55 protein-coding genes and 1 pseudogene (1 of these 56 running past the window's edge) are annotated in these 55,297 nt (G+C 71.6%); 27 read left to right on the forward strand and 29 right to left on the reverse strand.

The window, feature by feature from the left end; all coding sequences use genetic code 11:
• Positions 1–135: 135 nt before the first annotated feature.
• Positions 136–1,755: a M28 family metallopeptidase gene (locus tag LHJ74_RS05570; RefSeq protein ID WP_260216374.1), complete on the reverse strand. Its 1,620-nt coding sequence runs from the start codon at positions 1,753–1,755 to the stop codon at positions 136–138.
• A gap of 249 nt (positions 1,756–2,004) precedes the next feature.
• On the opposite strand from LHJ74_RS05570, the gene LHJ74_RS05575 reads away from it, so the two are divergent.
• Positions 2,005–2,487, forward strand: coding sequence for a hypothetical protein (locus LHJ74_RS05575; protein WP_260216375.1), 483 nt, complete (start codon positions 2,005–2,007; stop codon positions 2,485–2,487).
• Positions 2,488–2,495: 8 nt separating this feature from the next.
• Here the strand turns inward: LHJ74_RS05575 and LHJ74_RS05580 are convergent, their stop codons facing one another.
• Positions 2,496–2,621 (reverse strand): hypothetical protein, encoded by a 126-nt coding sequence (locus LHJ74_RS05580; protein ID WP_260216376.1) that lies wholly within the window; start codon positions 2,619–2,621, stop codon positions 2,496–2,498.
• 370 nt (positions 2,622–2,991) lie between these two features.
• Here LHJ74_RS05580 and LHJ74_RS05585 point away from each other — a divergent pair, with 370 nt between their 5' ends.
• The 3 genes from LHJ74_RS05585 (at position 2,992) to LHJ74_RS05595 (ending at position 6,741) form a co-directional block, all read left to right on the forward strand.
• Positions 2,992–4,515 carry a potassium/proton antiporter gene (locus tag LHJ74_RS05585; RefSeq protein WP_260216377.1) on the forward strand — a complete coding sequence of 508 codons (1,524 nt, stop codon included), beginning with the start codon at positions 2,992–2,994 and terminating at the stop codon, positions 4,513–4,515.
• 375 nt (positions 4,516–4,890) lie between these two features.
• A complete protein-coding gene (locus tag LHJ74_RS05590) occupies positions 4,891–5,376 on the forward strand; it encodes a cation:proton antiporter regulatory subunit (protein WP_260216378.1) in 486 nt (161 codons plus the stop codon).
• A gap of 6 nt (positions 5,377–5,382) precedes the next feature.
• A complete protein-coding gene (locus tag LHJ74_RS05595) occupies positions 5,383–6,741 on the forward strand; it encodes a cation:proton antiporter (RefSeq protein ID WP_260216379.1) in 1,359 nt (452 codons plus the stop codon).
• A 54-nt stretch (positions 6,742–6,795) separates the two neighbouring features.
• Here the strand turns inward: LHJ74_RS05595 and LHJ74_RS05600 are convergent, their stop codons facing one another.
• Together LHJ74_RS05600 and LHJ74_RS05605 are read right to left on the reverse strand one after the other, a co-directional pair.
• Complete coding sequence (locus tag LHJ74_RS05600; RefSeq protein ID WP_260216380.1) at positions 6,796–6,987, reverse strand: DUF397 domain-containing protein; 192 nt, start codon at positions 6,985–6,987, stop codon at positions 6,796–6,798.
• Positions 6,988–7,278: 291 nt separating this feature from the next.
• Positions 7,279–7,554 (reverse strand): hypothetical protein, encoded by a 276-nt coding sequence (locus LHJ74_RS05605; RefSeq protein WP_260216381.1) that lies wholly within the window; start codon positions 7,552–7,554, stop codon positions 7,279–7,281.
• Between the two features lie 185 nt (positions 7,555–7,739).
• Here LHJ74_RS05605 and LHJ74_RS05610 point away from each other — a divergent pair, with 185 nt between their 5' ends.
• Positions 7,740–8,654, forward strand: coding sequence for an aldo/keto reductase (locus LHJ74_RS05610; RefSeq protein WP_260216382.1), 915 nt, complete (start codon positions 7,740–7,742; stop codon positions 8,652–8,654).
• Here LHJ74_RS05610 and LHJ74_RS05615 read toward each other — a convergent pair.
• From LHJ74_RS05615 to LHJ74_RS05645, 7 genes are read right to left on the reverse strand one after another with little or no spacing between them, the layout of a single operon-like run.
• Entirely contained in the window at positions 8,599–10,752 is a 2,154-nt protein-coding gene (locus tag LHJ74_RS05615) for a HelD family protein (protein ID WP_375546676.1), read from the reverse strand. The two genes, LHJ74_RS05610 and LHJ74_RS05615, sit on opposite strands and share 56 nt — an antisense overlap.
• A gap of 53 nt (positions 10,753–10,805) precedes the next feature.
• Positions 10,806–11,483 (reverse strand): TetR/AcrR family transcriptional regulator, encoded by a 678-nt coding sequence (locus LHJ74_RS05620; RefSeq protein WP_260216383.1) that lies wholly within the window; start codon positions 11,481–11,483, stop codon positions 10,806–10,808.
• Between the two features lie 26 nt (positions 11,484–11,509).
• On the reverse strand, positions 11,510–12,484 hold the full coding sequence (locus LHJ74_RS05625) for a hypothetical protein (RefSeq protein WP_260216384.1): 975 nt from the start codon (positions 12,482–12,484) through the stop codon (positions 11,510–11,512).
• Entirely contained in the window at positions 12,481–13,617 is a 1,137-nt protein-coding gene (locus tag LHJ74_RS05630; RefSeq protein WP_260216385.1) for a protein phosphatase 2C domain-containing protein, read from the reverse strand. The genes LHJ74_RS05625 and LHJ74_RS05630 overlap by 4 nt, the downstream gene beginning before the upstream one ends.
• 18 nt (positions 13,618–13,635) lie before the next feature.
• Positions 13,636–14,301, reverse strand: coding sequence for a vWA domain-containing protein (locus LHJ74_RS05635; RefSeq protein ID WP_260216386.1), 666 nt, complete (start codon positions 14,299–14,301; stop codon positions 13,636–13,638).
• Positions 14,302–14,357: 56 nt separating this feature from the next.
• A complete protein-coding gene (locus LHJ74_RS05640) occupies positions 14,358–14,855 on the reverse strand; it encodes a hypothetical protein (protein WP_260216387.1) in 498 nt (165 codons plus the stop codon).
• On the reverse strand, positions 14,852–16,252 hold the full coding sequence (locus LHJ74_RS05645; protein ID WP_260216388.1) for a methyl-accepting chemotaxis protein: 1,401 nt from the start codon (positions 16,250–16,252) through the stop codon (positions 14,852–14,854). Before LHJ74_RS05645 ends, LHJ74_RS05640 begins: the two co-directional genes overlap by 4 nt.
• Before the next feature lie 420 nt (positions 16,253–16,672).
• On the opposite strand from LHJ74_RS05645, the gene LHJ74_RS05650 reads away from it, so the two are divergent.
• The 5 genes from LHJ74_RS05650 to LHJ74_RS05670 all read left to right on the forward strand — a co-directional run bounded on the left by LHJ74_RS05650 (position 16,673) and on the right by LHJ74_RS05670 (position 20,756).
• Positions 16,673–17,044, forward strand: coding sequence for a hypothetical protein (locus tag LHJ74_RS05650; protein ID WP_260216389.1), 372 nt, complete (start codon positions 16,673–16,675; stop codon positions 17,042–17,044).
• Positions 17,045–17,242: 198 nt separating this feature from the next.
• Positions 17,243–17,704, forward strand: coding sequence for a hypothetical protein (locus tag LHJ74_RS05655; protein ID WP_260216390.1), 462 nt, complete (start codon positions 17,243–17,245; stop codon positions 17,702–17,704).
• Positions 17,705–18,581: 877 nt separating this feature from the next.
• Positions 18,582–19,079, forward strand: a complete 498-nt coding sequence (locus tag LHJ74_RS05660; protein ID WP_260216391.1) for an NUDIX domain-containing protein — start codon at positions 18,582–18,584, stop codon at positions 19,077–19,079.
• Positions 19,080–19,122: 43 nt separating this feature from the next.
• Positions 19,123–19,737, forward strand: a complete 615-nt coding sequence (locus tag LHJ74_RS05665) for an RNA polymerase sigma factor (RefSeq protein WP_260216392.1) — start codon at positions 19,123–19,125, stop codon at positions 19,735–19,737.
• Positions 19,734–20,756 carry a CU044_5270 family protein gene (locus tag LHJ74_RS05670; protein ID WP_260216393.1) on the forward strand — a complete coding sequence of 341 codons (1,023 nt, stop codon included), beginning with the start codon at positions 19,734–19,736 and terminating at the stop codon, positions 20,754–20,756. Before LHJ74_RS05665 ends, LHJ74_RS05670 begins: the two co-directional genes overlap by 4 nt.
• Before the next feature lie 150 nt (positions 20,757–20,906).
• Here the strand turns inward: LHJ74_RS05670 and LHJ74_RS05675 are convergent, their stop codons facing one another.
• Both LHJ74_RS05675 and LHJ74_RS05680 read right to left on the reverse strand, forming a co-directional pair.
• Complete coding sequence (locus LHJ74_RS05675) at positions 20,907–21,380, reverse strand: carboxymuconolactone decarboxylase family protein (protein ID WP_260216394.1); 474 nt, start codon at positions 21,378–21,380, stop codon at positions 20,907–20,909.
• A 233-nt stretch (positions 21,381–21,613) separates the two neighbouring features.
• Positions 21,614–22,312 carry a TetR/AcrR family transcriptional regulator gene (locus LHJ74_RS05680; protein WP_260216395.1) on the reverse strand — a complete coding sequence of 233 codons (699 nt, stop codon included), beginning with the start codon at positions 22,310–22,312 and terminating at the stop codon, positions 21,614–21,616.
• 127 nt (positions 22,313–22,439) lie between these two features.
• Between LHJ74_RS05680 and LHJ74_RS05685 the strand changes: the two genes are divergently transcribed.
• Entirely contained in the window at positions 22,440–23,375 is a 936-nt protein-coding gene (locus LHJ74_RS05685) for a zinc-binding dehydrogenase (RefSeq protein WP_260216396.1), read from the forward strand.
• A 451-nt stretch (positions 23,376–23,826) separates the two neighbouring features.
• On the opposite strand, the gene LHJ74_RS05690 is transcribed toward LHJ74_RS05685, so the two are convergent.
• The gene (locus LHJ74_RS05690) at positions 23,827–27,225 is read right to left on the reverse strand and encodes an AfsR/SARP family transcriptional regulator (RefSeq protein WP_260216397.1); all 3,399 of its coding nucleotides are present in this window, start codon (positions 27,223–27,225) and stop codon (positions 23,827–23,829) included.
• 145 nt (positions 27,226–27,370) lie between these two features.
• On the opposite strand from LHJ74_RS05690, the gene LHJ74_RS05695 reads away from it, so the two are divergent.
• From LHJ74_RS05695 to LHJ74_RS05705, 3 genes are all read left to right on the forward strand, one after another.
• A complete protein-coding gene (locus tag LHJ74_RS05695) occupies positions 27,371–28,192 on the forward strand; it encodes an SDR family oxidoreductase (protein WP_260216398.1) in 822 nt (273 codons plus the stop codon).
• A gap of 82 nt (positions 28,193–28,274) precedes the next feature.
• Positions 28,275–28,898, forward strand: coding sequence for an NAD(P)H oxidoreductase (locus LHJ74_RS05700; protein WP_260216399.1), 624 nt, complete (start codon positions 28,275–28,277; stop codon positions 28,896–28,898).
• Positions 28,899–29,041: 143 nt separating this feature from the next.
• Complete coding sequence (locus LHJ74_RS05705) at positions 29,042–29,629, forward strand: DUF3995 domain-containing protein (protein WP_260216400.1); 588 nt, start codon at positions 29,042–29,044, stop codon at positions 29,627–29,629.
• Positions 29,630–30,055: 426 nt separating this feature from the next.
• Here LHJ74_RS05705 and LHJ74_RS05710 read toward each other — a convergent pair whose 3' ends face one another.
• Positions 30,056–31,747 (reverse strand): MFS transporter, encoded by a 1,692-nt coding sequence (locus LHJ74_RS05710; protein ID WP_375546664.1) that lies wholly within the window; start codon positions 31,745–31,747, stop codon positions 30,056–30,058.
• 276 nt (positions 31,748–32,023) lie between these two features.
• On the opposite strand from LHJ74_RS05710, the gene LHJ74_RS05715 reads away from it, so the two are divergent.
• Complete coding sequence (locus LHJ74_RS05715) at positions 32,024–32,989, forward strand: DNA-processing protein DprA (protein ID WP_260216564.1); 966 nt, start codon at positions 32,024–32,026, stop codon at positions 32,987–32,989.
• A gap of 134 nt (positions 32,990–33,123) precedes the next feature.
• Positions 33,124–33,747 carry a ComF family protein gene (locus tag LHJ74_RS05720; protein WP_260216401.1) on the forward strand — a complete coding sequence of 208 codons (624 nt, stop codon included), beginning with the start codon at positions 33,124–33,126 and terminating at the stop codon, positions 33,745–33,747.
• 534 nt (positions 33,748–34,281) lie between these two features.
• On the opposite strand, the gene LHJ74_RS05725 is transcribed toward LHJ74_RS05720, so the two are convergent.
• Positions 34,282–34,908, reverse strand: coding sequence for an HhH-GPD-type base excision DNA repair protein (locus LHJ74_RS05725; RefSeq protein ID WP_260216402.1), 627 nt, complete (start codon positions 34,906–34,908; stop codon positions 34,282–34,284).
• Between the two features lie 199 nt (positions 34,909–35,107).
• Between LHJ74_RS05725 and LHJ74_RS05730 the strand changes: the two genes are divergently transcribed.
• Both LHJ74_RS05730 and LHJ74_RS05735 read left to right on the forward strand, forming a co-directional pair.
• On the forward strand, positions 35,108–35,569 hold the full coding sequence (locus LHJ74_RS05730; protein ID WP_260216403.1) for a hypothetical protein: 462 nt from the start codon (positions 35,108–35,110) through the stop codon (positions 35,567–35,569).
• Between the two features lie 169 nt (positions 35,570–35,738).
• Complete coding sequence (locus LHJ74_RS05735; protein WP_260216404.1) at positions 35,739–36,542, forward strand: SAM-dependent methyltransferase; 804 nt, start codon at positions 35,739–35,741, stop codon at positions 36,540–36,542.
• A gap of 51 nt (positions 36,543–36,593) precedes the next feature.
• Here LHJ74_RS05735 and LHJ74_RS05740 read toward each other — a convergent pair whose 3' ends face one another.
• The 5 genes from LHJ74_RS05740 to LHJ74_RS05760 form a co-directional block, all read right to left on the reverse strand.
• Entirely contained in the window at positions 36,594–37,676 is a 1,083-nt protein-coding gene (locus LHJ74_RS05740; RefSeq protein ID WP_260216405.1) for an SDR family oxidoreductase, read from the reverse strand.
• A gap of 77 nt (positions 37,677–37,753) precedes the next feature.
• A complete protein-coding gene (locus LHJ74_RS05745) occupies positions 37,754–38,326 on the reverse strand; it encodes a TetR/AcrR family transcriptional regulator (RefSeq protein ID WP_260216406.1) in 573 nt (190 codons plus the stop codon).
• Between the two features lie 62 nt (positions 38,327–38,388).
• On the reverse strand, positions 38,389–38,637 hold the full coding sequence (locus LHJ74_RS05750; protein WP_260216407.1) for a hypothetical protein: 249 nt from the start codon (positions 38,635–38,637) through the stop codon (positions 38,389–38,391).
• A gap of 161 nt (positions 38,638–38,798) precedes the next feature.
• Positions 38,799–39,626, reverse strand: coding sequence for a MerR family transcriptional regulator (locus LHJ74_RS05755; protein WP_260216408.1), 828 nt, complete (start codon positions 39,624–39,626; stop codon positions 38,799–38,801).
• 23 nt (positions 39,627–39,649) lie between these two features.
• On the reverse strand, positions 39,650–40,474 hold the full coding sequence (locus tag LHJ74_RS05760) for an alpha/beta fold hydrolase (protein ID WP_260216409.1): 825 nt from the start codon (positions 40,472–40,474) through the stop codon (positions 39,650–39,652).
• Between the two features lie 400 nt (positions 40,475–40,874).
• Between LHJ74_RS05760 and LHJ74_RS05765 the strand changes: the two are divergent.
• Positions 40,875–42,020 (forward strand): annotated as a pseudogene (locus LHJ74_RS05765) (VWA domain-containing protein); the annotation flags it as partial.
• 31 nt (positions 42,021–42,051) lie between these two features.
• Positions 42,052–43,251, forward strand: coding sequence for an MFS transporter (locus LHJ74_RS05770; RefSeq protein WP_260216565.1), 1,200 nt, complete (start codon positions 42,052–42,054; stop codon positions 43,249–43,251).
• Between the two features lie 44 nt (positions 43,252–43,295).
• Here the strand turns inward: LHJ74_RS05770 and LHJ74_RS05775 are convergent, their stop codons facing one another.
• The 4 genes from LHJ74_RS05775 to LHJ74_RS05790 all read right to left on the reverse strand — a co-directional run bounded on the left by LHJ74_RS05775 (position 43,296) and on the right by LHJ74_RS05790 (position 45,163).
• A complete protein-coding gene (locus tag LHJ74_RS05775; protein ID WP_260216410.1) occupies positions 43,296–43,607 on the reverse strand; it encodes a thioredoxin domain-containing protein in 312 nt (103 codons plus the stop codon).
• Positions 43,607–43,912, reverse strand: a complete 306-nt coding sequence (locus tag LHJ74_RS05780) for a hypothetical protein (protein ID WP_260216411.1) — start codon at positions 43,910–43,912, stop codon at positions 43,607–43,609. Before LHJ74_RS05780 ends, LHJ74_RS05775 begins: the two co-directional genes overlap by 1 nt.
• Positions 43,913–44,097: 185 nt before the next feature.
• On the reverse strand, positions 44,098–44,415 hold the full coding sequence (locus tag LHJ74_RS05785) for a DUF397 domain-containing protein (RefSeq protein ID WP_260216412.1): 318 nt from the start codon (positions 44,413–44,415) through the stop codon (positions 44,098–44,100).
• Positions 44,303–45,163, reverse strand: coding sequence for a Scr1 family TA system antitoxin-like transcriptional regulator (locus tag LHJ74_RS05790; RefSeq protein WP_260216413.1), 861 nt, complete (start codon positions 45,161–45,163; stop codon positions 44,303–44,305). Before LHJ74_RS05790 ends, LHJ74_RS05785 begins: the two co-directional genes overlap by 113 nt.
• A gap of 263 nt (positions 45,164–45,426) precedes the next feature.
• On the opposite strand from LHJ74_RS05790, the gene LHJ74_RS05795 reads away from it, so the two are divergent.
• On the forward strand, positions 45,427–45,597 hold the full coding sequence (locus LHJ74_RS05795; protein WP_260216414.1) for a hypothetical protein: 171 nt from the start codon (positions 45,427–45,429) through the stop codon (positions 45,595–45,597).
• Positions 45,598–45,662: 65 nt separating this feature from the next.
• Here LHJ74_RS05795 and LHJ74_RS05800 read toward each other — a convergent pair whose 3' ends face one another.
• Together LHJ74_RS05800 and LHJ74_RS05805 are read right to left on the reverse strand one after the other, a co-directional pair.
• Positions 45,663–46,202 (reverse strand): Uma2 family endonuclease, encoded by a 540-nt coding sequence (locus LHJ74_RS05800; protein ID WP_311203260.1) that lies wholly within the window; start codon positions 46,200–46,202, stop codon positions 45,663–45,665.
• Positions 46,203–46,313: 111 nt separating this feature from the next.
• Positions 46,314–47,597, reverse strand: coding sequence for an adenylosuccinate synthase (locus LHJ74_RS05805; RefSeq protein ID WP_260216415.1), 1,284 nt, complete (start codon positions 47,595–47,597; stop codon positions 46,314–46,316).
• A 245-nt stretch (positions 47,598–47,842) separates the two neighbouring features.
• On the opposite strand from LHJ74_RS05805, the gene LHJ74_RS05810 reads away from it, so the two are divergent.
• The gene (locus LHJ74_RS05810; protein WP_260216416.1) at positions 47,843–49,036 is read left to right on the forward strand and encodes a hypothetical protein; all 1,194 of its coding nucleotides are present in this window, start codon (positions 47,843–47,845) and stop codon (positions 49,034–49,036) included.
• Positions 49,037–49,157: 121 nt separating this feature from the next.
• On the opposite strand, the gene LHJ74_RS05815 is transcribed toward LHJ74_RS05810, so the two are convergent.
• Positions 49,158–50,126 (reverse strand): helix-turn-helix transcriptional regulator, encoded by a 969-nt coding sequence (locus LHJ74_RS05815; protein WP_260216417.1) that lies wholly within the window; start codon positions 50,124–50,126, stop codon positions 49,158–49,160.
• Between the two features lie 71 nt (positions 50,127–50,197).
• On the opposite strand from LHJ74_RS05815, the gene LHJ74_RS05820 reads away from it, so the two are divergent.
• A complete protein-coding gene (locus LHJ74_RS05820) occupies positions 50,198–50,584 on the forward strand; it encodes a VOC family protein (RefSeq protein ID WP_260216418.1) in 387 nt (128 codons plus the stop codon).
• A gap of 153 nt (positions 50,585–50,737) precedes the next feature.
• On the opposite strand, the gene LHJ74_RS05825 is transcribed toward LHJ74_RS05820, so the two are convergent.
• The gene (locus LHJ74_RS05825) at positions 50,738–51,205 is read right to left on the reverse strand and encodes a GbsR/MarR family transcriptional regulator (protein WP_260216566.1); all 468 of its coding nucleotides are present in this window, start codon (positions 51,203–51,205) and stop codon (positions 50,738–50,740) included.
• 235 nt (positions 51,206–51,440) lie between these two features.
• Between LHJ74_RS05825 and LHJ74_RS05830 the strand changes: the two genes are divergently transcribed.
• The 4 genes from LHJ74_RS05830 to LHJ74_RS05845 all read left to right on the forward strand — a co-directional run.
• Positions 51,441–52,463: an ABC transporter ATP-binding protein gene (locus LHJ74_RS05830; protein ID WP_260216419.1), complete on the forward strand. Its 1,023-nt coding sequence runs from the start codon at positions 51,441–51,443 to the stop codon at positions 52,461–52,463.
• Positions 52,460–54,124, forward strand: coding sequence for an ABC transporter permease (locus LHJ74_RS05835; RefSeq protein ID WP_260216420.1), 1,665 nt, complete (start codon positions 52,460–52,462; stop codon positions 54,122–54,124). The genes LHJ74_RS05830 and LHJ74_RS05835 overlap by 4 nt, the downstream gene beginning before the upstream one ends.
• Positions 54,125–54,416: 292 nt before the next feature.
• On the forward strand, positions 54,417–55,163 hold the full coding sequence (locus tag LHJ74_RS05840) for a hypothetical protein (protein WP_260216421.1): 747 nt from the start codon (positions 54,417–54,419) through the stop codon (positions 55,161–55,163).
• Positions 55,164–55,167: 4 nt separating this feature from the next.
• On the forward strand, positions 55,168–55,297 hold the 5' end (the start) of the coding sequence (locus LHJ74_RS05845) for a class F sortase (RefSeq protein ID WP_260216422.1). It continues 566 nt past the right edge of the window; only the first 130 of its 696 coding nucleotides appear in the window; the start codon lies at positions 55,168–55,170; its stop codon lies beyond the right edge, outside the window.

Here is a 55,297-nt window from a genome sequence, read left to right on the forward strand (position 1 = left end):
GGGGGGCCACACCCCCCGCCTCAGGCCGCGGGGTCCGGGGGCCAACATCTCGTCCGCCGTCCGTGCCCGGTCGCACCTGCGGCGCGGGCGCTGGAGGCGCCCGCGCCGACCGGAAACGCTTGTGCTGCCGTCCCGCTACTTGGTGATGTGGTGCGTGTGCGGCCCGCCCTGACCGCCCGCCGTCCGTACGGTGGGCCGTACGGGTGCCTTCCGCTCCAGTGCGCTGGTGTCCCAGGCGTAGTTGCCGACCGCGTCGGCGATCACGTCGATGTTGACGTCGAACGCCTTCTGGCTGAGGTTGTCCAGCCGGTCGCACTCCGCGTGATAGCACTTGTCGTACGCGACGCCCGCCTCACCGCCCCACAGGGCGGCCTCCTGCTCGGACTTGATGCCCTCGGCGCCGGTGAAGGTGCCGCCCGAGGGGATGCCGACCTCGATGAAGGGCCCGTAGTCGGAGCGTCCCGAGAAGTCGGTGCCGCGCGGTTCCTGGCCCTGCGAGCGCATGAACTCGTTGATCCCGTGCTCCAGTTGCGCCGAACCCTCCGGCCCTGGGCCCGCGCCGACGCCGTCGGAGTCGTCGCCGTCGTAGACGAAGAGGCCGTAGTTCGGCGAGGCGATCATGTCGAAGTTGAGGTAGAGGGCGATGTCCTGGCGCTCCTCCTCGGAGAGTTCGGCCACATAGTGCTCGGAGCCGACGAGCCCGAGCTCCTCTGCGGTCCAGAGGGCGAAACGCACCTTGTTCTCGTGCTTACCCCGCTTGCCGTGCTTGCCGTGCTTGCCGTGTCCGTCCGCCCGGGCGAGCTGGAGAGCGGTCTCCAGGAGTCCGGCCGAGCCGGAGGCGTTGTCGTTTATACCCGGACCGTCCGAGACGGAGTCCAGGTGGGCGCCGAGCATCACCACGTTGTCCGGGTCGCCGCCGCGCGTCTCGGCGATGACGTTGGGTGTGGTGCGCTGCTCCCGGAACTCCCGGATCTCCAGGTTGACGGTGACCTCGCCCTTCGCAGCCTCGGCGGCCAGCGCCGCACCGTCCGCCTGGGTGATGCCGCCGGTCGGGATGCGGCCCGCGTCCGGCGCGCCGAGAGTGCCGTTGAGCGCGCCGTCGGTGTTGTTGTAGATGAGGGCGCCGATCGCCCCGGCGTCCGCAGCGTTCGCCTGCTTGTCGGCGAAGGAGCAGCTGCCGCGCTGGATGAGCGCGATCTTGCCGGTGTAGTCGCCGTCGGCGAAGTCCGCGGCCTCGCAGCCGGTGCCCTCGTCCTGCGGCACCACGGCGACGGGTGCTTCCGTGCCGCCTTCGGGGGTGCTCTTCGTGTACGTCATCAGATTGACGGGGACATCGCGCCCGTTGGCGCCCAGGACCTTCAGCTTCTCGGCCAGGGCCTCCACATAGGTGAACTCGAACTCCTGGTACGTGACGTCGTACCCGGCGCGCTTGAGCAGCGTGCCCGCGTAGCGCGCGGAGCGCTCATGGCCCGGCGCGCCCGCCGCGCGGTTGCCGCCGCTGCGGTCGGCGATCGCCTGGAAGGCGCGCATGTGCCGCATCGCGCCCTTGGCGCTGCTCCGCCTCACCAGCTTCCTGGCGAGCTTCTCCCCCTCCTTCGACTGCTTCGCGGCGCTCTGGGCGGAGCCGGAGCGGGAGCCGGAGTCTGGTGCGGCGGTGGCGCTGGTCGCGCCGGTGGCCAGCAGCAGCGGTGCCGCGAGCGTGGTGGCGGCGAGGGCCGCCACGGCCCTGCGTCTGGTGCGGTTCTGTACGTACACAGTCAAAGTCCTTCCGGACGTACGGCAGGAACAACACTGTTCGGCGTGGGGGGCACCGCGTCCGGGCTGCGAACGCGTGTGAGGAAGGTAGCGATCAGGCGCACGTCTGGGAACGCCTGCGACACACCTTCCGTACGGGCGCGGTCCGCGGAGGCGGTGCCGGTGGCCGCCCGGTGATCGAGTTGCCGGGCGGGGCGCCGGGGTGTGACCTGGTAGGGGCGGTGAAGGGGTGAGTGAGAGGAGTCCGCCATGCACGCGCGCACAGCGGTCCCGGGACTGCGCCACCGGAGGCACCGGCCGGATCAGCGGCACCAGCCGCGTTCAGCTCAGCCGACGCAGCCGACGCAGCAGGCTCAGCAGGCGTATCGGGCACAGCAGGCGCATCCGAGGCATCGGACGGCCTTCTGGACGCTGTCCCTCCTGATCGGCGTGGCCTTCGGCATGTATGCCTGGTTCCTGTCGCGCGCCGAGGACTTCACGGCGAAGGCGACGGTTACCGGTCTGGTGTCCGGAGCCGCCGCGCTCCTCATCTGCCTGGCCATCGGCAAGTGGCAGTTCGCGCTGGGACACGAGCCGCGCGCGCTGGCCTATGGAGCGGCCTTGGGCGCGGGCACCGGATATCTGTACAGCCTCAGCGGCGGCAGCCCGCTGACCTCGGTGGTGCTGGGGTTGGTACTCGGCAGCGGCATGGGCGCCGCGGCCTTCTACTTCTTCCACACCCACGAGGACTGACCCGCCGCTCACCACTGGCGGTCACGGACCATCCCGGCCCGGCCGTGGGCAGGTCTGCCGTACGCGGGCGCGCGGAAGACGTACGTGAGGATCGCGCCGATGAGGGTCAGCGCGAGGCCACCCGCTGCGGTCATGGCGGTGTACTCCTTGGCTGGCTCGGATCGGGCTGGCTCGGATCGCCGTGCGTGACGAAGGCTCTCCCCTCCAGCCAAGACCGGCACGCGGCGCTGCGCGAGCCGGGTTGCTGCGTCGGGGTGACGACGGACCCCAGGGCCTCTTTGGCGCGGGCCCTATGCGGCGGGCATCCGCACCCGGCGGGCGGCGGTGCCCGACGGGCGGCCGGGAGCCGGAGCGGCGAGACTGGACGAACCGCCCGGTCCCGGCCTGGTGCCGCGGCCGGCAAGGTCTGCCCTGTAGCGCCGCCCTGCACGCACGCTCCTCGACGGGCAGACATTGCCGGTCACGGCACTGGCACCCCCGTCCCGTCGGCTCGGAGACGCCCCGATGACCTTGCAGCAGCTCTACGTCGTGCTGCTCATCGGTGGCACCGTGCTCCTCGCCAGCATCGCCGCCGCCCGCACGGCCAGCCGGGTGGGCCTCCCGAGTCTGCTGCTCTTTCTCGCCGTCGGCCTGCTGCTCGGCGAGGACGTTCTCGGGGTGGACTTCGACGACGCCCAGCTCGCCCAGAACCTCGGCGCCGCCGCGCTCGCGGTGATCCTTGTCGACGGCGGTCTCACCACCCAGTGGCGGGACGTCAAGCCGCTGCTGCTGCCGGCCGGGCTGCTGGCCACGTTCGGCGTAGCGCTGTCGGTGGTGATCACCGCCCTCGGGGCCCGCCTGCTGCTCGGCATGGAGTGGAGGCTCGCGCTGCTGCTGGGCGCGATCATCTCCTCCACGGACGCCGCCGCCACCTTCGCCGTGCTGCGCGCGCTGCTGTTGCCGAAGAAGGTGACGGGGCTGCTGGAGGCGGAATCCGGCTTCAACGACGCGCCGACCCTCATCCTGGTGCTGGTGTTCAGCACCGCCGCCGCCGACTTGCCCAGCCCGCTGTCGATCTTCGGTGACGTGCTCTACCAGCTGAGCGTAGGCGCCGCGTCCGGAGTGCTGATCGGCTGGACCGGGGCGCTCGCGCTGCGGCACATCGCGCTTCCGGCGACCGGCCTGTATCCGCTGGGGACGTTCGGCTTCGGCATCGTCGCCTTCGCCGCCGCCGGGGCGGTGGGGGCGAGCGGGATCATCGCCGCGTATCTCGCCGGGCTGGTGCTGGGCAACTCCTCGCTGCCGCATCGCGCCGCCACCCGTTCCTTCGCCGAGGGCGCCGGCTGGCTCGCACAGATCGGGCTCTTCGTCATGCTCGGGCTGCTGGTGACGCCCCGCGAGCTGTCGTCCGCCGTACTGCCCGCCGTCGCCGTGGGGCTGGTGCTGCTGCTGGTGGCCCGGCCCGTATCGGTGGCGCTCTGCCTCGCGCCGTTCCGTACGCCCTGGCGGGAGCGGGCCTTCGTCTCCTGGGCGGGCCTGCGCGGCGCGGTGCCGATCGTGCTCGCGACCTTCCCGATGGTGGCCGGGGTGGGCGGGAGCCGAGGGCTGCTGAACATCGTCTTCGTGCTGGTCGTCCTCTTCACCCTGGTCCAGGGCCCGGTGCTGCCGGCCGCCGCGCGGCTGCTGCGGCTTGCCCAGTCCGGAGGGCTGCGGGACATCCAGGTCGAGGCGGCCCCGCTGGACGTGCTGGACGCCGATCTGCTCACCGTCGCCATCCCGGCGGGCTCCCGGCTGCACGGCGTCACGATCTTCGAACTGCGGCTGCCGCCCCCGACCGTCGTCGCCCTGATCGTGCGGGAGAGCACCAGCCTGGTGCCCGGACAGGACACTGTGCTGCATACGGGGGACGAGCTGCTGCTCGTCACCACGCCGAAGGCGCGGGAGGGGGCGGAGCGGCAGCTGCGTGCGGTGGGCAGGCGCGGGAAACTCGCACGCTGGTTCGGCGAGTACGGCGACCCGGAGTCACCGGAAAAGGATTCCGGGCTCTGACGAGGCGCCCGCCGGGGAGGGTTTTCGGGGGTGCAGGGGCTACCTGGTGTGCTGGGAATGAAAAAAGTGCCCGGAATTATGCACCATAATCCGGGCATCCATGCGGAATTGCCTGCTCTGCCGCCAGGTAACGTACTGGTCAAGCGAGGAGCCTCGCATGTACGCAGCGTGATTTTTTTGATGGAGCCGGTTCACGGAGGGGGATTCGACCGCACCGCATGCGCCAACGTCCTGTGTGCCCATGACCTGTGCACCGATGGCCCTCTGCCCCGCACATGTGCGGCCCCTACGCGCGGCCCATACTCTCCTTCGCGGTCCTTTCCGGCGAGGATGGACCGTCGCGAACTCAATGGACCGTCTCTTTGGAGCACTCGCATGGAGCACACCGCGCACTGGCGCAAGACCACCCTGCCGGGGGTCGGCACCCGCTACGACCTCACCACCGACGCGGGCCGCCACCTGTCCGTCGTCGCGCACCAGGACGGCCGCCGCATCCTCTCCTTCCATGACCCGGAGGACGACGACAACTGCAAGGAGGCCGCCCCGCTGGCCCGCCACGAGGCCGCCGCGCTGGCGAAACTGCTGACCCCCGACCCCGTCGGGCACCTGGCCCAGCACGTCGAGATCGACCTGGTCACCGAACACATCCCGGTCACCTCCCGCTCGCCGTACAGCGGACGCACCCTCGGGGACACCCAGGTCCGCTCCCGTACGGGCGCCTCGATCGTCGCCGTACTGCGCCGCACTTCCGCTGAGCCCTCACCCACACCCGACTTCCGGTTCGCCTCCGGCGACGTGCTCGTCGTCGTCGGCACCCGGGAGGGCGTGGACGCCGTCGCCGAACTGATCGCCGGAGGATAAACGCCTGTGCACGACACCACCGCCCTGCTCATCGAACTCGGAACGCTCATCCTCGGCTTGGGCATCCTCGGCAGATTCGCCGTGCGGATCGGATTCTCCCCGATCCCGCTGTACCTGCTCGCCGGACTCGCCTTCGGCCACGGCGGTCTGCTGCCGATGGGCGCCAGTGAGGAATTCGTCGCCACCGGTGCGGAGATCGGCGTCATCCTGCTGCTGCTCCTGCTCGGTCTGGAGTACAGCGCCTCCGAACTGGTCACCACCCTCAAGACCCAGTATCCGTCGGGCGCGGTCGACTTCGTACTGAACGCGACGCCCGGAGCCGTGGCGGCGTTCCTCCTCGGCTGGGGTCCGGTGGCGGCGGTGGCGCTGGCGGGGGTCACCTGGATCTCGTCCTCGGGTGTCATCGCGAAGGTGCTCGGCGACCTGGGCAGGCTCGGTAACCGCGAGACGCCCGTCGTCCTCGGCGTCCTCGTCCTCGAGGACCTGGCGATGGCGGTCTACCTGCCGGTCCTCACCGCACTGCTGGCCGGGGTGAGCCTGGCGGGCGGCAGCCTCACCGTGCTGATCTCACTGACCACGGTCGGCGCCGTGCTCTATGTCGCGCTGCGGCACGGGCGGCTGATCAGCAAGGCCGTCTCCTCCGACAACCCGGAGATGCTGCTGCTCGTCGTGCTCGGACTGACGCTGCTGGTGGCCGGAGTCGCCCAGGACCTCCAAGTCTCCGCGGCCGTCGGCGCGTTCCTCGTCGGCATCGCGCTCTCCGGCGAGGTGGCGGAGGGCGCCTACCAGCTGATGACCCCGCTGCGGGACCTGTTCGCCGCCGTCTTCTTCGTCTTCTTCGGGCTGAGCACCGACCCGGAGCAGATTCCGCACGTCCTGGTGCCCGCGCTGATCCTGGCGGCCGTCTCGGTGTGCACCAAGGTCGCCACCGGCTGGTACGCGGCGCGGCGGGCCGGGATAGGCGTCAAGGGCCGGTGGCGTGCGGGCGGAACGCTGGTGGCGCGTGGCGAGTTCTCCATCGTCATCGCCGGGCTGGCGGTCGGGAACGAGCCCCGCCTCGGCCCACTGGCCACCGCGTATGTGCTGATCCTGGTCATCCTCGGCCCGTTGACCGCGCGCTGGACGGAACCGCTGATGCGGCGCGTCACCAAGCCGGGCGAGCCGGTGAGCCTGGCCAAGGCGGACCGGCCGAAGGGCGGCGCGGACCCGGCGCTGGCACCGGACCCGGCACGCGAGGACGCGTCCGCGTCCGCGTCCGGTGAAGCGGTCTCCGCGACGCGCGAGGGGGCGACTTCCGCGGAGCCTGGCGGCGCCGGACCCAAGGGGCTCAGCGGCCCCGCTGGCCCGGCCGGTGCGCACGGCTGACGTCCGGCCGGACGGACCCGAGCCGCCGCTGGCGCGCCCTCCGCTTCGAATCCGTCAGACGTGCGACCCCACCGCGTGTCCGGTGAACGCGGCCCACGCGCGGGGGGAGACGGCCAGCGGGCGCCGGTCGGTGTCCTTGGAGTCGCGAATGAGGACGGCCTCGGGGCGTATGGCGATCTCGACGCAGTTGCCGCCCCCACCCCCGCTGTAGCTGCTCTTGAACCAGTTCGGTTCGGTGGTGCCCATAGTGCTCCTCTCGCATCCCGATTACCGACGGTTACCGATCCGGTCCACAGGGTGCACCAGTGCAGTCCGATCTGTACGGGTGGCGTGCCTCCCGAACACGGCGTTTACGCCGTGAAGCTGACCGCATGACCGCATGACCGCCCCACACCCCCAAACCCCCGTCACCGTACGTACGTTCGCGCAGCGGCTCCCGTCGACCAGTCCCTGCGGCTCGCCTGCGAGGGTGCGCAAGACGGCGCGAGGACGCACGGCGTCGTACGGATCGAGCGGTTGCTCCATCGGGCGACGGGGTCAGCCGCCTCCTCCGCCGCCGCCCCCGCCGTCTCCGCCTCCGGAGCCACCTCCGCCGCCGTCCCCGCCGAAGCCACCTCCGCCGTCGCTGCCGCCATCTCCCCCTCCCCAGCCGTCACCGCTGGCCCCCGGGCCGGAGTCGGAGGAGCCGGTGACCCACCGTCTGCCCCACGCCTCGGAGTCGTCCCGGTCGCTCAACTGGTCCCGGGCGCTGAACCGCAGAGTGCCGGTGCTGTCGCCCAGACCGAACGACACCGCGAGAGTGTGGTCGCTCATTCGGGCCCCCGGTTGGCGGTACTCAGGGGAAGGACGCCCGCACCATGGCGGCGGTTGCATCCGCTTCCGGCGAGGGGGGCGGGCTGGGTGCGGGCCTGGCAGGCCGTTGCGCAGGGCGACAACCGCCGAGGATTCACACGTCTGAACCAGTGGCGGGCAGTCCGTCGATTGGCGATCATTCCGCTATGACTGCAGAGATGATCGACGCGGCGGCATCGGGTACCTGGAAGCTCGGCGACCTGGAGGTCAACCGGATAGGTTTCGGCGCGATGCGGCTGGCGCAGGACGGTGAGGCGCTCAAGGCCGACGCCGCTTCCAGCCCTCGCGCTCGGGCGATCAGCGTGCTGCGCCGCGCGGTGGAGTTGGGTGTGAACCACATCGACACAGCCGCCTTCTACTTCTCGCCGCTGCGTTCCGCCAACGAACTGATCAACTCGGCGCTGGCGCCCTACCCGGACGACCTGGTCATCACCACCAAGGTCGGGCCGGGACGGGACGCGGCGGGCCAGTGGCAGACCCACGCCCGCACGCCGGAAGGGCTGCGCGGCCAGGTCGAGGAGAATCTGCGCCAGTTGGGCCGTGACCACCTCGACGTGGTGAACCTGCGCATCGTCGGAAGCGACTCGATCGCTGAGCGATTCGGCGCGCTGGCCGAACTGCGCGAGGCCGGTCTCATCCGCCATCTGGGCATCTCCAACGTCACCGCCGCGCACCTCGCCGAGGCGCAGGCCATCGCGCCGGTCGTCTGCGTCCAGAACCCGTACGGCATCGGTGTCCGCCCCGAAAGCGACGATTTCGTGCGCGGCTGCGGGGAAACGGGCGTCGCGTTCGTGCCGTTCTACGCGATCGCCGGTGCCGGGCGGGAGGCGGGCGCGAGCGGTACCGAAAGCGACGAGGTGCTTGCCGTCGCGCGCGCCCACGAAGTCAGCACCGCCCAAGTCCGGCTGGCATGGACCCTCCAGCGCGGACCGCACGTCCTGGCGATCCCCGGCACCGGCAATCCGGACCACCTGACCGCCAACATAGCCGCCGGCGCACTGCGCCTCACCGAGGACGAACTGACTCTTCTGGACTCCCTCCACCAGCGCGACAGGCGGTGAGCGGCGCCGGAAGCGGGCGGCGGTGCAGGATGTCGAGGCGGGAGACCGCACGGGTCAGCACCACGTAGAGCCGGTTGAGGCCCCGCGGTTCGGCCTCCACGATCGCCGCGGGCTCCACCACGACCACATGGTCGTACTCCAGCCCCTTGGCCTCGGTAGCCGCCAGGACGGTGACACGGGGGGCGCCTCCGAGTTCCCCGGCGCCGGGGCCGGTGGTGTCGATGCCCGCCGCGCCGAGGGCCTCGCGCAGCGAAGCCACGTCAGGTCCGTGCGCGATGACGCCGATGGACCCCTCCCGCGCGAGGGCCGCCCGCACGGCCGCGACGGTGTCCGGGGCCAACTCCGCGATACGGCGCAGGGAGAGCTCACCGCCGCGCCGCAGCGAACGGGCCGCCGGAAACTCGGCGGGGAAGGACCCCAGCAGCCGGTTGGCCAGTGCGAGGATCTCCTCCGGGACACGGAACCCGGTGCTCAGCGGGATCACTGCGGCCTCGGCTATGCCCAGATGGGCCAGGTGGCCGGACCAGGCGCGGGCGGCCCAGGGAGTGGTGCCCTGCGCGAGGTCACCCAGCACCGTCAGCGAGCCGAAGCCGGCTCGGCGCGCGATCGCGCGGCACTGCATGGGCGACAGGTCCTGTGCCTCGTCGACCACCACATGCCCGTAGCCCGCAGGGCGTTCGATCAGCCCGGCGAGCTCGTCCAGCAGTACCAGATCAGCCGCCGACCACCGCGCGGTGCGCCACGAGCGCGGCGGTTCCGCCCAGCACAGCGCCCGCTGCTCGTCCGGCTTCAGGATGCCGTCAGCCGCGACGGCGAGCGCCTCCGCACCGCCCAGCAGCGCGGCGAGGATCTCCTCCGGCTGCACCTTGGGCCACACCCCGTCGACGAAGGCGGAAACCGGCCGCGCCCGGCCCATCCGGCGCAGCCACTCGCCGCCCCGCGGGCCCGCACGGCGCTCCGCCTGCTGGTGCAGCAGCCGGGCGACCCGCGCCCGTACGCGCTCGCGCCCCACCGCGTACGGCGGCTGCTCCGCGCGGACCTCGGCGACGATCCTGGCGAGCTCCCCGGTGGTCACCCGCCAGCGGTAGGAGCCGTCGGGCACCTCCACCGGGCCGCACGCGCGAGCGACCCGCCCGTACAGCGCACGGCGCAGCACCCGCGCCATCCGGGCGTCGTGCTTGACCGACGCCGCCGTCTCGCCGTCGACCGCCCGCACCGGGTGGCGGGCGATCTCCTCGTCCACCGTGGACTGCCGCACCCCGCTCTCGCCGAGCGAGGGCAGTACATCGGCGATGTAGGCCAGGAACGCCGGGTTGGGTCCGAGGATCAGCAGTCCGGCGCGCTGGATGCGCCGGGGGTGGGTGTAGAGCAGATACGCGGCGCGGTGCAGCCCGACGGCGGTCTTTCCGGTGCCCGGTGCGCCCTGGACGCACAGCGAGGTCTCCAGGCCGGCGCGGACCAGGTCGTCCTGCTCGGGCTGGATGGTCGCGGCGATGTCGCGCATGGGGCCGACGCGTGGGCGCTCGATCTCGCTGCGGAGGATGCTGCCGGGGCTGCCGCCGCTGCCTGCGTCGCTGCTGCCGCTGCCGCTGCCGGAGCCTGCGTCGGTGCCGGGGCCCGTGAGGTGTTCGTCCTCCAGACTCGTCAGATCCTCCGGAGAGCCGTCGCTCCATGGAGCCCAGCCGAACCGGCGGCGCACCTCGACACCCTGCGGGGCCCGCGCACTCGCCTGGTAGAACGCACGGGAAACGGGGGCACGCCAGTCGATGACGAGCGGCGGCGCGGCCTCCCGCTCGGTGATGCGGCTGCGGCCCACGTAGTAGCGCTGGCCCCGGTGGTCTCCCGAGGCCGGGCCGCTCCCGTAGTCGAGGCGGCCGAAGAAGAGGGGACGCTCCGGCTCCTCCAGGAGCCGCTTGGCGTGGCTGCGCAACTGGTGGCCGAGGGTTTCGGCGTCCGCGCCGGAGGCGGAGACGTCCGCACCCGTGACGACACGCGCCTCCGCGCCCTCGGCCATGGCTGCTCTGGCGGCACGGCAGAGCTGGTGGTGGGCTCGTTCGCTGCTGAGTTCCCGGTCGAGTGAGGTCACGGGAGGAAGGATAGCAAAAAACGTTACCGGGTTAAAAAATTGACCGAGTCTCTTGCCGGTCCCCGTCAGGCGTACTGGCCGAGCCCGGACCGCAGCTGGCCGAAGGCGAGGTCGGCGTCCTGGACGGCCTGCGGGAAGGCCGCTTCCGCCGTTCGACCGGCGTGGATGCGGGCCCAGTTCTGCTCCGCGAGAATGCGCTGAGCTGCGATGATCTGTCCGCCAGCCAGTCGCGCCGTGAGGTCGTCCGACGCCACAGGCGCCAGCGCGTCGGCCAGCGCCTGCTCCGAACGGTCCAGATACGCGTGCAGCCGGGCGACCAGGCTCGGCGTGCTGTACAGCAGGCCGTGGAACTCCAGCACCCGCGGCTCGTCGTTCAGTCCGGTCACCGGATCGTGCCGGTCCAGCGCCTCCCGGAAGTGCCGGTGCAGCGCCGCCAGTGGTGAGCGGCCGGCGGCCCGGCCCGCCGCCACGACACGGGCGGCCTCGTCCTGGTGGTCGGCGAAGCGGTGCAGCGCCAGATCCTCCTTGGCCGGGAAGTAGCGGAAGAGCGTGGGCTTGGAGATCTCGGCCGCCGCGGCCACCTCGGCTACGGACACATGCTCGAACCCCTTCTCGAGGAAGAGGGTGATCGCGGTGTCGGAGACCGTCTGGTACATCCGCTGCTTCTTCCGCTCCCGCAGGCCCGTCAGGCTCGCGCCCGTGTCACCGCCCCCGCCACCGCGTCTGTCGCCACTTTTGCCCATACGGGAAGGCTACGACCTGACGGACGTCATGAGGCCCGGCCCGGTGGGTGGAGGGGGATGGAGCCGCGGGGGCGGGCGGAGTCCAGGACGGAGGGGTCCGGGGCCGGGCGCGGGCGGGGTGCGGGGGCCCGGTTCAGTTTGATGGTGTCGCGAGGGGAAAGCGCTGTGCGCCACTCCGCGAGGGTGGGCCGGGAGCCGTATGCGCCGTCCGCCTCGGCAAGACGTCTGCGTACGGCGCCCTCCTGCCGGTCGTCCAGCTCGCCCGGCACCAGCGCGGGCGGCTTCCCGGGGGAGGCGTAGGCGTCGCGCGTGAGGATGCGGACGACGGCCAGCGCCGCCTTGTAGCGGTCGCTGTCCACGGTTGCCGTGCCGGGCGTGGCCAGCGGGTCGTGCCAGTCCGGGGTTTCGGCCTGGGCGAGCACGGGGTCGCTGCCGGTGGTACGGAAGCCGTCGCAGTCCAGCAGATAGACGGCGGCCTGCGGGCGTACCGTCCACAGGACGTTGGCTTGTGAGACATCGCCCAGCACCAACTGCAGGTTGTGCAACCGTTCGACCAACTCGACGAGCGCGAGGGCCAGTTCACGCCGCTGCCCGGCGGCGGGCTGGACGACGTCCTGCCAGGCCGGGCGTGGGGCCCGCAGCAGGAACTGGAGTTCGGTCAGCTTGGCCGCGCCACTGGGAGCGCGCCAGGTCATCGATGAGGGCGCCCGGTGCATCAGGAAGCCCGCCGTACGGTCACCGCGGCCGCCGTCCACCACCCGGCACAGCGGCCAAGCGGTCTGTGCGTCGAGCCGGGCCCGCCGCTCCGGCGGCAGCGCGCGGCGTACGCGGACGAGGGCGGCCAGCGAGTGCCCGTTCACCCTTTCCGGCGCGCGGTAGCTCTTGTACAGCAACGTGTCGTGGCCGCGTACGGCGAGCACTTCGCCCTGGCCGCCGTCGCCGATCTTCTCGCCGGTCGCCAGCGTGGCCAGCGGGACGTCCGCACCGTCGTCGGCGCTCACGGGGCCGCGACCCCTTCCCACAGACAGATCACCGTACGGTCGTCGTCGTACGACTTGACCCTGGTCTGCGCCTGCCACAGGAAGTCGGCGGGCTGCGGCACGGCCGCACCGGAGCCCCAGTGAGCGGCCAGCAGGCGGCGCAGCTCCGGGTTGCCCGTGAGGGGGCCTTCGAGGCCGTCCGTGCACAGGACGAGGACGTCGCCGGGCTCGGAGGGGGCGAGCAGACTGGTGGTGACCCGGTCGTACGCCGCGGGGAGCGCGGCCGTCCTGGTGTCGATGATGTCCTGACTGTGCGGAGTGCTCCGGTCGTACGAGGGGTGGGGTCCGTGCGCGCTGTGGAGGGCGTGCGAGTCCTCCGGACCACCGCCCCTGATGCTGTGCCAGCCGTCGGGCCGCAGCCGGAAGAGGCCGCCGTCGCCCACGGCGAAGAAGCCGCGTACCCGCACCTCCGGATCGAGCGGCACCAACAGGGCACGCAGTGTTGTGGCGTACTGCTCCGGGCGCTCGGACGGCCGGGTCCGCCGCAGCCGCGCCGCGGCGAGGTCCACGGCGTCCTCGACCAGCGTCCGGAGAGCGCCCGCGTCCTCGGCGCGCAGCGCGGCGGCCAGTTGGCCCGCCACGCGGTCCAGGCACTGGGCGGCCATGGCGACCATCCCGTGCGATCCGCGGTGCGACAGGGGCGCGGAGCCGACGCCGTCCGCGACGGCCAGCAGAAGCAGCCCGTCCTCGGTCGTGTCCGTTGCTGTGGCTGTGGCTGGCGAGCTGGTGGGGCCGATCCGGATCACGCCGAGCGCGTCCTGGCGGCACTCGTGCAGATGACGATGGGCGTCGCCGCGTACGGAGGCGCCGCGCACGGTCAGCGGCCCGTACGAACCGCCGTCCAGCTCGATGTCGGGGAGCGTGGCGCCGTACCAGTCGCCACCGTTGACCGAGGGGGCGCCCGAGGGCGCGGGCGGATAGCTCGGCGGGCGGGCGCCGATGTGCTGGGGGACACCGCGCGGCTCGGTCGGCTCGGGTGCCGCACGGCGCGGGCGCAGCGACTCCCGCAGATTCGGCGGCAGATCTTCGAGCAGGCCGTCGGAGGGGTCACCTCCGGCTTGGTGCCGGTCGCCGTACTGACTGTCCTGGTGCATGCCTTGCCCCCTGGGCGGTCAGAGCTTGTCGAGAGAGACCGTGCTGAATCCTGGCACGGTGTCGTCCACGGCGAGGGTGAACCCGGAACCTCCGTCGGCCGGGATGCTGCCCGCCGAGCGCACGATGGACCGGGTGAGGCTGGCCGCGAACTCGCGCAGCGCGGCTGCCGGGGAGACCGAGGAGTCCTGCTGCATGAAGGCGCGGAAGTTCGCCACCTGGCTGATCGTCGAGGTGTCGGCCTCGCCGATCCCGAAGGCGATGATCTTCGGTCCGTAGCGGGAGGAGGTCAGCTGCTTGAGCGCCTGCTCCCAGCCGGAGTCGGTGGGCACCCCGTCGGAGAGGAAGAAGGCGACGGGCCGGTAGACCTCGTGGCCCTCGCTCTTGAGGGCGGCGACGTCCGCTTCGATGCTCTGCTGGAGGGTGTGGAAGGCACTTCCGTACGAGGTGATGCCTCCGGCGGTGAGTGCGGGCAGCTCCTCCAGCTCGCTGAGGTCCACGAGCGGCTGGAGGACCGTGGCGTCGTCCGAGAACCCGATCAGGGCGAACCGGGTCTTGTCGGCCACGGTCGGATTGGTGCTGATCTCCTGATGCAGCTCGGGCAGGGCGGAGTTGATGGCGTCGATCGGCGGGCCGCCCATGGAGCCGGATTCGTCGCACACCATGTAGAAGGGCAGAATTTGCACGGAAGTTCCTCCAGGTGAGGGGTTGTTCGTCGTTCAGGGGCAGGGGGCCGCGGGGATCAGCGGGTGAAGAAATAGATCTCCAGATCCGCGTGTCCGACGGATCCGCCGAGATCCATGAAGTCGCGGGTCGTCGTCTTCTCGAACATCGCCGGACGGGCCTCGTCCAGCAGCGAGTTGACCCGGTGGGCGTAAGCGATGCCCGCTCGCGCCTCCCGGGTGCGGCCGAAGGTGAGGACGATGGCCGCCTTGCGGCCTCCGTACTTCTGCGTGACCTCGCGCAGCTCGCGGACGATGCGCTTGCGGTCGGAGGAGGCCGCGTCGATCGACACCTTCACCGGCTCGCGCTCCACGGAGCGCGGCCCGGTCGGGGTCGGAGACGGGGAGGGCGACGCGGAAGGGGAGGGAGAAGGCGACTTGGAGGCATCCCCGCGAGCGGCCTCCCTGGCCTTCACCGGGTCTCCCTGGTCGCCCATGGAGACGAGGGCGAGCACGAGCAGCATGTCCGCGAACAGCCAGCCCGCGAGGTGCAGTGGATTCAGCCCGCGGCCCCTCACCGGGGCTCCGCGACACTGCCGGGGCGGCCATCGAACACGTCTGCCGGATGGTCCTGCCCCTCCGGGTGTCGGCCGCCACCGTGCACGTCGGTACGGGCGGACCCGTCCCGCTGCTGCGCGCGGGCGCCCGCGCGCTCTTCGGCACGTATCCACTCCTCCGCGCGCGTCCGCTCCTCCAGGCGCAGCCGCAGCCGTACCGCGAGCTCCAGTTCGGCGAACCGTTCCGCGGCCGTGCGCAGGGCGTCGGTCTGCTCGTTGAGTTGGCGCGAGGTCTCCTGGGAGGCGGTGACGGCCGCCGCGGTCTGCTCGGCTACCTCGCTGAGCCGGGTCAGTGTCCGCCCCGTGAGGTCTGCGGCCACCTCGGTGCTGGTGGTGAACGACCGCTGCGAGGCGTTCAGCGCGCTGAGCGCGTCCTCGACCCTGACCCCCGCCTCGTGCAGTTGTGTGCCTATCTCGCCGTTGACCGTGTGGATCTCGCCGAGCGCCTCGGTGACCGAACTGCCGTTGTCCCGCACGGCCCCCTCCACCGCCGCACGCACCTGGTCGAGCGTCTTGTCGAGCGCGTTGCCGTGGTGGCGCACCGCGGTGTCGATCCGGTCGGCCGCATCCGCCAGCGGGCGGACCGCGGCGTCGGCGCGCCGCAACCGCTTCTCGGCAACGGTCACCGAATCCCCCACCTGCTTGGCGGTCTTCTCCAGCGAGACCTGCACCTTGACGGCCTTGTCGGTGAGGCTGGTCAGGGTGTCCGCCGCCTTGGCCAGCTCCCCGCTGAACCGGCTGGGAGAGGTCAGCCGTTGCTCGTTCAGCTGCAACTGCGCCCGGACGAGCACCGGGACGAGCTTCGCGAGCAGATCCTCACCGCTGGCCCGGGCCGTCTCCTCCGCACGGTCGACCGCCACGCGGCGCATCCCGTGCAGGGCCGCGCAGCCCAGCAGCAGCACGATGGCAGTGGTGGCGGAGCCGGCGACATGGCCGAAGGTGAACCAGCCGGACAACTCCCCCTCGAAGCCGGTCTGCCACAGCTGGAGGAACGGACGGCCCGCGTGCTTCGCGTCCTTCTCGATCAGCGATTCGTACGCGTTGGACGCTCGGGTCAGCCCTAGCCAGGTGAGCAGCAGCGGCACGAAGACCAGCGCACCGAGCCCGGCCTCCAGCCAGCGCCAGAAGGGTTGTTCGGCCGGGGTGCGGGTCGCGGAGCGTACGCTCTCGGGCCGCGCGTATGCCTGGACGAGGTCCAGTTCCGTCCATGGAGCGAGGGCCTCGGTGTCTGTTCCGTCACTCAGCGCCTTCGCCAGCGTGTCGAGTTCGTCCTGCCGGGATTTCAGACCCGGATCCTGAGCAAGCTCGGCGAGCTCCTCGCCGACCTGCTGACGTGCCGTAAGTGCCCTGGCCAGCATGCCACCCCCATGAAAACACCCGGGGGAACAAGGTGTCCGGCCATGCTCTCCCGAGGCAGCCCAGCAGATGAGCTCCCCGTCGCGGCACCGTGTTCGCCACTGGCGAGGATCACTGATGGTAGCCCACCCTTCACCCGTTCGGCATAGACTTCGGGACCCCCGGATCGAGGCCCGCCGCAGGGCGGCTGATGCGGAAGGGGCGGCAGGGACATGGGCACCGGAGGGGACGGCGGGAGCGCGGCAAGGAGGCGAGGACACCGGACGGTCGTTCGCGAGGACGGATTCCGCTGCGCCCAAAAGGCGCTGGTGCGGCACCTCGCGAAGCGCAACTCCAGGCACGGCTCGGGTGGTCGGGCGGGAGCCGCGCGAGTGCGGATGCCGGACCCGGTACGGGGAGCCCGGTCCTGAGTCTGGGGCTGTATGGCGGCGTACACCGACGGGAGCGCGACGGCGGTACAGGCGCTGGGCAGCACCTTCGGCTCGCTCAGCTCGTGGCCGTATCTCACCCTCGACCAGGACGACGACACCCCGGCCGGGGAGTTGCTGCGGGTGAACCTGGCGTTCACGACGGCCTTCCGCCGGCTCCTCTTCCATGTCTGCGTGGGAGAAACGATTGCGGCCGTGCCGTCCGGCTTCCGTGGCCTCGGCGCGACGGTGACCATCACCGCGCCCGGAGCGGGCAGCGGGCGCATCGCACTCGACGAGGCACCCCGGGAGGCGACGGCGTGCGCCGTGGCAGAGGCCGTGACCGAGGGCATGCGAACGAGGCGCTGTCCGCGACGGCGCCGGTAACGTCCCCTGGACTCGCGGGGCTTGGGGCCGGCCCGGCGGCGGACGAGCTGCGGGACGCGCTGCTGGCGGAGTGCCGCTACCGGGCCGGGCAGCCGTCCACGGGCCTGTGGCAGGTGGCCGACCACTGCCGGGAGGGCCGCTACGACGCGGTTCGCAAGTCGCTCCGGCACCTCACCGCCCTGGACGGTACAGCCTCCGATGCTCTGGGCACCTGGCACACCTGCCGCGCCGTCCGCTGCCACCGCCGCTGCCACGCCGGACCCGTGCACCGGCGACGCCGCCGGACACCGCGCCGAGTTCGACCGTCTGATCGGCATCGAGCTGGGCGAGGCTGCCAGTGGTGAGACCCATGTCGCCACCCGCCTGGGCACGCTCGGCAGGCAGGTCTGCGACCTGCTGCTCCCCCCGCCCCTGAGCGCCTGCATCCGCCAGGCGCAGAAGCGGGCGCAGAAGCAGAAGCGCGGCAGGCAGCAGCGCACCGCGAGCGGCCTGCGGCTGAGCTTCAGCCTGCCCGGCGCGCTGGTCGGCCTGCCGGTCGAGACCCTGACGCCGAGCGCTGGCTGCTGTGCGCCTACCATCACGACCCGACGAACGTACGGCTACGCCAACTGCTGGCCGAACGGCTCTACGAGTACGCGCTGTTGCTCCAGGAGCAGGTGACCGGCCCAAGGCGCTGGCCGCGCTCAGGAGGTGTGTGGGCTGGGGGCCCGAGCACCGCGCGGCCCATGAACTCCTCACCCGGCTCACCCGGAAGGGCGCGGGCCGCCGCGACATCGGGCCCCACGGGCAGCCAGGCTGAGACCACGACCGTGCGCGACCGCCCGTACCGGCCACGACGGCGTCCGCGCCCCGCCGTTGGTGGCGGGGCGGGACGCCTTTCGCGGGCAGGCGTCGGGCACCTGAGGTACGGCCCCTCGGCGCCGATCCTGCCGGGACCAGGCGGTCGTGGAGAAGCAGACCGAGTCCTCGCGCGGATCGCCGCGCTCACGCCTCCGCCCTCCCCTGCTCCCCGTGATTTCCGCCAATTGGTGCCGCAGTTGTTCTTCGGTGCCCCGCATCATGACGCATTGCCGCGTGAATTGAGTTGCGCGCGACGGAGTGGCTCCTCGACGGCTGAATCTCATCTCCTCCTCGAAACGCGCGTATTTTCGAATCACCAGGGCCGAGGTGTGACCGGCGAGCCTCCGGGCGGTCCCGGACCGGACAGGAAGAGAGGGCCGAGGCGCTGAGCCAGAAGATCAGCGCTCCCTGGCAGGGCCGCGAAAGACTGATCCGTTCACGCTACCGGTACCGGTCGTACACTTTTACGCCCGACGAGGAGCCGGACGCGAACCCGTGGCCTATGGCATTTCGTGTGCGGTCTGTGAAGAATCCGGACCGACGGAACTTATCGGGGCCGATGGCCGTCCGGGTATTCCGGCGTCTCCAGAGAACACACAGCATCTGAGCAGCATGTGACCTACCGTTCGCCGCCTGTCCTTCCGTATCGTGCGGTTCCGGGCGTGTGGAAATGAAGAAGCCGCAGAAAGGAAGAGTCATGAACGAGGGTACGGATCTCGCCACCCCGCCTCGCCGGAGGATCGGCGCGCTGGCCGTCATCAGGGAGGAAAGCGGAGCAGTTCTCCTGGTGAAACCACGCTACAAAAAAGGCTGGAATCTACCCGGTGGTGGCGCACACGCCGACGAAATGCCCCATGTGGCCTGCGCACGCGAGGTGCTGGAGGAGACCGGGCTCGAAATCGACGCCTTGCATATCCTCGCCCTGGACTACGTTCCCGCCAACCCGAGGGAGGGCGCCGCCGAGGGGTACAACTTCGTCTACGACGGGGGAGTTCTCGCCACCGGCACCCCCGTCACCCTCCAGCAGAAAGAGTTGAGCGCGTACGCGTGGGTGCCGCTCGACGAACTGCCCGCACACACGGAAGCTCAGCAGGAACGCCGCATCCGGGCATCCCTCGCGCAGGTCGGCACCGGCGAGACGGCGAACCTCGTCCAGGGCCACCCCGTCGCGGACGAGGACACCCAACCGGCGTGACCGGGCGTGAACCGGCCTGGCGCGTGCGGACAGACAAGGGGCTGTGAAGACGAATCAGGCAGAACTGAGACGCCGGCTGCAAGCCGGTGATCCGGACGCCTTCGGGACGCTCTTCGACACGTACGCGCGCTCGGTCTACAACCATGCTTTTCGGCTCACGGGAGACTGGTCATCAGCCGAGGACATCGTGTCGCTGACCTTCCTGGAGGCGTGGCGGCTTCGTGAACGTGTCGAACCCGAAGGCGGCTCCGTACGGCCGTGGTTGCTCGGAGTGGCCACCAACGTCGTGCGCAACACGCGTCGGGCCGCCCGAAGACACGCCGACGCCGTCGCCCGCATGCCACGGGCCGAGGCCGAGCGCGACTTCACCGACGACGTCGCGGCACGCCTGGACGGCGAGGAGGAACTCGCCCTCGTACGCACCGCGCTCCGCACGCTGGGCCGCAAGGAGCGGGAGGTGCTGGCGCTCTGCGCCTGGTCGGGGCTCGACTACGCGTCGGCGGCCCAAGCCCTCGGCATCCCGGTGGGCACGGTGCGCTCCCGGCTGTCCAGGGCCCGCAAGCAGCTCACGGCGGCACTGGAACGCGTCGGCCGCAGCGGACAGATGAAGGGTGGCCGAGGCATTTCGGCCAGGTCGATCCAGGAAGGAAGCCGATGACCACGCCCAACGAAAGTACGGAGTCCTCCGGGCCCGCCCCGCTCTCCCCGCTCCCCGAGCGTGAGCTTCCGCACGACCGCCACCGACTGCTCAGGGAGCACTTCATGACCGAGCTGCGCAGCCACGGGTCCGTGCCGTCCGCGTCACCCTCGTCCCTGCCCTCGCTCTCATCGTCCCCGACGCCGTCCCCGTCCCCGGTGCCGCGCAGGAGGTGGCGGCGTCCTCTGCTGACCGCCCTGGCCACGGCCACCGCCGTCGCCGTCGGGCTGACCGTGGTGCTGCTCACCGGCGACGAGGGCACGCAGCCGCCGTCCGCCGCGTCCCAGCAGACGGCGGTGGAGCTGCTGGAGGACGTGGCGCTCGCCGCCGAGCACCAGAGCGTGCCGGACGGCATCCGGGACGAGCAGTTCGTGTACATCAAGAGCAAGGTCGGCTACATGAGGGTCGAGGAAGGCAAGAAGTCGGAGCTGGAGCGCATCCACCAGCGGGAGGTGTGGTTGTCCGTCGACGGCACCCGCAAGGGCCTGCTGATCGAGCAGAACGAGCTGGGCAGGATGGAGCTGGACCGGGAGACCCCGGGCATCGAGTCCAACACCAACTACCGGCATCTGCAGACCCTGCCGACCGACCCCGGCAAGATGCTGGAGTGGCTGCACAAGGTGAGCGAGGGCGGGCAGAGCGAGGACCAGGCAACCTTCGTACTCGTCGGCGACCTGGCGCGCGAGTCGCTGCTGCCCCCGCAGGTCGCCGCCACGCTGTTCCGGGCCGCGGGCAGGATTCCCGGCGTCCGCGTGGTCCAGGACACGGTGGACGCGGCGGGCCGTCACGGTATCGCCGTAGCGCTGGAGAGCGAGGGTGAGCGGACGGAGCTGATCTTCGACCGGAAGACGAAGGAGTTCCTGGGGGAGCGCACCGTGGCGGTGGAGGACCTGGTCCACGGCCCGAAGAAGGGGGATGTCACCGGACGGAGCGCGGTCTTGGGGCGCTCGGTCGTCGACAAGCCCGGCCAGCGGCCGTAACCGCCAGTCGCACCTCGCAGCGGTCGACGGAATGGACGCTTCCATGGGGGGGGGGCGGCCCATCCCGCGCCCCGCACCGGGGGCCGGGGGCCGCGCCGGTGGAGGCGTCCATTCCGTCGACCGGCACGGCGAGCAGGGGCAGGAGCAGGGTCAGCCGAACTGGCCGGGCTGGTAGTCGCCCGCAGGCTGCTGGACCATGACGTTCACCCGGTTGAAGGTGTTGATGAGGGCGATCGCGGACACCAGGGCGACGAGCTGCTCCTCGTCGTAGTACTTGGCGGCGTTCGCCCATGCCTCGTCCGTGACGCCACCGGCCGCGTCGGCGATGCGGGTGCCCTGCTCCGTCAGCTCCAGGGCGGCCCGCTCGGCGTCGGTGAACACCGTGGCCTCGCGCCAGGCCGCGACCAGGTTGAGGCGCGTCTGGGTCTCCCCGGCGTGCGCGGCGTCCTTGGTGTGCATGTCGGTGCAGAAACCGCAGCCATTGATCTGACTGGCGCGGAGCCTCACCAGTTCCTGCGTCTTGAGCGGCAGCGTCGAGTCCGCGAGTACCTTGCCTGCGGAGATGATGTGCTTCAAGATCTTCTCTGCGACCGGGCTGGCGAAGAGGTTCAAACGAGCTTCCATGGTGCACTCCTTGCCGTTTTGGTGGTTACACCTCTTAGACGGGATAGCTGGGGCAAGCTGTGACCTGACACGAATGTGAAGTGCGTCTCCTCTCCCGTCCAGCGGCGGAGATCACCTGCGACGAGGTTCAGGATCGCTGCCGGGGCGCCGCCCCGCAAACGCGACTTGAGCGCGAACCGCGCGGGCGTGGTGGGCGTGGTATGCGCGGTATGCGCGGTATGCGCGGACAGGGTCTAGGCGTCTGTCCGCAGTTCCGCGGTGAGCGTCAGGGCGCCGGGTACGGCGGCGAAGGCTTCGCGCAGGTCAGCCGCGAGGCTGGCGCGGGTGGGGGTGCCGGGCCGCGACGCCCAGTCGTCCAGCGCCTGTTGGAAAGCGGAGACCACCAGGTCGAGCGCCAGCCGCGGGCGCAGATCCGCCGGGTCGCCGAGCTCGAACCTGCTGTGCAGGACGGCCAGCACGGCGCGGCTGGTGCGGTCGCAGAAGTGGAGGCCGTGCGCGTTCATCGAGGGTGTCGCTTCCGCCAGGCGCCGGCTGAGCAGTACCCGCCGGGCCCATCCCTCTGCGGTCATCTGGTCCAGGGCGGCGAGCAGCGTGTCCCGAAGCATCTCCAGGACGGTTCGGCCACCGGGTTCGCAGGTCTCCAGCTCCTCGAGGACGACCCGCCACAGATCCTGGGTCGGCGCGCTGGCCACGTCTTCCTTGCTGAGGAAGTTGCGGAAGAACGTGCGCTTGGAGACCTCCACCGCGTCACAGAGCTGGTCGAGCGTCGTGCCGTCGAAGCCGCGCTCGGTGAACATCTCGAGTGCCGTGTCGATCAATGCCTGCCGCGTGCGGAGCTTCTTGCGCTCGCGCAGGGGCAGCCGCTCGCTCGCGGTCTCCTGTGCGGTTCCACTCGCGATCGGGGTGGCGGCTGCGCTCCCGGGTTCGGACATGACGGCAGTCTAACCGGAAGTACCGGGGTAGCGATCGCCGCTTGACAGCTAATGCCACTAAGTGGCAAAAATATGCGAGGGCGTCTCCACCGAGGCGCCGCACCACCCCGCCGAAAGGTGCACCACGATGCGCGCTCTGCTCGTCGACCGCTCCGCTCCCGCCGGGCTCCGGCTCGGCCAGGCACCCGATCCCGTGCCCGCTCCCCACCAGGCCCTGATCCGGGTGGCGGCCACGTCCTTCAACTACGGCGAGATCCGGCACGGTCTGGAGGAGGCGCCCGACGGCTCGGTCCCCGGCTGGGATGCGGCCGGTGTCGTGGAGCAGGCCGCCGCCGACGGCTCCGGCCCGGCCGTCGGCACCCTCGTGACCACCCTGGCCATGGACGGCGCCTGGGCCGAACTCCGCGCTGTGGACACCGAATGGATGGGTACGGCCCCGGCGGGCGCCGACCCCGGAGCGCTCAGCACGATCCCCGTGGCCGGGGCCAGTGCCCTGCGCGCCCTGCACCGCATCGGCCCGCTGCTCGGCAGGCGGGTCCTGATCACCGGGGCCACGGGCGGCGTCGGGCGGTACGCCGTCCAACTCGCCCGGCAGGGCGGTGCACACGTCGTCGCCTCCACCGGCAACCCGGAGGCGCACAGCGACGCCCTGCGCACCCTCGGCGCCCACGAAGTGATCGTCGGGCCGGGCCCGAAGGCCCTGGGCACGCCGGTGGACGGCGTGGTGGACCTGGTGGGTGGCAGCCAACTCGTGGACGGCTACCAGATGCTGGCCGAACACGGCACGCTGGTATCCGTCGGCCACGCGACGGACGAGCGCGAACACTTCCCGGCCCGAGCCTTCTTCGGCGACCAGGGAGGCCACGACCGCACGATCGCCTCCTTCTACTTGGCCGCCTGTACCGGTCTCACCCGCGACCTGACCTGGCTCGCCGAGCGGGTCGCCGGGGGCGGCCTCGACCCGCAGATCTCCTGGCGCGGCAGCTGGGACGGCGCGGCGGAAGCGGCCGAAGCACTCCTCGGCCGCCACCTCCACGGCAAGGCCGTCCTCGAACTGGACTGACCCGGCGGGGGATTCGGCGGACACCTTGCCTGTCCCCGCCGATCGTGCGGGTCCCTCGCCCAGCGAGGGCACGGCTCGACGGCCGACTGGCACCCTGGCGGGCACAGCCAGGCGTCAGCCCTCGGCAGGCGCGGGGGGTGACGGAAGCTTGCCGCTGGCCGGGGCCCTGGCGTCAGCCGATCCGGCGACCCATCGCCGAGCCGCCCCCGCGGTGACGCCCGCTGTCGTGAGCCGCGTCCGCATGGCGCCCCGTGCGGTGCCATGCGGCGTCGTGACGTCCGCCATCGTGCGTCCGGTGCCGTGACGGTCCTGTGCGGTGATGTACGTCGTGGTGACGTCGCCGTCGCGACTCCACTGTCGCGACGTGCCTCGTTGTGAGCCCACAGTTGTGAGCCCCGTCGTCATGGCGCGCTGTGTGGGGTGTTGTGGCACCCGGCGCTGTCAGTCCGCGTCATGCGTCCGCTGCCGTGACGTTCGGCGTTGCGACGCCCGTCGCAGTGAGGGCCGCCTCCGGGGGGAGGGCTTGGCCGCGGGTGAACTCCGCGGTGAAGGCGGCGTCGCCCAAGGCGGCTTGAGCCGCAACCGTGGCGCGGTCCGCGTCGCCGCGTTCGGCGGCGGGGCGCGGCGCGCCCGCCGCCGCGCGGGCCGCCGTGGCGGAGCCGAGCAGCAGTGCGGCGGTCCTCGGCCGTCCGCCGAGAGCCTCCGCCCCGGCCAGCCCCTCCAGCGCCAGTGCCAGTGCGCGCGGGTCGCCGGTCGTACGGGCAGCCGCGAGGCCCGCCAGTTGCCGGTCGCGGGCGGCCACCGCGTCGCCGCGCTGTTCGGCGACGAAGCCCAGCTCGGCGAGGACCAGCGCGTTCGCGTCGTCGAGCCCGATCCGCCGGTGCCATTCCAGGACGCCGCGCAGGTGCTCCTCGGCCAGATCGAGCAGCCCCTCGCGCCGGGCGCCGAGTCCGAGTCCCAGCAGGGCGTTGAACTCACCCGCACGGAAGCCCTGTTCGGAGGCGAGCCGCCGTGCGTGCTCATGGTGCTCGCGGGCCGCGTCGTGGTCCCCGGTCAGCAGCGCGATCCGGCCGAGTCCGGAAAGCAGGTCGACGGCGAGAGTGGACAGCCGCAGGTGTTCAGCCTTGCGCAGCCCTTCGCGGTACAGGCGTTCGGCGTGCTCGTAGTCGCCCCGGATCTCGGCGAGTGAGGCGAGCGGGTAGACGGTCCACAACCGGCCGCTCTCGTCTCCTGCTTCGCGGAAGAGTTCGGCGCTGCGGGTGCCGTCCCGTCCCGCGCCGTCCAGGTCGCCCCGGAGCAGCCGCTGTATGGAGCGGTCGCTGAGCGCGGCGGCGGTGCCCCATCGGTCGCCGAGGGTGCGGAAGTCGTCCAGGGCGAGGGCGGTGAGCCGCTCTCCCTCCAGCAGGCCGCCGGTGCCGCACAGGGCGTGGGAGAGGAACCACCGGGCCTGGGCCAGCCCTGCCGGGTCGTCCAGTTCCTCGTACGGGGCGAGGGCGGCCTCGATCCGCCCCGGACGGTCGGCGCCGTCGCCCGCCAGGATGCTGATGCCGGTGTGCCAGGCGCCGACCCGGGCGCGCAGCTGTGTGCGCGCCGGGGTGTCGGCCCCCTCGGTGCCTGCGGCGGCGGCCCCCGTATCGAGGGACAGCGCCGCGGTCAGCGAGCGGCGGGCCTCGCCGAGCCGTCCGCGCAGCCCCCAGTACCAGCTGAGCGCCGCGACCAGGCGCAGCGCGGCGGACGCGTCGGCGCCGCGCACCGCGGTGTCCAGGGCGGCGCGGAGGTTCGCCGCTTCGGCGTCCAGCCGCTCCAGCCACAGGTGCTGGTCGGGTCCGCGCAGCGCGGGCTCGGCCCGCTCGGCGAACGCGACATGGTGGGCGAGGTGCCGCGCCCGTACGGTCTCCAGCTCACCGGCCTCCCGCATGCGGTCCGTGCAGTAGGCGGCGACGGACTCCAGCAGGCGGTAGCGCGGCCCGTCCCCCGGGTGGGGCCCGGAGACGGCGACCACCAGGGAGCGGTCCACCAGGCGTACCAGCAGATCCGGCACATCGTGGGCCGCCAAGCCCCCGCCTGCGCACACCGCTTCGGCCGCCTGCAGGGTGCAGCCCTCCGCGTGGACGGCGAGCCTGCGCAACACCGTGCGCTCCGGCTCGCCGAGCAGTTCCCAGCTCCAGTCGATCATCGCGCGGAGCGTCTGCTGCCGGGCGGGGGCGCCGCGTTGCCCCTGGCCCGGCAGCCGGAAGCGGTCGTCCAGCCGCGTGAGCAACTCCCTTATGCCCAGGGCGCGTACGCGGGTGGCGGCGAGCTCCAGGGCGAGCGGGATGCCGTCGAGGCGGCGGCAGACGGCCCGTACGGTCTCGGCGCCGTCCGCGTCCGCCGTGAATCCCGGGGAGGCGGCGGCGCGCGCGAGGAACAGTTCGACCGCGCTGTCCGGCGCCAGCGGCGGGACGGACCACAGCGTTTCACCCGCCAGCGCCAGCGCTTCCTGACTGGTCGTCAAGATGTGGAGTCCCGGCGCCGACCGCAGCAGCAGCTCGACCAACGAGGCGGCCTGTTCGACCAGATGCTCGCAGTTGTCGAGGACGAGCAGCAGTCGCGTCTCGCGCAGCGCCTCCGCCAACCGGTCGGCCACCTCAGGCTGTTCATCCTGCGGCAGTACGCCCCACGCGCCGTCGTCGCGTACGCCCAGCGCGGCGCACACCACCTCGGCCAGTTCCGCCAGTCCCGCGTGCTCACCTCCGAGGCCCGCCAGTTCGATCAGCCACACGCCGTCCGGGAAGGTGCCGGTCAGTTCGTCGGCGGCGGCCGTCGCCAGTCGTGTCTTGCCTACCCCGCCGGGCCCGGTGAGCGTGACCAGGCGCCGCGTCTCGACCAGCTTCCGCACCTCGACGACGGCCTCCGCACGGCCCACCAGCTCCGTGAGCGGGGCGGGCAGCCGGTGTACGGGCCGTGTGGCGCGCGCCGGTGCGGGAAGCGGTGCGGGCGCCGCAGCAGGCCGAGTCGCGGACGCGGGAACGGCGGACTGCGGGGCGGACGCCGCGTCCGCCTCCGTGCCGGGCTCGGTGTCCGTCCCCGGCCTCGCGCCCGCCTCCGTGGCGGCGTCCGCGTCCAGCGTCGGGTCCTGGGCCAGAATCGCCCGTTGCAGGGTTACCAGTTCCGGGCTCGGATCGAGTCCCAGATCCTCCGCAAGCCGCGCCCGCAGTTCCTCGTATCCGGCAAGCGCCTCGCTCTGCCGCCCGGCCCGGTACAGCGCGCGCAGCTGTACGGACCGCAGCCGCTCGCGCAGCGGGTGCCGGGTGATCAGTTCCGCGAGTGCGCCGGCGAGCGCGCCGTGCTCGCCGAGCCGGAGCCGGGCCTCGGCGTGATCCTCCAGCGCGCCCAGCCGCTCCTCCTCCAGCCGGTCGGCGGCGGCACGGGCGAACGGTTCCCCCGCGAAGTCCGCGAACGCGGGCCCGCGCCACAGCGCCAGCGCGTCGGCCAGCAGCGCGGCCCGTACGGCCGGATCGGTGCCCGCCCGCGCCCGTGCGGTCAGCTCCGCGAAGCGGCCGGAGTCGACCGTGCCGGGCGCGGCCGCCAGCAGGTATCCGGGCGCCTGCGAAACCACCAGCCCCCGGCCGCCCGGCTCCGCCTCCTCCAGCGCCCGGCGCAGCTGGGACGCCTTCGCCTGGAGCGCCCGCGTCGGGTTCGACGGGGGCCGTTCGCCCCACAGGTCATCGATCAGCCGGTGCGCGGAGACCGGACGGCCCTCCTCCACCAGCAGCGACGCCAGGAGTGCGCGGACCTTCAGCTCGGGGATCGTGACCGGCTGCCCGTCCGCCGTCCACACGCCTACCGGCCCCAGCACCCCGAATCGCATGGCGTCACCGTAACGCGCTCCGAACACGGCCATAACCGCAGCCGAGCCGTACGCGAAGCGCCCGCGGTCAATGTGGCTCCTGTCCGGAACAGCACGGACCCTCACGAGATCACGAGATCACGAGATCAGGAACAGGGAGCACATCATGGGCAAGCTCAGCGGCAAGACGGCACTGGTCACCGGCGGCAGCCGCGGCATCGGGCGGAGCATCGCGGAACGACTGGGCTCCGAGGGCGCGCTGGTCGCCGTGCACTACGCGTTCAACGAGCAGGCCGCGAAGGAGACGGTGACCGCCATCGAGCAGGCGGGCGGCCGGGCCTTCTCGCTCCGTACGGAGCTGGGAGTCCCGGGTGACGCCGAGGCGCTCTGGGCGGCCTTCGACGAGGGCATCGGCGAGTTCACCGGCGCTGCGGGTACGGGAGCAGGGCCGGGAGCCGATGCGGATGCCGGTACGGGGGAGGGCGGCGGCCTGGACATTCTTGTCAACAACGCGGGCGTCGCGGGCCACGGGCTGATCCACGAGGTGGAGGAGGCGGACTTCGACCGGGTCTTCGCCGTCAACGCCAAAGCACCGTTCTTCGTCATCAAGCACGGGCTGAAGCGGCTGCGCGACGGCGGCCGGATCATCAACATCTCCTCCGGCGTCACCAAGGTCGCCTTCCCCGGCATGACCTCGTACGCCGCGAGCAAGGGCGCCGTCGAGGTGCTCACGCTGACCCTCGCCCAGACGCTGGGGGAACGCGGCATCACGGTCAACGCGGTCTCGCCCGGCACCATCGAGACGGACATCCACCCGTGGATGGCGGACCCGGACGCGAAGGCGCACGCCGCGTCGTTCTCGGTCTTCAACCGGGTCGGTCAGCCCGCAGACGTCGCCGACGTCGTCGGCTTCCTGGCCTCACCCGACGCCCGCTGGGTGACCGGCCAGAACATCGACGTCAGCGGGGGGTCCGGCCTCGGGCTCTGAGAGCCGCACCCCCGCGCGCCGGAAGCCGCCCTGTCCCGTGCCCGGCCGCTGCCCCGTCCTGACACCCGAGGGAGACCCCGTCATGCCCCACACACTGCTCGTCCTCGCCCACCCGCGCCGTGACTCGCTCACCGCCCAGGTCGCGGGCCGCCTGCACCGCAGGCTGACCGACGAGGGGCACACCGTCGACCTGCTCGACCTCTACGCCGAGGATTTCGACCCCCGCCTCCACCCGGCAGACGAGCCCGACTGGGAGGACCGCGACAAGACCTACTCCCCGGAGGTACGGGCCCACATGCGCCGGATAGAGGCGGCGGACGATCTCGTGGTGGTCTTCCCTGTCTGGTGGTTCGCCGCACCCGCGATCCTCAAGGGCTGGATCGACCGGGTGTGGAACTACGGCTTCGCCTACGGGCGCGGCAAGCCCCGGCTGGCCGCCAAACGGATGGTGTGGCTCGGCCTGGCGGGCGGCCCCAGCGCGGACTACGCCGGCAGCGGTCTGGATGTGGCGATGGAACACCAACTGCGCAAGGGGGTGTCGGAGTTCTGCGGCATCACGGCGTCGTCGGTACGGCTGCTGCACGACACCGAACTCTCCGGCGTACCGAAGGCCCAGCGGGCCGCCCGGGTCCGCGACGTGTTCGCGGCCGCGGACGCCGCACTGACGTCCTTCCACGCCTCGGCCCTCGAGCCGGCGAACACCTGAACAGCCGCCACAGGGGGCGGGACGGCATCGCCGTCCCGCCCCCTGTGCGTGCCATGGGTCTCCCCTGTGCGGGGGAGGAGCACTGGCCGAAGTCATCCACAGGGTGATGTGCGAGGGGTGTGACGGCGCGCACGCTCGTGTCCATGAACGAAACGACGCTGCGGGACGCGGCGGATCACCGGAGAACGATGATGACGGTGACGGCGGGAACCGCGACCGCGCTGTGGGCGCTGGTCTTCGCCGGGTTCCACGTGCACTGGGCGGTGGGCGGTGACCTGGGCCTGGGGGACGGGAAGGCGGCGACGGACAGCCTCACCGGGGCCTTCCTCGTCTACGACCTGGTGGTGGCCGCGATGTGCCTGGCGGGGGCGGGAGTCGCACTCGAACTGCGCCGCGCCGACGGCCGCAGCGTGGTGCCGCGATGGGTGCTGCTGACGGCGGCATGGGCGGCGACGCTGCTGCTCCTGGCACGCGGCGGGATCGGCGTGGCCGATGACGTGCTGCGCTCCACCGGCGCGCTCACCAACGGCCTCAGCGGTATGACGACCGCACAGGTCTACGGAGAGGCCGACCCGTCGGCGTACACGCTCTGGTCGATGCGGGCCGTGGACGCGTACTTCGTGATCGGCGGCGTGCTCTTCGGCACGGCCCTGCGCGGTCGCCTGCGCCAGCGAACCACCGCGCCCACACTCCGCACCCGGGCGGCCCGCCCTTCCACGCACACCGCCTGACCAGACGGCGGCTGCGCCGGACAACGGGCACCGGGTGCGGGTGACGGGGGGAAGGGGCTGGTACGGCCGTGGCCGTACCAGCCCCTTCACACGCCCCCTGCGGCCCGGCTCTCCGCGGTTCCATGTCGCGCCTCGCGCTGCTCTGCCGTCGCGGCGAGCACTTCGCCGGGCTGGGCGCGGCGGCGTGGGAGTCCTCCGGCGCCCTGCCTCGTCTCGTCCGGGGCCGGGCGGCGGTGCGGGTTCGGCCGGTGCGGCACCGTCGGGCCGCGATTCGGCGGTGTTCGCCGCCGCGCCGGGAGGATCCGCCTCGGGTACCTCCGCGCGGCGCGGTTTCGGGGCAGCAGTGAGGGTGAGGGCGGGGCAACGCGGAAGGGGCCGGGACGGCCGTGGCCGTCCCGGCCCCTTGGGCGGGCGTTGCGGATCTGCTCAGCGGGTCTCCGCCGAGGCTGCCACCGGCGGCGCCGGGTTCCCGTTCTCGGCAAGGACCGGGGCGCTCGCCGCCGCGGGCTCCGCGTCGGTGCCGTCCGCCGCCGCGGGCTCCGCGTCGGCGCCGATCGCCGGCACCTGCCGCAGCAGTACCACCGCCACCCCCACCGCCGCCAGGGCGAGACCCGCGCTGACCAGCGCGCCCGCGTGGAAGCCCGTGGTGAACGCTTCACGTGCCGCGACCAGCAGTTCGTCGCCGAGTCCGCCCGGCAGCGAGTCCGCAGCCGCCGTCGCTCCGCCGATCGTGTCGCGGGCCGCCTCCGCCGCCTCGGCGGGTATCCCGGCGGGGGCGTGCGCCGCCAGCTCGTCCCGGTAGACGGCGACCGAGACGCTGCCGGTGCCCGCGATTCCCAGGGCCAGTCCCAGGTCGTACGCGGTCTGCCCGGTGGCCGCCGCAGAACCGGCCTTCGCGGGCGGGGCGGAGCCGACGGCGAGCGCCGTGCCCAGCACGCTGATCGGTGCGACGCCGAACATGATGAGGGCGAGCCCCAATGAGGCGAGCCGGCTGCCTGCGTCGCCGCTCCCGGCGATCGCGGACATCCAGAAGCCGGGCAGTGTGAACAGCACCCCGGCGATGATCACGTACGCCGGACGGATGCGCCGCGCCAGTACGGGCGTCAGCTGTGAGCCGAGGATCAGCGCCGCCGCGCCGGGCAGCAGCCACAGACCGGCCGCGAGCGGCGAAAGCCCGCCGATGACCAGCAGATACTGCGGGACGAGGTACTCGACGCCGTTCAGCGCCATCATGCCCAGCAGCAGCGTCAGCAGCGCCCCGGTGAACGCCCGGTTGGCGAAGAGCCGCAGGTCCAGCAGCGGATGGGTCAGCCCGCGCTGGCGGCGTACGAAGAGGACCGCTCCGAGCGTACCGACCGCGAACGCCACCAGCTGCTGCGCTCCGGCACCGTACTCGGCGAACCTCTTGATGCCGTACACGACCGGCAGGATGCCCAGCAGGAACAGCAGCACGCTGGCCGGGTCGAGCCGGCCCGCGTCAGGGTCGCGGTACTCGGGGAGCAGCAGCGGGGCCGCGACCAGGACCGGCAGCATCACCGGGACGCCCAGCAGGAACACCGACCCCCACCAGAAGCTGTCGAGCAGCAGACCGCCGACGACCGGCCCGATGGCGATGCCCGCCGACAGTGCGGTGACCCACATGGCGATGGCCGTGGCCCGCTGCCTGGCGTCGGTGAACATGTGGCTGATCAGCGCCAGCGTCGAAGGCAGTACGGCGGCCCCGGCGACGCCCAGCGCGGCACGGGCCGCGATCAGCATGCCGGGGCTGGTGGCGTACGCGGCGAGCAGCGAGGCGGCGATCACCCCGGCCGAGCCCGCCATCAGCAGTCTGCGACGGCCGACGCGGTCGCCGAGGGTGCCCATGATGACCAGGAATCCGGCGGTCATGAAGCCGTACATGTCGGTTGTCCACAGCAGTTCGCTGCTGCTGGGTTCGAGGTCGGCGGTCAGATAGGGGGTCGCCAGCCACAGCACGCCGAGGTCGGCCGTCATCAGGGTGACGGGCAGCAGGAGCAGGGCGAGGCCCAGCCACTGGCGCGGGCCCGCCGCGCGGCGGACGGGGGCTGGTGCGGGTCCTGCGGGGGCGGGGCCGGGGGCGGTTTCGGATGCGGAAGTCATGGGGGAACTGTGCGGACCACCCCTTCGGGTGGGGCTCGGGCGGAGTTACGGCGCCGTTCGGCAGCTGTTCCGCCGCCCGTCCCTGCTGCCCGTGACGCTTGTTCCTCGCCTCCCGCACCCCTACCGCGACAGCGGTGAGCCGCACACACCGGCACCGGGCGCTCCTGTGTAAGGAACTGACACACGCTCATAGTGGTGAGAAGATGCTCACGGCCCGTGAGGAAGACGAGTTCCCTTCGAACAGTTCGGGGCCGCGAGTAGAAGGAAGAGTCTGTGATGGACGGTATCTGCTTAGAGCAGGAGAACCTGCTCACCTTATGTGCGCTCCACCACGAGAGCGCGACGCTGGACTGGCAGTTGGTCGCCCGGGTGTGCCAGTCGCGGGCGGGCCTGGAGGCCATGCTGGCCGGTGACATCCCCGAGGAGTCCGCAGCGGCGCGCAAGAGCCTGCCGGTACTACGAGGCGCACTCACCTCCGGCGGTCTGGATGCGGCACGATCCCGCGTCGCCGGTGAGGTGGAGGCCGCCGGCTTGGCGGGGGCCCGGATGGTGACCGTGCTGGACGACGCCTACCCGGCGAACCTGCGGCCGGTGCCGAACCTGCCGCCGTTCCTCTTCCACCGCGGCCCCCTCCAAGCGCGGGATGTCCGGTCGGTCGCCGTGGTCGGCACCCGCGATGCGAGCGCGGACGGGCTCAGCCGCGCGGCGCGGATGGCCGAGGGCCTGACCCAGGAAGACGTCGTCGTCGTCAGCGGCCTCGCTAAGGGAATCGACGCCGCCGCACACCAGGCCACCCTGGACGTCGGCGGCCGTACCGTCGCGGTGATGGGCACGGGGATCGCCGCCCCGGTCTACCCGGCGCAGAACCGGCCCCTCGCCGACCGCATCCTGAGCCAAGGCGGCGCGCTGGTCTCGCAGTTCTGGCCCACCAGCTCCCCCGCACGCTGGACCTTCCCCCGACGGAACGTGGTCACCTCCGGCTACACCAGGGGCAGCGTCGTCATCGAGGCGTCCAGCACCTCGGGCGCGAAGATGCAGGCCCGGATCGCGGCCGAGCACGGCAAACAGGTCTTCCTCCTGCGCTCTCTGATCGCCGCACAGCCATGGGCGGCGAAGATGATCGACCAGAAGAAGGCCGTCGAAGTCACCGAACTCGACGACGTCCTGCGTCACCTCGGCCGCCCGGAACCGCAGCACCCGACCGGGCAGCAGCAGATCCAGTTAGCCCTGGCGGGCGTGTGAGCCGACCTCGCTTACCCGAACCGCTGGGATTCCCCGGCTGCTTACAGTGCCCCTACCAGGCGGGCGGCACCCCGCCGATATGCGGGGACTGCGCCGCCCAGACGCTGTTACCGATCGGTAAGGGTTCTTGCCCGGTGTGCAGCCAGGAGCAGTCGCCAGGACAGAAGTGCCGGAACGATCTCTGCAGCTGGAGCCCGGGCACCGGCCGCCGCCAGCGCAGCATCACCCGTATCCATGCCGTAGCCCGGTGCCCGCGGAACAGCACCTTCTCCAGCTGGCTGCGCTTCTACAAGGCCGACCAGTGGCGCACCCCCATAGTGCAGATTTTCGGCCGCCTCCTGATCAGGTGGATGGAGACCCATCCGGAGTTCCTCGACGGCATCGACCTCGTCGCCGCCAACCCGACACCCCCTGACCGCACGCCGATCCGCCACATCGAAGCGATAGTGGCAGCGGCCCGCGTCGCGGACACCGCCCGGCGCTGGCCGATCCCCCAAGATCCCGTCCTTCTCAAGAGCGCGACCACCCGAGAGTCCAAGGACCAGACGTCGTGGGGGAAGGAGCAGGCGGCCTGGGACCACGCCCAGACCGTCCACAGCAGCGGACACCACGAGATCACCGACCAGCGCATCCTGCTCATCGACGACGTGTGCACCACCGGCCACCAGCTCAACTACGTCGCCAGCCGCCTGCTGAAGGACGGCGCGGCCGAGGTGCACGGCCTGGTACTGGGCCGCATCTCCTGGGACACCCTCTGACCCCAGCGGGCCCCGCTCCGCCGCGCTCCCCAAGTGCGGGGTTCCTGCACTGGGCTGTGGGCACCCGTCGACCGACCGCCGATGTGGTGCTTCGTCCCGCGGACCGAGGCCGGTTGTGACCGGCTGTGCTCTGTCGGCGGTCGACTGCATCCGGCAGGGTGGGAGCGGTCCAGACGCTCAGCGGGAGGGGACACGCGATGGCATAGCAGGACCGTACTCAACCGACGCACGTCCTGCGGGAGCTGCCCGAGCCGGAGGACAGCGGATTCGGTTGGGGATCAACGACGGCGGTACCAGCGCGGCGGCTGTGATGCTCGCCGACACCCTTGACCCGGGTGATCCCGAATCGTGCATCGGCCACGCGGCTGCGGCCTACCCTGAGGACGCCGTCCTGCCGCCACCGCAGGGCTATGGACGTACTCCGTGTACTGGGACCTGCCGGAACTCGCCTTCGCGATCAGCGATGCGATGCAATCACCGACATCGTGATCCCGAGAAGCGCGTAAACGTGCAGGCGTGAGACGCGTGCAGGCGTCAGGAATTCGATCCAGCCTTCGAGCTGGATTTCTGCGTCGGCTTCTTGGCAGTCTTCTTCTGCGCCTGCTTGGCCTCCTGCTTGCGGGCGCGGACCTTCTGCAGCGAGTCCGGCCCGGTGATGTCGGCCACCGAAAGATACGTGCCCTGCTCGCCGTACTCCCCCGCCGCCTCCCGCCAGCCCTGGGGCCGCACTCCGAACTGCTTGCCCAGCAGCGCGGCGAAGATCTGCGCCTTCTGCTTGCCGAAGCCCGGCAGTTCGTGCAGCCGCCGCACCAGTTCGGTGCCGCTCGACGCGTCCTGCCACACCGCGCGGGGATCGCCGTCGTAGTGCTCCACGAGGTGCGCGCACAGCTGTTGCACCCGTTTGGCCATCGACCCCGGAAAGCGGTGCACGGCGGGCTTCTCGGAGAGCAGCGCGGCGAAGTCCTCGGGCGGGTAGGCGGCGATCTCCTGCGCGTCGAGGGCGTCCCGGTCCATGCGCTGCGCGATCGTGTAGGGCCCGGAGAACGCCCATTCCATGGGGACCTGCTGGTCCAGCAGGGAGCCGACCAGCAGGGCCAGCGGGTCGCGTTGCAGCAGTTCGTCTGCCTCCGGCTGCTGGGCGAGGCGAACGGTGTTGTCCATCCCCCGATGATGCTTCCGGTACGGCGGCGCCGCATGCGGGCCGGGGCCGTACGGGGGATGGCTCGCGCGCCCCGAACACGGCCGTCGCACCCCTGCCGCTACCCCCACCTGCGCGCACTGTCCAAGCGGCAGGGTGTTGCCTACGGTTGGGCGATCGGCGGCACCTACCGTGCCGCGAGGGAACCCTGCGGGAGGGCAAGTGGAGCCTGAACTGGTGACACTGACGACGACGGCGGCGACGACGCTGGTCGGCCTGATGGTCACGGACTCCTGGAACCGCGCCAGGGAGCGCGTCGTCGCTTTCCTCGCACGTGGCGACGACGCCCGAACCCCTGCCGTCGAGGAGGACCTGGAGGTCGTACGGGTGGAACTGACCGAGGCCGTGGACTCCGGCGAGGAACCGGTGCTCGCGGACGCCGAGGCCGGGTGGCGGACCCGGCTGCGGCGGGTGCTGGCGGCGGACCCCGAAGCGGCGGCGGAGCTGCGGGCGCTGCTGGACGAGCTGGCCCCGCTCGCCGCCGGGTCCGAGGGGCGCGGCACGGTGCACAACGTGATCGGCGGCGGGACGCAGGAGTCGGTCATCCAGGGGCGGGACTTCTCCCACCTGACGATCCACACACACGGTAGGCCGGGCACACCGGGTACGCCCGGCCGCCCGTAGACCCGGCGGTCGCGTCCCACCGCGGCTCTCCTCTCACTCCGCACCCGCTGGTGCCGGGCGAGCACCGCCGGTTACGGTGACGGGCACACGCCGAGCTCCGGCGCGCGCGCCCCCGCGTGCGAGCGCCGCGTGCGGCGGTCGGCAGCGCACCCCCAGGACTGGAGCGATTGTGAACGACGCGCACACGGACGGACTCCCGGGCACTATCGACGCCAGCGTCCCGCACTCCGCCCGCATCTGGAACTACTGGCTCGGCGGCCAGGACAACTTCCCGGCCGACCGTGAGGCGGGCGACGCCTACCGGGAGTCGTTCCCCGGCATCGAGGACCTCGCCCGCACCGCCCGGCACTTCCTGGCCCGCACCATTCGCCACCTCGCGGGCGACGCCGGCGTCCGCCAGTTCCTCGACGTCGGCACCGGGCTGCCCACGGTCGACAACACCCACGAGGTCGCCCAGCGTGTCGCCCCGGAGTCCCGGATCGTCTACGTGGACAACGATCCGCTGGTCCTCGTCCACGCCAACGCGCTGCTCACCAGCCATCCCGACGGCGTGACGGACTACATCAGTGCCGACCTCCACGACCCCGCGGCGATCCTCGCCGGGGCGCGCGAGACCCTCGATCTCACCCAGCCCGTCGCCCTCATCCTCAGCGGGGTCATGGGCCATGTCGCCGACGACGGGGAGGCCCGCGAGACCGTCCAGCAGTTGATGGCCGGGCTCCCCTCCGGCAGCTACCTCTCGCACAGCGACGGCGTGGACGAGAACCCGGAGAACACCGCCGCCCAGGACGACTACAACGACTCCGGCGCCATCCCCTACGTGCTGCGCACACCCGAGCGGCTGCTCACCTTCTACGACGGGCTGGAGTTCGTCGACCCGGGCCTCGTACGCGTCACCCACTGGCGCCCGGAGACCGACCCCGCTCTCGCGCCGGTGGTCGCCCAGTTCGGCGCTGTGGCCCGCAAGCCGTAGGCGCTGCGGAGGGGTTCGCCCCCTGCCGAGGGTTCGCCCCTGCCCAGCGGCTCACGTCCGGACCTCGGCTGCCCCGAAGCCGTCCGAGACGAGGCGCGACGCCCAGCGCCGCAGCGCCTCGTCCACCGGCGGGTGCCTCAGGCCCGACGCGCGCGCCAAGGCGTCGGCGGAGGCGGTGTCATAGCGCTCCTCGGTGAGGAACGAGAGCGTTTCCGGGTCCGCACCGGTCAGGCCGCGGGGCAGGCGCCGCACCAGGCCGACGGGGAGCAGCAGCCGTGGCGCGCGGACGTCCAGGTGGTCGGCCAGCAGGGCGACCAGGTCCGGCAGGCAGGGCGTCGCCGGATCGAGAACGGTATGGAGGCGGACAGGACCCCCGTCCCGTTCGGGGACGGTCACCAGGAACCTGGCCAGGTAGTCGATCGCCACCACCGGTACGAAGGTGCGCCGGCTCCCGGCCAGCGCGGGCAGTCGGCCTTTCCACAACTGCTCGACGAGGCCCGCGAGTCCGATGTACTGCGCGGCCTCTCCGGTGACCGAGTGCCCGATCACCGTGCTGGGGTTGACCACAGTCAGGGGTACGCCGAGTTCCGGCGCGGTGACGCGCACCGCAGCGTCGCCCTCCGCCTTGGATGCCTCGTAGGCGCCCAACCGGGTGTAGACGGCCCGGGATTCAGCCGACGGCAGCGGGTACCGGGGGCGCCTGTCGTGGCCGACCCGGTAGCCCGAGAGGTGAACAAGCCTCCGCAGACGCGGCAGGGTTGCCGCCCAGTGCAGTACGTGCAGCGCTCCGTCCACGTTCGCGGCTCGCGCCTCCTCGACGGGGAGGCCGAACCCATAGCGCCCGGCGACGTTGAACACGTCGCGGACATTCTCGAGTCGGGCCGCGTCCGCCGGGGCGAGGCCGAGGCCGGGCCGGGTGAGGTCGGCAGCCACCGTCAGCATGGCGCCGTCGTCCACATCGTGCCCGCGCAGCCACTCACGCAGTCCGCCGTCGCGTCGGTCCCCGCCGCGCACCGCGGCGGCGACCGGCACTCCGCCGGTGAGGAGTTCGCGTACCAGCCAGCGCCCCAGGAAGCCGGTGGCCCCGAGTACCAGGCTGTGCGCCGACCGCCCTCCGGTGATCCCCTTGCTCATCTGAACTCCCCACATGTAGACCAGTCTGCATATTTTCGAATCCGCCTTCCGCTGACGAGCGAGGTGGTCGCCGCCAGTCAGCCGGCGAGCAGCAACTCCACGGCCCGCGCGGCCTGGCCGAGCGGCACCAGGCTGTGCTGGACGCGAGCGAGCAGTACCGCACCCTCCACCTGCGCCAGCACCGCACCGGCGGTTGCCTCCGCCGCCGCGCGGGACCGCCCCTCGTCGACCAGCCGGTCGGCCAGCGCGCCCTGCCACCGCTCGTACGCCTCGGTGCAGACGCGCCGCAGTTCCTCGTTGCCCCCGGCGACTTCCAGTGCCACGGTCGCGAGGGGGCAGCCCTTGCCGTACTCGGAGCGCTCCATCCGGTCGGCGAAGATGCCGAGCAGCCGATGGATGATCACCGCTGCGGAGGCCCGGTCGGCGCTCAGCGACTCGATCAGGTCGCCGACCTCCTGGCCGCTCTGGGTCAGGGCCGCGCTGACCAGTTCGTCCTTGCCGGACGGGAAGTGGAAGTACAGCGAGCCGCGCGGCGTACCGCTCTCGGCCAGCACCTGGTTCAGCCCCGTGCCGAAGTAGCCCTGCGCCTCGACCAGTGTGCGCGTGGCGGCGATCAGCCGGGCGCGCGTCTCCTCACCCTTGACACCCATGAAGTGATAATAGACCAGTCGCTATATTTTCGAGGCGGTGGGCCGGCCTTCCGAACAGGGCGCTAAGGGGACCGCTGCCAGACCGGTTCCAAGCCGCGCAGTTCATCCCGGAGTTGCCGGACCCGGCTGAAGAAGGCGGTGGGGTCGTTGTCGAGTTGGCGCAGCATCTCGCCGTAGAGCAGGCAGGCGTCCTCGGGCATCGCGTAGGCGCACTCGTGCCCGGAGCAGGTGCGCCATGACGACGGACGGGGTGTGAGACCGGCTCCGCACCGGGGGCAGGCGATCATGGCGCCGGCTTGCTGGTGCCGCATGGGTAGCAGATGTACCAGCCGTCCTGGGTACGGGTCATCCGGCCGCCGCATTTCTCGCACGTCATGGGAGCCGCCTCCTGAGCCGTGGGATCCATGTGGCCTGCCCGCAATCTACCGGTGCCCCGCCCCCACACGGCAGGGCGGCCGCCACCCCGCTGTGGTCAACCCGGGGAAGGCCGCTTCGCAGTGCCTTGCTGCCGTGCTCGGGTCGCACCCCGTTTCGGGTCTACGCGCCGGAGCTTGGTCCAGCCGGTCCAGCCTCGCTGCTTCAGCAGCTCGACCAGTCGAAGGGCGGGCGGCGCGGTGTCGAATGCCAGGGCGTCCATCAGCTGGACGAACGGTGGCTCGATGTCGGCATCGTCGACGTAGTCCTCGCCCTGCTCGTCGGCCATCCGCGTGATGTAGGCGGCCAGTTCGTCGGCCAGGCCGACCAGCTGCGGGTCGTCGTCGGTCCGATCGAGAGCCTGGCCCAGGGTGAGATAGAAGTCGACGAAGCGCGGGTCGGCGATCTGTCGCCGCTTACGTGCCATCCACTCCTGGACGCGCTCGGGTGAGTGCGCGGCCAGCGGAATCCAGCCGTCGCGTTCGAGCTGGATGATGCGCTCGTCGACCCCGAGCGCCCGCAGCCGGTCGAGAAACCCGACAACCTCCGGGGGCAGCACCAGATTGTCCCCGGCGGCGAGGCGGGCAAGCCGCTCGCGGTGCCGCTGCCGCTCCCGGATCTCCGCCCGCAGCCGCCTGTCGATGTCTGCGACCTGCGCGGCGAACTCCTCCTCGTCGGCCTGCAGCAGCTCTCGCACGCGCGCCAGCGGGACCCCGGCCTCGGCGAGGGTGCGGATCCTGATCAGCGCGACCACGGCGCCGGCGTCGTACCTCCGATAGCCGGAGTGGTCCCGCTCCGGCTCCGGCAGCAGCCCCTTGGCGTGGTAGTGCCTCACCGCGCGCACCGTCACGTGGGCGTACGACGCCAGCTCACCGATGGTCAGCATCGGACCAGTCTCCTATGAGCCGTTCAGGAAGTCGGCCCGCCGGCCGGGTGCGCGATCCGGATGATCTCGGCGATTTCCGGGGCGTGGGTGAAGACCAGCCGGTGATCGGCGTCGAGCCAGGACGTGGAGAGGTGCGGCCGCTCGCGGACGAGCCGGTCGATGCCGGCACGCCAGAGCTGGTTGTGCCGCGGTGCGCGCCCTTCACCGCCGTCGCCGGCGATCGAGGTGGACATGATCATGCTGATGGGGTGACCGATCCTCCGGTACCGGTCGAGGATTTTCGACCGGACCACATCCATCTCGAGGTTCAGGCCGTGGATGTCCTGTGCGGTGAGCAACACCTGACGCGCGGAGCCCCCGGCCCGCTCGGCCTCCTGCCGTGTCGCCAGCTCCTCCGCCATTGCGCGGAACTCCGCCAGGTCGGCGTCGGTGATGAACGGTTCGGGCAGCGGGTTCGCCCCGTCGATGAGGACGAGCCCGGCGACGGCGTCAGGATGCTCGGAGGCATAGTGAACGGCCAGGTCCGCGCCCAGTGAGTAGCCCACGAGCACGGGTGCCGAGGGCAGGCCGAGGCGTCCCAGCTCCGCCAGCACGGCGACGAGATCGCTCAGAAACGTGTCGAAGGAGTACTGGCCGTCAGCGGCCGAGGCCAGGCCATGGCCCCTGAGGTCGAAGGTCACCACGTCGTGGTCGTGCCGCAGCAGCCCGGCCAGCTCATGAAGATCGGCCTGTGTCGAGTTCAGCCCAGGGCACAGGACCAGCGGTCGTCCCCGGCCGCCGCGGGACACCGGGATCGTGACGCCGCCGTGGTGGACGGTGAAGTGCCGTACCGGCTTTCTCGTAGTCATGCCCGCCATGCTGAAAGGTTGACCCTGCGGCAGGGTCAACCGTCGCGGCCACGCGACACGTCCACACCGGCGGACGGACGGGCGGCCCGTCAGGGGTGCCACACGGCGGCAAGCGGACGCGTACGCGCACGACAATGCTCGTCGGGGCCGGCTGCGGACGACCGGAGGCGGTCACCGCGGCGGCGCCCCGATCCGGTGCCCGCTGATCAGCGCCATCACCGCGTCCAACGAGCTGCCCACGGGAGACGACAGCGCCGCCGTCTACGACCGACTGCTGTGCGCGAAGGACGCCCAGGAGGAGGCAGAGCGGGCAGCGGGCGCCGTGGCCGAAGCGCTTCGGCGGGCCGCCGACGCCGCGGACCAAGACGGCGCCGTCCCCGAGGAGACCGCCGCCGCCGTACAGCAGGCGATCGAGGAGGCCGAGGCCGCCGACGTTGCCCAGCAGGGTGCTCTGGACTCCGCGCAGGCTCTGGCGGCAGCGGCGCTGGGTGGCCGCGCAGCCGCCGCCCGGACGGCCCCGGGCGGGGACGCCGCCTCCGCTGCCCAGCAGGCCGCTGATGACGCGGCCCAGGCCCCCACGGCGGCGAGCCCGGATGTCCGTGCGGCCACCCGGGCCGCGGCGGCGAAGGCCGCTGCGCAGGCACGGGAGGAGGCCGCGTTGATGCGCGCCTGGGGAGTGGCCCCGGACGCGCTGGAACGGATGCCGTTCGACCAGCGCGCGCGGCTCGCCGACCGGCTGCGCGTCGGCCGTCTGGGGCGATTCGCCGAACTCGTCGGACGATTCCGGCAGATGGCCACCGGCGAGCGCACCCGCAAGGTCGAGCACGCCTCCGGCGAGCTGGTCGGGATCACCCTCGGCGATGACCTCTCCCGGGTCGTCCCCTCCGAACTCGCCACCCTCGGCGTACCGGTGATGCGCTCCGTGTTCGCCGCGAGGTTCGCCGAGGCGCGGCTGATGCTCTACGACAGCCGCGGCGAGCAGAACACCGGGAAGGGCGCCGTCATCGCGTGCGTGGACTGCTCGTACTCCATGAACGAGCCCGGCCCCGGCGGGATCACCGGGGAGGCTTGGGCCAAAGCGTGCGCCCTGGCGCTGCTCGACCAGGCCCGCACCGCGAGAGGCGACTTCGTGGGCATCCTGTTCTCCTCCGCCGACCAGGTGAAGGTGTGCCGCTTCCCGGCCGGCGAACCGCACGCAATCGCCGATGTGCTGTATTTCGCCGAGCACTGCTTCGCAGGCGGCACCGACTACCAGGCGCCGCTGTCGGCAGCCGTCGCGCTGCTCGACGAGGAGTTCAACACCGACGGCCGCCAGCGCGGCGACATCGTGATGATCACCGACGGGGTGTGCGAGGTCGCCGAGGAGTGGATGCGTGGCTGGAACGACGCCAAGCACCGACTCGGCTTCCGCTGCTTCGGCATCGCCGTCGGCGCCCCCCAAGCCGCACAGCCCGGCTCGGTCCTGGACGCGCTGAGCGACAACCTCCGCACCATCGAAGACCTGAGCGACACCCGCACCGCCGCCGACATCTTCCGGGTCATCTGACGACCTGGTGCACGACAGCGAGGGGAATCCCATGGGCTGGGGTGCGGGGCGGGTTCTGCGAAACCGCAATGCGGGGTTGTATCTGACCGGTGTGGTGGTTTCGGGGTTCGGCAGCTCGGCCATGGGCCTGGCAGCGGGTGTGTGGGTCAAGTCGCTCACCGGATCGGACAGTCTCGCCGCACTGACCACGTTCTGTGTATGGGCGCCTGTGCTGGCCGGCCCCCTGATCGGCACGCTGGCCGACCGGACGCGTCGGTGGCCGCTGCTGATCTGGACCAACCTGCTCATGGCTGTTCTGCTACTGACCTTGCTCGCCGTGCGCTCAAGCGACGGGGTCTGGATACTGTTCGCCGTTCTGACGCTGTACGGCGTCAGCGCCGTCCTGACGGATGCGGCGGAGGCCGCCCTTGTGGTCCATGCGCTGCCCAGCGATCTGCGCGGCGATTTCAACGGACTGCGCATGACAGCCAACGAGGGCATGAAACTCATCGCCCCGCTCATCGGTGCGGGTCTGTTCGTGCAGTTCGGCGGCCCGGCCGTAGCCCTGCTCGACGCGGTGACGTTCGCACTCGCCGCCGGGGCCTTCGCCTTGATGCGCGTCTCCGAACCCGTACCGCAGTCAGCCGACGGCCGGCGGTGGACCAGACAAGTGGTCGAGGGGGCCCACTGGTTGAGCCGTCACGCCGAGCTGCGCAGCCTGGTCGGGGCCGGAGCAGTCACCATGTGCGTGGCCGGGCTCAACGGTGCGGCGGTCTATGCCGTGGTGGACATCGGCCTTGGCCAGTCACCGGCCTTCGCGGGCGTGCTGTACGCGGTGCAGGGCGGCGGATCCGTCCTGAGCGGTGTGGCTGCCGGCGCGCTGCTGCGCCGCATGCATGAACGGGTGTTCGCGGCGGCGGGAATCACGCTGTTCGCGCTGGGGGTCGCCCTGCGGGCCGCGCCGTCGGTGCCACTTGCGCTGATCGCCAGCGCGATGATCGGCGCAGGTCTGCCGTGTGTGCTGATCGCGTCGATGACCGCAGTGCAGCGTGAGGTCCCGGACGTTCTCCTGGGACGTGTCGCCGCCACGGCCAACACCGTCCTCTTCGCCCCCAACGCACTGGCACTCGGCGCAGGCGCAGGACTGATCGCCCTCATGGACCACAGAATCCTGCTGCTCGCCGCCGGTGCCGTGGCGGCCTTGGCTGCGCTCGGCTGTCTCCTCAAGCCCAGCCCGCCGGAACGGCAGTAGCGGAACAGCTGCTCCGGTCGGGTCGGGATCTACCAGAGGAGCCTCTACGGCCCTCGGCTGTCCATGAGGCCCTGGTTGGGCTCCTGGACGGGCTTGCGGCAGGCCGGTGCCGGTGAGGTGCCGGAATCCGGGGTGGGCGGGATGGGCGGTTCGCCGTCGAGGGCGAAGCAGAGCTGGGCGTGCAGCGCTTCCGCTTCGGCGGGCGAGAGGTGGAGGGCGAGGTCGCAGTCGAACTTGCCGTCCCGTTGCAGCCACAGGTGGAGGGCGTAGCGCCCGTCCGCCTGCCGCCGTACGGGCTTGCTGGGCACCCGGCGGACACACAGCCCGCGCGGGACACCGCTGGTGGCGGTCGCCATCAGGCCGCCACCTCCAGCGTGGCCAGCCGCTCATGCGCCAGGAGGTAGGGCCGTACGAGGGGGCTGGCGCCGTCGAGGGCCGGACCGTCGCCGTCCGGCGGTGGCAGCGTCCGTGCCCGCGCACGGTGCGGCTCGGGCCGCACCCACGGCGGTGCGGCGGCGCGTACGAGCAGCCGCCGCCCGGACGTGGTGCGGGGGCCCGCCTGCGCGAGCGGGTGCTCGCGGTGCCGCCCCGTCGCCGGGGCGAGCACGCGCAGAATGCGAGCGAGTGTTCGTTGCAGGATGGACCGGATACGGTGATTCACGTTGACGCTCCACATAAGCGTTGGCCATGCCCCGGGGTGCGGACACACCGCCGGGGCGCCTTGGATCTCCGACACCCCTGGGCCTCGGAGACAACCTCAACATAGCGTCAAAAGCGGTGCGAATACAACGTGTTGTATTGAGGTGTCGGGAGTGGCATATGCCGATCCCGAATCCATGGGAACCGTTACGTCAAGTCGCCGTATGCTCCAGCCTTGACGTGCGCCAGGAAGGCTCGGCAAGTTTCCGGTGCCGCTTTCACAATCATGTTCGGGTCGTCACTCTCCCGCATCATGATGTCGCCGCCCTGCCGGGCGAGTTCGAGACAATTACCGTCGGGCTGCTCGGAGAACGAGGATTTGCGCCAACGTATGTGCACTCTTCTCTCACCTTCAGAGTTGCTTGGCAGCGACGCGGATGAAATCACGTGAACCGTCCGGTCCAAGACAGCGCTGCTCCATGCGGTCCAGTACCGCGCGGTAGTTCGCGAGATGGGTCTCGGCATGCAGGAAGGACGAGCCCACGGGCGTGTCCGTCTGCACCGTATCGAGCTGGGTGACCGGCCCGCACGCGTAGAGAGTCGAGCCACCGGCAGTCGGGAAGCCGCCCGCTGCGAACGGCAGCAGGCGAACGGCCACATTGTCCCGGGTGGACTGTTCCAGCACGTGAGCCAGTTGAGCTCGACTCACCTGCCTGTCGCCGAACCGCATACGCAGTGCTGCCTCATGGATGATGAACGTGCACTGCGGTGCCCCCGGCCGGTCAAGTACCTCGCTGCGCCGCAGCCGGAAGGTGAGCTTGCGCTCGAAGTCCTCCGGCGCCAGAGCCGGCACTGCCTCCTCGAAGATGGCGCGGGTGTAGTCCTCGTGCTGAAGGAGTCCGGGCATGTGTGTGATCTGGGCCGCGCGGAGCGCCACCGCGCGATGCTCCAGCTCCGCGAGATCCAGCACTGCCGACACCAGCACATCCCGGTACTCGTCCCACCAGTTCGGAAGGGCAGCGCGCCGCTCTCGTGCCATCTCGACGAGCGCTTCGACGTAGTCGGGATCCGGGCACGAATAGTTGGCAGCCCACACGCGCACTCGGTCGGAGCTGACTCCGAAGCGACCGGATTCGATGTTGCTGACGGTCGTCCGGTCCGTGCGATGCATGTCGGCAGCTTCGGTCAGGGACAGCCCCACCCGCTCCCGCATCTTGCGCAGCTCCGCACCCAGCCGCCGCTGCCGCTCGGTCGGGGGCTTCCTCGCCGCCATCGGTCTCCCCCTCCGTCCACCACTCCGCGCCAGGGTATCCGTGCGGCTGGTCCGCTGGTGCCTGTGGCAGCGGAGAGCCCTCTGAGGGACTCCCGGTGGCCACAACCACCTCGTGGGGTGGAGGGATCCAGTTCCCTGGTTCCGGCCGTACTCCGGGCAGCCCTTCAGAGGGCTCTTACTACGCGACCGATTGTACTCTGCGTGACCCAAGCATCACCTTTCGGGCATGAGTCGACCCTCGCTTGGACGACGGAGGAGCAAGGATGAGCACGGTCCGCTGGGAAGGCGTCAAGCGCAGGGCGCAGGAGCGCCGGGTGGCCCTGGGGCTGCCAGTCCGCACCGCAGAGGAGAAGCAGGCCGCCATGGGCCGTCTCCATGCCAAGCTCCGGAGGGAGCAGCATCCGTTTCCGGATCTTGATCGGTCGATGGAATGACCACGTAAGCGTGCTGAAAGTGGTCATTCCATCGACCGACTCGGGTCACGAGCGGGGTCACGGGGTCAGGGTCTGGAACTCGCCGGTCTCCAGGGTGACGTCCAGGACGCCGACCGGGACGGGCTCGCCGAAGGCGCTGGTGCGCTCGTTCCGGTAGTCGCGGCTTCCGGCGGAGGGCTCGGTGAGCAGGACGCACTGGCCCTGCAAGGGATCGACGATGAGATACGCGGGTACCCCCCGGCGGCGTACACCTGGCGTTTGGCCTTGTAATCGCGGTCGACGCTGGTCCGGGAGACCACCTCGACCACCAGGGTCACCGCCCCCGAGGGGATCAGCCGCCCGGCTCCTCGCACCGCGCCGCGCTCGTACACGACGAGGTCCGGCTGCGGCTCGCTCGACTCCGCGGGGATCGCGATGTCCTGTGTCTGGACGCGATGCCACTGGGCACGGGGGATCTGGTCCATCAGGGACTCGACGATCCAGTTGAGGACCCGGTCGGGCCCAGCCATCATCAGGATCTCGCCCCTGATCAGCTCGGCCTTGAACCCTTCGGGGACGACGAGTTCCTCGAAGAAACGCAGTACGCGGTCGTCCAGTGTGGTCATGCCGCGCTCCTTCCGGACATCGCCGGTGGTGATGTGGCCAGGATGGACGGATCGCACGCGGAGACGCGGCCCCGCCCGGCGAGTGCCGGACGGGGGCCGCCCCGGCCGGGCCTACAGGAAGGAGTGGATCTGGATGGTCTCGTCGCGGCCGGGGCCGACGCCGATCGCGGAGATGCGGGCGCCCGACATCTCCTCCAGTGCCTTCACGTACGCCTGCGCGTTCTTCGGCAGGTCGTCGAAGCTCTTCGCCTTCGTGATGTCCTCGGTCCATCCCGGCAGGTACTCGTACACCGGCTTCGCGTGGTGGAAGTCGGTCTGGCTGTACGGGAGCTCCTCGACGCGCTTGCCGTCGACCTCGTAGGCAACGCAGACCGGGATGCGCTCCCAGCCGGTGAGGACGTCCAGCTTGGTGAGGAAGAAGTCCGTCAGCCCGTTGACGCGCGTCGCGTAGCGCGCGATCACCGCGTCGAACCAGCCGCAGCGGCGGTCTCGGCCCGTGGTGACGCCGCGCTCGCCGCCGATGCGGCGCAGCGCCTCGCCGTCGGCGTCCAGCAGTTCGGTCGGGAAGGGGCCCGCGCCGACGCGGGTGGTGTACGCCTTCAGGATGCCGATGACCCGGCTGATCTTCGTCGGCCCGACACCCGATCCCGTACAGGCGCCGCCCGCAGTGGGGTTGGAGGAGGTGACGAACGGGTACGTCCCGTGGTCCACGTCCAGCAGGGTGCCCTGGCCACCCTCGAAGAGGACGACCTTGCCGTCGTCGACGGCGTTGTTCAGGAGCAAGGTGGTGTCGGCGACATAACCACGCAGCTGATCGGCGTATCCGAGGAGTTCCTCGACTACCTGTTCCGGAGCGATGGCGCGGCGGTTGTAGAGCTTGGCCATGACCTGGTTCTTGAAGTCGAGCGCCGCTTCGACCTTCTGCAGCAGGATCGACTCGTCGAAGAGGTCCTGGACGCGGATGCCCACCCGGTTGATCTTGTCGGCATACGTGGGGCCGATGCCGCGCCCCGTGGTGCCGATCTTCCGCTTGCCGAGGAAGCGTTCCGTCACCTTGTCGAGCGTCTCGTGGTACGGCGTGATCAGATGCGCGTTGCCGCTGATCAGCAGCTTGGACGTGTCGATGCCGCGCGCGTTCAGTCCGCTCAGCTCGGAGAGCAGGACCGACGGGTCGACGACGACGCCGTTGCCGATGACGGGCACGCACCCCGGCGAGAGGATTCCGGAGGGGAGCAGATGCAGCGCGTACGTCTGGTCGCCGACGACGACCGTGTGACCGGCGTTGTTACCGCCCTGGTAGCGGACCACATAATCGACCGAGCCGCCGAGCAGATCGGTGGCCTTTCCCTTGCCCTCGTCACCCCACTGAGCACCGAGCAGCACAAGTGCGGGCACAGGCGTACACCCCTTCCGGGCGGGGCATGTCCCACGTGCGTGGCGCTTGTGCCATCGCGTGATCCGTGAAACCGGTGCCCCAGATAGTTGAAGCCCCTGGCGCAACAGCGACAGGGGCTCTTGCACCGAGAGATTACCGGAACTGTTTACCGGGGTGCGAACAGGCGACCCTCCGCCGTCAGGCGTCAGGGGTACCGGGGCCCTGGTGGGACCTCGGAGATTCGCAGTCCTGAGAGAGGAACAAGGTGTCGGCTCCAGACCTGCTCGTGGTCATCGATCCCGTCGCACGGCTGACGGATGGGGAGTCCGTGAGAATCGCGCGTGACGTGCTGTGCGCGGGAGCCCCGGGCACGAAGGTATGCCTTCTCGAACACCCGACGGACGTGGCCCGCGTCCTCGCACGCCGGGGCAGTCGGCGCCCCGTCCTGATCGGCGACGACCGGGCGCTGCTGCGTACGGTCCAGCTGCTGCACCGGGAGCGGGAGCTGTCCGCGTGCGCGCTGGCGGTGGTGCCCGTGGGGCCGCCGGGGGCGATCGCGCTGGCCTGCGCGCTGGGCATCCCGTGCACGGCGGTCGACGCCTCCCGCGCGGTGCTCGGCGGCACGGACTGCCCGATGGACCTGCTGGTCGACGACAGCGGCGGGGTGGTGCTGGGCGCGCTCCGCGTCCCGGCCGGGCCGCAGGGCGGCGGGTCGCGCGGGTCGCGGGCGTACGGACGGAAGGGCGGCGGCTGGGACGGCGAGGGCGCGGCGTACGGCGCCGAGGAGTGCGAGGAGCGCGACGCGTACGGCTACGGCTACGGCTACGGCTACGAGGGGCGGGAGGGAACGGGCAGGCGCGACGGCCGGGACGGGCGCGACGGCCGGGACGGACGGGATGGGCGTGATGGCCGCGACCAGCGTGACCAGCGTGACCAGCGCGACGGGCGTGACGGCCGGGACGGATTCGGCGCGGAGGGCGGCACGGCCGCACCGGGCGGCGGCCGGGACACCGGGCCGGAGCCGGAGGACGGCGACCTCGGCTCCCGGTGGGCGCCGCCGCTGCGGAGCTGCCGCGCGCTGGTACGGACGCTGGCGCGGCCCCTGGCCCGTCCGCTGCCGCTGCTGGCCGCGCTGGCCGCGCCGGGCGGCGGACGGGGCGGCTCGGCGGGCGGCGGCGGGCCGCAGCGGCTGCGGGTGGAGGCGGACGGCGCGGTCCTCGCCGACCTGGACCGGCCGGTCACCCAGGTGTCCCTCGCACCGGGTGACGGCGGGCTCGCGGAGGTCGTCGTACGGCAGCGGTCCTCCAGCACGCCGGTACGGGCGCGGGCCCGTACGGTCACCGTCTCCGGGCCGGACTTCCGCTACCGCGCGGACGCGGTGGTGGGCGGCCCGGTGCGGGCACGGACCTGGACGGCGCTGGAGTCCGCCTGGAGCCTGACGCTGCCGGGCCAGCGCTGACACGGCGCCGCAGGGCTGCCTGCGGTCCTGCGGTCCTGCGGTCCTGCGGTCCTGCGGTCCTGCGGTCCTGCGGTCCTGCGGTCCTGCGGTCCTGCGGGTCTCGTGGGTCCTGCGGGGCCGCCTACGGGCTGCCTGGTTCGCTTCCGTAGGCGTCGAGCAGCTCCCGGCTGCGGCGGACCAGCGCCTCCCGTACGGCGTCGGGAGCGAGCACCCGCAGCGGCGTGCCCAGCCTGAGCAGGTAGCCGGCGAGTCCGTCCGCGTCGGGGCCGCCGACGTCGACGACAGTGGCGTCCGGGCCGTCCGGGCGGTGCGTGCCGACCGTCGGCGGGATCAGGCGCAGTGCCCGGTCCATCGGCAGCGGGAGGCGGACGGTGACGTAGAGCGCGTAGCCGCTGCGTGCGAGGGTGCGGGAGACGAGGTGCACCGGGTCGGGCGGGTCGGGGAGTTCCGCCGGGTGTCCGGTCGGGTGTATCTGCGCGACCCGGTCCGCACGGAAGGTGCGCCACTCGCCGCGCTCCGTGTCCCGGGCGACGAAATACCAGCGGCGCCCCGTGTGCACGAGACGGTACGGGTCGACCTCCCGCACCGTGGCCTTCCCGTTCCGGTCGCGGTACGACAGGCGGGTGCGCTCGCCCCTGCGGCAGACGGTGGCCAGCTCCAGCAGCATGCCGGGGGCGATCTGCCGGTCATCAGGTCGTGGGGTGTGGACGAAAGCGTCGTCCAGTTCGCCCAGCCGGGCCGCGACCCGGCGCGGCAGCACCTGCCGCAGTTTCAGCAGCGCCGAGACCGCCGCCTGGTCGCCGCCGAGGACACCGCTGAGCCCCGCTTCGCGCAGTGCGACGGCGACGGCGAGCGCCTCTTCGTCATCGAGGACCAGCGGCGGCACGCGGCTGCCGCCGCTGAGGCGGTAGCCGCCCCACGGGCCGGGATCGGACTCGACCCCGTAGCCCAGCTCCCGCAGCCGGGAGATGTCCCGCCGGACGGTGCGCTCGGTGACTTCCAGGCGCCCGGCCAGCTCTCCGGAGGTCCAGGACGGCCGCGAGGCCAGCAGGGAGGCCAGGCGCAGCAGGCGGGCGGAGGTGCTGATCACCTTCCTATTGTCCGCTGGACCGGCGACGACCCGGACCGGAACTGTCCGCATCGCGTCGTAGCGTCCTCCTCATGAGCACCGGAACCGATTCCGCACCGTCGATCCGCTACGTGGCAGTCACCTTCGACTGCCAGGACCCGGCCGAGATGGCCCGCTTCTACGGCGAAGCCCTCGGCCTGCCTGTCGCCTACGCGAGCGACGACTTCATCCTTCTCGGCAAGGAGGGCGCCGCCGGGCTGGGGTTCAACCGGCTGACCGACTACCGCCGTCCCACCTGGCCCGACCCCGCACAGGAGAAGCAGGCCCACCTGGAGCTGGGTGTCGAGGACCTGGACGTCGCCCAGGCCAGGCTGCTGGGCCTGGGCGCCGCCGAGCCTTCGTTGCAGCCCGAACCGGACAGGTGGAGGGTCCTGCTGGACCCGGCGGGTCATCCGTTCTGCATCACCACACTGGCCTGAGCCCGTCCGGTCCCCGCCGTCCCTCCCCTGTCGCCCCGTTCCCTCAGCTCCGTTCCGTCAGCCGAAGCCCCTGCCGCAGGCAGGGGCTTCGGCCGTGCACAGCTACGGAGTCACGCGGGGGCGACGGCCGCCACGCTCATGAGGCGGGCGTGCTCACACGTTGGGCAGGCTCTGGTTCAGCTCGTCGCTGCGCTTGCGCCAGCGCCCCATCATCTCGGCCATCTCCCGCTGCAGAAAGTCGAAGAACTCGCTGGTCTCCAGGACGCGGCGGCCCTCCGGCGTGTCCAGGCCGAGGCTCTCGGCCCCCGCCCTCAGCGTGGAGGACCAGCGCCGGATGATCTGGTCACGGGTGGTGAACGTCTCGTACCAGATGTCCTCGTGGAGGCGGTACCGCTCGCGCCGGGAGCCCGGCTCGCGTTCCCGGCTGATCAGGTGGACCTGGGAGAGGTAGCGGACGGCACCGGAGACGGCGGCCGGGCTGCACTGGAGCCGTTCGGCCAGCTCGGCGGAGCTCAGCGCGGCCTTGGGTGAGGCGAGCAGGCAGGCGAAGACCCGGGAGGCCATGCGCTGCATGCCCGCTTCGGTGAGGTCTGCCGCGAAGCGTTCGACGAAGGACGAGATCCGCGGCCCGTACTCGTCGGAGCCCTCAGGGGTGTGCTCGCGGTGCTCACCCGGCCCGTCCGGTGTGCCCGATGAGTCCGGGCCGCCCGGTGTGACCGGATCGCCCGGCGTCGCGTGTGTGTCCTGCCCGTTCCGGTCGCCCACCGTGGTGCATCTCCCCAGCTCAAGCCTGTGTCGCCGATCCTAACGCTTTCATAAGTTCACAAATTCCTGAAATTAGCGTAGCTTCGAAATCATGACCACGGCAACCACAGCCATCTCGGTATCCGGCCTCGTCAAGTCCTTCGGCCGGACCCGTGCGCTCGACGGCCTCGACCTGCACGTCGGGACGGGAGAGGTGCACGGGTTCCTCGGGCCCAACGGAGCTGGGAAGTCCACCACGATCCGCGTACTGCTCGGTCTCCTCCGAGCCGACACGGGACAGGCGACGGTCCTCGGGGGAGATCCCTGGCGCGACGCCGTCCAACTGCACCGGCGGCTCGCCTATGTGCCCGGCGACGTCGAACTCTGGCCCAACCTCACCGGCGGCGAGGCGATCGACCTGCTCTCCCGGCTGCGCGGCGGCCTGGACAAGAGCCGCCGCGATGAGCTGATCGAGCGTTTCGACCTCGACCCCACGAAGAAGGGCCGTACCTACTCCAAGGGCAACCGGCAGAAGGTCGCGATCGTCGCCGCGCTCGCCTCCGACGCCGAGCTGCTGCTGCTGGACGAGCCCACCGCCGGTCTCGACCCGCTGATGGAGGTGATCTTCCAGGACGTCATCCTGCAGGCCAGGGCGGCAGGCAAGACGGTGCTGCTGTCCAGCCACATCCTGGCCCAGGTCGAGAAACTGTGCGACCGGGTGAGCATCGTGCGGCTCGGCCAGGTCGTCCAGTCGGGCACCCTCAGCGAGATGCGGCACCTGACCCGTACGGCGATCGAGGCCGAGACCGAACGGCCGGTCACCGGGCTGGAGTCACTCCCCGGAGTGCACGACGTACAGCACGCGGACGGACGGGTGCGGTTCGCCGTCGACGGCGCGCATCTGGACGGCGCGATGCGCAAGCTGCTCGAGAGCGGTGTGCGCAGCCTGCTGAGTCACCCGCCGACGCTGGAGGAGCTGATGCTGCGCCATTACGGGGATGTCCTGGGCGCGAACGGCGCAAACGGCGCGACCCGTGCAGGCGCTGACGGCGCGAAGCCCGTGCCGGAAACCTCCGCGACCTCCGCGGTCTCCGCAACCTCGGAAGCCTCGGATTCCTCGGAAGCGCAGCGATGAGCGCCGCCACCGCGACCAAGACAGCCATACCGCCGAGCGGCGGAGGGCTCTCCCGCGAGAGCCACCCGCTGGCCGGGACCGGCACCCTGCTCCGCTTCAATCTCCGCCGCGACCGCGTCCGTCTCCCTGTCTGGATCGGCGCCCTCTTCCTCGGCACGCTCAGCACGCTCTCCAGCACCGTCTCCCAGTATCCGGAGGCGGAGGACCGCAGGTCGGCCGCCGGAAGTCTCGACAGTCCGGCCGGGCTGGCCATGACCGGCCCCGGTCACTATCTGGACGACTACAACTACGGCTCCATGCTGAGCCATCAGATGCTCGGCTTCATGGCCGTCCTGGTGGGCCTGATGAGCGTGCTGATCGTCGCCCGGCACACCCGTACCGAGGAGGAGACCGGCCGCGCCGAACTGGTCCGCGCCACGGTCGTCGGACGGCACGCGCATCTCACGGCCGCGCTGGTCACCGCCGCCCTCGCCAACCTCGCGCTGGGCCTGCTCATCGCCGTGGGCGTCGGCGGACAGGGCACCGAGGGCGTCAACTGGGGCGGCTCACTGCTGTACGGCGCCGTGCACACGATGGCGGGCCTCGTCTTCGCCGCCGTCGCCGCGATCACGGTCCAGATCAGCCAGTACGCACGCGGCGCCTCCGGCATGGCGCTCGCGGTGATCGGCGTGGCGTACGCGCTGCGCGCCGCCGGGGACGTCGGCAACGGCGTGCTCTCCTGGCTCTCCCCGATCGGCTGGGCCCAGCGGACCTATCCGTATGTCGACGACCGCTGGTGGCCGGTGCTGCTGGGGCTCGCGCTGGCCGCCGTCGCGACGGTCGTCGCGTACCGGCTGAGCACCCTGCGCGACGTCGGCGGCAGCCTGCGGGCCACGCGCCTGGGCAGCCCGGTCGCCTCGGCCGCCCTTACCCGTCCGATCGGCTTCGCGCTGCGGCTGCACCGGGGCATGCTGGCCGGGTTCGGCGCCGGACTGCTCCTGATGGGCGTCATGTACGGCTCAATCCTCGGTGACGCCGAAGAGATGATCGAGGACGTCGACGAGTTGCGGGAGGCGGTCGAGAAGATCGGCGGCGCCACGATCGCCGAGTCCTTCGCCTCGACCGTCATGATCGTGATCGCGGTCGTCGCGGCGGTGTACGTGGTGATGGCGACGCTGCGTCCGCAGTCAGAGGAGACCGCCGGGCGTGCCGAACCGCTGCTGGCGACCGGGCTGTCCCGCACCTGCTGGGTGGCGAGCCATCTCGCCGTCGCCATGGGGGGCGGGGTCGCGATCCTCTTCCTCACCGGTCTCGGCTTCGGCATCTCGGGCGCGGTGGCCACCGGGGACGGCGGCCTCTTCCTCGACCTGCTGATCGCGCCGCTCGCCTACGCCCCCGCGCTGTGGGTGACGGCGGGCATCACGGTGACGCTCTTCGGCTGGCTGCCCCGGATCACGGCAGTTGCCTGGATCGTGCCGGTGTACGCCTTCCTCGTCGGCTACCTCGGGCAGATCCTGGACTTCCCGGACTGGCTGAACAACCTCTCCCCGTTCGGTCATGTGGCGAAGCTGCCCGCGGAGGCCATGGAGTGGACCCCGGCGCTCATCCTCACCGCGCTTGCGGCGGCCCTGGTGGCGCTGGGGCTGGCGGGCTTCCGGCGGCGGGACTTGGAGACCAAGTAAGGCGCGGGGAGCGGCCGGGGCTGCTGCCCCGGCCGTCCCTGGTTCCTGGGCGGGGGCCGGGAGGCTCCCGCAGACTCGTCCTCGGATGGCGCAGAGGGCCCACCCGATAGGCGGCACCGTACGTGCGGTGGGCGGACCGCGCTGCTCGCATGAGGGCATGACTTCGCCGACGCAACCGGGTAGACGTGACAGACCGGGTAGACCGGGTAGACCAGACAGACCGGACGGAACACGAGAACCCGGCGGACTCCGTGCCCGCTGCCTCACCGCTGCCGCCGGGAGGGCGGGCGTCGTGGCGGCTGCCGCAGTCGTGCTCGGATTCGCCACCCCCGCTCCCGTCTCTGCCGCCCAGACTGAGAACGGTAGTTCGGCTTCGGGAGGGAGGCTGACCCTCACTCCGGCCTCCGCCGCCGCCTGGGAATCGGTGACCGTGCGCGCCGCCTGCGCGGCCGGATCCGGGCACGGCAAGGTCTCCTCGCCCGCCTTCCGGAACCCGGCCACACTGCGGCCCGGACCCGGCGGCGCGGCCGTCGCGGACGCGGTCGTACGGCCCGGACTCCTGGCCGGCGAACGCTATGCCGTCACCGCGGACTGCCGGGGAGCCGAGCCCCTCACCGCCTGGTTCGTGCACACGGGCGGCGGCGGAGCCGGTACCGCGCCCGCCGTCGGCCTGCCGAGCGACGTGACGGAAAGTCAGACCGGGGGCCTCGCCCAGCAGGAGGACGACGGCCCCGGAGTCGGCAGAGCGGCGCTGGCGATCGGCGGCGGCCTGGCCACGGCGGGGCTGGCGGGCTACGTGCTCACACTGCGGGGGCGTCCGGCCCGCCCGTCGGGCAGCGGACCGCACGGGTCACGCCTGCCGTGCCGGGCACGTCGACCACATCTGGCACCTCGACCACATCTGGCACACCCCTCCGTCAGATCGCTCAGAGCTGTCAGAGCGCCCCGGGCGCTCTGGGCAGACGGCCGGACGACGGTCTCTTCGGGGGCTTCGGTCTCTTCGGGGGCCGGGAGTCCGGCAGGCCGCGGGCGAGGCTGATCCGATGCCCACCCGCCACGAACGCCTCTCGCTGCGCGGCCGCCGCCTGGAAGCCGCGGCGCTGGTCGGCTCCGTACTGCTGACGGTCCTCCTCTGCCGGCTGGCCCCGGCCGAGGCGGAGCGCGGCGCGGTGG

This window comes from Streptomyces gossypii, assembly GCF_025165795.1.
GTDB lineage: Bacteria > Actinomycetota > Actinomycetes > Streptomycetales > Streptomycetaceae > Streptomyces > Streptomyces gossypii.

Coding starts and splice junctions, on each gene's coding strand:
- LHJ74_RS05575 (WP_260216375.1), top strand. CDS start 2,005: ATGCACGCGCGCACAGCGGTCCCGGGACTGCGCCACCGGAGGCACCGG.
- LHJ74_RS05580 (WP_260216376.1), bottom strand. CDS start 2,621: ATGACCGCAGCGGGTGGCCTCGCGCTGACCCTCATCGGCGCGATCCTC.
- LHJ74_RS05585 (WP_260216377.1), top strand. CDS start 2,992: ATGACCTTGCAGCAGCTCTACGTCGTGCTGCTCATCGGTGGCACCGTG.
- LHJ74_RS05590 (WP_260216378.1), top strand. CDS start 4,891: ATGGAGCACACCGCGCACTGGCGCAAGACCACCCTGCCGGGGGTCGGC.
- LHJ74_RS05600 (WP_260216380.1), bottom strand. CDS start 6,987: ATGGGCACCACCGAACCGAACTGGTTCAAGAGCAGCTACAGCGGGGGT.
- LHJ74_RS05605 (WP_260216381.1), bottom strand. CDS start 7,554: ATGAGCGACCACACTCTCGCGGTGTCGTTCGGTCTGGGCGACAGCACC.
- LHJ74_RS05610 (WP_260216382.1), top strand. CDS start 7,740: ATGACTGCAGAGATGATCGACGCGGCGGCATCGGGTACCTGGAAGCTC.
- LHJ74_RS05620 (WP_260216383.1), bottom strand. CDS start 11,483: ATGGGCAAAAGTGGCGACAGACGCGGTGGCGGGGGCGGTGACACGGGC.
- LHJ74_RS05630 (WP_260216385.1), bottom strand. CDS start 13,617: ATGCACCAGGACAGTCAGTACGGCGACCGGCACCAAGCCGGAGGTGAC.
- LHJ74_RS05645 (WP_260216388.1), bottom strand. CDS start 16,252: ATGCTGGCCAGGGCACTTACGGCACGTCAGCAGGTCGGCGAGGAGCTC.
- LHJ74_RS05650 (WP_260216389.1), top strand. CDS start 16,673: ATGGCGGCGTACACCGACGGGAGCGCGACGGCGGTACAGGCGCTGGGC.
- LHJ74_RS05655 (WP_260216390.1), top strand. CDS start 17,243: ATGCTCTGGGCACCTGGCACACCTGCCGCGCCGTCCGCTGCCACCGCC.
- LHJ74_RS05660 (WP_260216391.1), top strand. CDS start 18,582: ATGAACGAGGGTACGGATCTCGCCACCCCGCCTCGCCGGAGGATCGGC.
- LHJ74_RS05670 (WP_260216393.1), top strand. CDS start 19,734: ATGACCACGCCCAACGAAAGTACGGAGTCCTCCGGGCCCGCCCCGCTC.
- LHJ74_RS05675 (WP_260216394.1), bottom strand. CDS start 21,380: ATGGAAGCTCGTTTGAACCTCTTCGCCAGCCCGGTCGCAGAGAAGATC.
- LHJ74_RS05680 (WP_260216395.1), bottom strand. CDS start 22,312: ATGTCCGAACCCGGGAGCGCAGCCGCCACCCCGATCGCGAGTGGAACC.
- LHJ74_RS05685 (WP_260216396.1), top strand. CDS start 22,440: ATGCGCGCTCTGCTCGTCGACCGCTCCGCTCCCGCCGGGCTCCGGCTC.
- LHJ74_RS05690 (WP_260216397.1), bottom strand. CDS start 27,225: ATGCGATTCGGGGTGCTGGGGCCGGTAGGCGTGTGGACGGCGGACGGG.
- LHJ74_RS05695 (WP_260216398.1), top strand. CDS start 27,371: ATGGGCAAGCTCAGCGGCAAGACGGCACTGGTCACCGGCGGCAGCCGC.
- LHJ74_RS05700 (WP_260216399.1), top strand. CDS start 28,275: ATGCCCCACACACTGCTCGTCCTCGCCCACCCGCGCCGTGACTCGCTC.
- LHJ74_RS05705 (WP_260216400.1), top strand. CDS start 29,042: ATGAACGAAACGACGCTGCGGGACGCGGCGGATCACCGGAGAACGATG.
- LHJ74_RS05710 (WP_375546664.1), bottom strand. CDS start 31,747: ATGACTTCCGCATCCGAAACCGCCCCCGGCCCCGCCCCCGCAGGACCC.
- LHJ74_RS05715 (WP_260216564.1), top strand. CDS start 32,024: ATGGACGGTATCTGCTTAGAGCAGGAGAACCTGCTCACCTTATGTGCG.
- LHJ74_RS05725 (WP_260216402.1), bottom strand. CDS start 34,908: ATGGACAACACCGTTCGCCTCGCCCAGCAGCCGGAGGCAGACGAACTG.
- LHJ74_RS05740 (WP_260216405.1), bottom strand. CDS start 37,676: ATGAGCAAGGGGATCACCGGAGGGCGGTCGGCGCACAGCCTGGTACTC.
- LHJ74_RS05745 (WP_260216406.1), bottom strand. CDS start 38,326: ATGGGTGTCAAGGGTGAGGAGACGCGCGCCCGGCTGATCGCCGCCACG.
- LHJ74_RS05750 (WP_260216407.1), bottom strand. CDS start 38,637: ATGCGGCACCAGCAAGCCGGCGCCATGATCGCCTGCCCCCGGTGCGGA.
- LHJ74_RS05755 (WP_260216408.1), bottom strand. CDS start 39,626: ATGCTGACCATCGGTGAGCTGGCGTCGTACGCCCACGTGACGGTGCGC.
- LHJ74_RS05760 (WP_260216409.1), bottom strand. CDS start 40,474: ATGACTACGAGAAAGCCGGTACGGCACTTCACCGTCCACCACGGCGGC.
- LHJ74_RS05770 (WP_260216565.1), top strand. CDS start 42,052: ATGGGCTGGGGTGCGGGGCGGGTTCTGCGAAACCGCAATGCGGGGTTG.
- LHJ74_RS05775 (WP_260216410.1), bottom strand. CDS start 43,607: ATGGCGACCGCCACCAGCGGTGTCCCGCGCGGGCTGTGTGTCCGCCGG.
- LHJ74_RS05785 (WP_260216412.1), bottom strand. CDS start 44,415: ATGCCGAGACCCATCTCGCGAACTACCGCGCGGTACTGGACCGCATGG.
- LHJ74_RS05790 (WP_260216413.1), bottom strand. CDS start 45,163: ATGGCGGCGAGGAAGCCCCCGACCGAGCGGCAGCGGCGGCTGGGTGCG.
- LHJ74_RS05795 (WP_260216414.1), top strand. CDS start 45,427: ATGAGCACGGTCCGCTGGGAAGGCGTCAAGCGCAGGGCGCAGGAGCGC.
- LHJ74_RS05800 (WP_311203260.1), bottom strand. CDS start 46,202: ATGACCACACTGGACGACCGCGTACTGCGTTTCTTCGAGGAACTCGTC.
- LHJ74_RS05820 (WP_260216418.1), top strand. CDS start 50,198: ATGAGCACCGGAACCGATTCCGCACCGTCGATCCGCTACGTGGCAGTC.
- LHJ74_RS05830 (WP_260216419.1), top strand. CDS start 51,441: ATGACCACGGCAACCACAGCCATCTCGGTATCCGGCCTCGTCAAGTCC.
- LHJ74_RS05835 (WP_260216420.1), top strand. CDS start 52,460: ATGAGCGCCGCCACCGCGACCAAGACAGCCATACCGCCGAGCGGCGGA.